Origin of the sequence: Roseiconus nitratireducens, from assembly GCF_008629675.1 — a bacterium.
Classification (GTDB): domain Bacteria; phylum Planctomycetota; class Planctomycetia; order Pirellulales; family Pirellulaceae; genus Stieleria; species Stieleria nitratireducens.
In genome coordinates this window covers 115,343-173,013 of sequence record NZ_VWOX01000001.1, presented here as the reverse complement: position 1 = coordinate 173,013, position 57,671 = coordinate 115,343, and the positions used below count along the sequence as shown (strand labels likewise).

At 60.0% G+C, this 57,671-nt stretch carries 45 protein-coding genes (2 of these 45 running past the window's edge); 37 read left to right on the top strand and 8 right to left on the bottom strand.

Annotated elements, in window-relative coordinates; all coding sequences use genetic code 11:
- Positions 1-111, top strand: partial view of a hypothetical protein gene (locus FYK55_RS00665; protein WP_150074074.1) — the final stretch only. It extends 402 nt beyond the left edge of the window; only the last 111 of its 513 coding nucleotides appear in the window; its start codon lies beyond the left edge, outside the window; its stop codon occupies positions 109-111.
- 52 nt (positions 112-163) lie between these two features.
- Here the strand turns inward: FYK55_RS00665 and FYK55_RS00660 are convergent, their stop codons facing one another.
- The gene (locus tag FYK55_RS00660; RefSeq protein WP_161604228.1) at positions 164-1,435 is read right to left on the bottom strand and encodes a GTPase; all 1,272 of its coding nucleotides are present in this window, start codon (positions 1,433-1,435) and stop codon (positions 164-166) included.
- 152 nt (positions 1,436-1,587) lie between these two features.
- Here FYK55_RS00660 and FYK55_RS00655 point away from each other — a divergent pair, with 152 nt between their 5' ends.
- On the top strand, positions 1,588-2,610 hold the full coding sequence (locus tag FYK55_RS00655; protein ID WP_150074072.1) for a putative zinc-binding metallopeptidase: 1,023 nt from the start codon (positions 1,588-1,590) through the stop codon (positions 2,608-2,610).
- A 38-nt stretch (positions 2,611-2,648) separates the two neighbouring features.
- Positions 2,649-3,635 (top strand): D-alanine--D-alanine ligase family protein, encoded by a 987-nt coding sequence (locus FYK55_RS00650; protein ID WP_235908320.1) that lies wholly within the window; start codon positions 2,649-2,651, stop codon positions 3,633-3,635.
- A gap of 205 nt (positions 3,636-3,840) precedes the next feature.
- Here FYK55_RS00650 and FYK55_RS00645 read toward each other — a convergent pair whose 3' ends face one another.
- Positions 3,841-5,124 (bottom strand): radical SAM protein, encoded by a 1,284-nt coding sequence (locus tag FYK55_RS00645; protein WP_150074070.1) that lies wholly within the window; start codon positions 5,122-5,124, stop codon positions 3,841-3,843.
- A 71-nt stretch (positions 5,125-5,195) separates the two neighbouring features.
- Positions 5,196-6,422, bottom strand: coding sequence for an amidohydrolase family protein (locus tag FYK55_RS00640; protein ID WP_235908319.1), 1,227 nt, complete (start codon positions 6,420-6,422; stop codon positions 5,196-5,198).
- Positions 6,423-6,428: 6 nt separating this feature from the next.
- Here FYK55_RS00640 and FYK55_RS00635 point away from each other — a divergent pair, with 6 nt between their 5' ends.
- Together FYK55_RS00635 and FYK55_RS00630 are read left to right on the top strand one after the other, a co-directional pair.
- Positions 6,429-7,049, top strand: a complete 621-nt coding sequence (locus FYK55_RS00635; protein ID WP_150074069.1) for a DNA-3-methyladenine glycosylase — start codon at positions 6,429-6,431, stop codon at positions 7,047-7,049.
- A 109-nt stretch (positions 7,050-7,158) separates the two neighbouring features.
- Positions 7,159-9,210: a S46 family peptidase gene (locus FYK55_RS00630; protein ID WP_150074068.1), complete on the top strand. Its 2,052-nt coding sequence runs from the start codon at positions 7,159-7,161 to the stop codon at positions 9,208-9,210.
- A 582-nt stretch (positions 9,211-9,792) separates the two neighbouring features.
- Here FYK55_RS00630 and FYK55_RS00625 read toward each other — a convergent pair.
- The 3 genes from FYK55_RS00625 to rpoB all read right to left on the bottom strand — a co-directional run bounded on the left by FYK55_RS00625 (position 9,793) and on the right by rpoB (position 19,433).
- A complete protein-coding gene (locus FYK55_RS00625; RefSeq protein ID WP_150074067.1) occupies positions 9,793-10,830 on the bottom strand; it encodes a lysylphosphatidylglycerol synthase transmembrane domain-containing protein in 1,038 nt (345 codons plus the stop codon).
- A gap of 251 nt (positions 10,831-11,081) precedes the next feature.
- Positions 11,082-15,437: a DNA-directed RNA polymerase subunit beta' gene (gene rpoC, locus FYK55_RS00620; RefSeq protein WP_150074066.1), complete on the bottom strand. Its 4,356-nt coding sequence runs from the start codon at positions 15,435-15,437 to the stop codon at positions 11,082-11,084.
- A 270-nt stretch (positions 15,438-15,707) separates the two neighbouring features.
- Positions 15,708-19,433 (bottom strand): DNA-directed RNA polymerase subunit beta, encoded by a 3,726-nt coding sequence (rpoB, locus tag FYK55_RS00615; protein WP_150074065.1) that lies wholly within the window; start codon positions 19,431-19,433, stop codon positions 15,708-15,710.
- Between the two features lie 1,147 nt (positions 19,434-20,580).
- On the opposite strand from rpoB, the gene FYK55_RS00610 reads away from it, so the two are divergent.
- A complete protein-coding gene (locus FYK55_RS00610; RefSeq protein WP_201743593.1) occupies positions 20,581-22,068 on the top strand; it encodes a sulfatase family protein in 1,488 nt (495 codons plus the stop codon).
- Here FYK55_RS00610 and FYK55_RS00605 read toward each other — a convergent pair.
- Positions 22,051-22,863 carry a CPBP family intramembrane glutamic endopeptidase gene (locus tag FYK55_RS00605; protein ID WP_150074064.1) on the bottom strand — a complete coding sequence of 271 codons (813 nt, stop codon included), beginning with the start codon at positions 22,861-22,863 and terminating at the stop codon, positions 22,051-22,053. The two genes, FYK55_RS00610 and FYK55_RS00605, sit on opposite strands and share 18 nt — an antisense overlap.
- On the opposite strand from FYK55_RS00605, the gene folK reads away from it, so the two are divergent.
- The 22 genes from folK (at position 22,862) to FYK55_RS00490 (ending at position 50,910) form a co-directional block, all read left to right on the top strand.
- Entirely contained in the window at positions 22,862-23,965 is a 1,104-nt protein-coding gene (gene folK / locus FYK55_RS00600) for a 2-amino-4-hydroxy-6-hydroxymethyldihydropteridine diphosphokinase (protein ID WP_150074063.1), read from the top strand. The two genes, FYK55_RS00605 and folK, sit on opposite strands and share 2 nt — an antisense overlap.
- Before the next feature lie 926 nt (positions 23,966-24,891).
- Complete coding sequence (locus tag FYK55_RS00595) at positions 24,892-25,581, top strand: cytochrome c3 family protein (protein ID WP_150074577.1); 690 nt, start codon at positions 24,892-24,894, stop codon at positions 25,579-25,581.
- Positions 25,582-25,590: 9 nt separating this feature from the next.
- Positions 25,591-28,938 carry a TAT-variant-translocated molybdopterin oxidoreductase gene (locus FYK55_RS00590; protein ID WP_150074062.1) on the top strand — a complete coding sequence of 1,116 codons (3,348 nt, stop codon included), beginning with the start codon at positions 25,591-25,593 and terminating at the stop codon, positions 28,936-28,938.
- 77 nt (positions 28,939-29,015) lie between these two features.
- On the top strand, positions 29,016-30,446 hold the full coding sequence (gene nrfD, locus FYK55_RS00585) for an NrfD/PsrC family molybdoenzyme membrane anchor subunit (protein WP_150074061.1): 1,431 nt from the start codon (positions 29,016-29,018) through the stop codon (positions 30,444-30,446).
- Between the two features lie 87 nt (positions 30,447-30,533).
- Positions 30,534-32,273: a quinol:electron acceptor oxidoreductase subunit ActD gene (locus tag FYK55_RS00580; protein WP_235908318.1), complete on the top strand. Its 1,740-nt coding sequence runs from the start codon at positions 30,534-30,536 to the stop codon at positions 32,271-32,273.
- A 146-nt stretch (positions 32,274-32,419) separates the two neighbouring features.
- A complete protein-coding gene (locus FYK55_RS00575) occupies positions 32,420-33,721 on the top strand; it encodes a hypothetical protein (protein WP_150074060.1) in 1,302 nt (433 codons plus the stop codon).
- 130 nt (positions 33,722-33,851) lie between these two features.
- Entirely contained in the window at positions 33,852-34,181 is a 330-nt protein-coding gene (locus tag FYK55_RS00570) for a hypothetical protein (protein WP_150074059.1), read from the top strand.
- Between the two features lie 25 nt (positions 34,182-34,206).
- On the top strand, positions 34,207-35,154 hold the full coding sequence (locus tag FYK55_RS00565) for an SCO family protein (protein WP_235908317.1): 948 nt from the start codon (positions 34,207-34,209) through the stop codon (positions 35,152-35,154).
- 94 nt (positions 35,155-35,248) lie between these two features.
- Positions 35,249-36,463 carry a cytochrome c oxidase subunit II gene (locus FYK55_RS00560; protein ID WP_150074057.1) on the top strand — a complete coding sequence of 405 codons (1,215 nt, stop codon included), beginning with the start codon at positions 35,249-35,251 and terminating at the stop codon, positions 36,461-36,463.
- 161 nt (positions 36,464-36,624) lie between these two features.
- Positions 36,625-38,400 carry a cytochrome c oxidase subunit I gene (locus FYK55_RS00555; protein ID WP_150074056.1) on the top strand — a complete coding sequence of 592 codons (1,776 nt, stop codon included), beginning with the start codon at positions 36,625-36,627 and terminating at the stop codon, positions 38,398-38,400.
- Positions 38,401-38,518: 118 nt separating this feature from the next.
- Positions 38,519-39,883 (top strand): cytochrome c oxidase subunit 3, encoded by a 1,365-nt coding sequence (locus tag FYK55_RS00550; protein WP_150074055.1) that lies wholly within the window; start codon positions 38,519-38,521, stop codon positions 39,881-39,883.
- A 74-nt stretch (positions 39,884-39,957) separates the two neighbouring features.
- On the top strand, positions 39,958-40,353 hold the full coding sequence (locus FYK55_RS00545) for a cytochrome C oxidase subunit IV family protein (RefSeq protein ID WP_150074054.1): 396 nt from the start codon (positions 39,958-39,960) through the stop codon (positions 40,351-40,353).
- 105 nt (positions 40,354-40,458) lie between these two features.
- A complete protein-coding gene (locus FYK55_RS00540) occupies positions 40,459-42,165 on the top strand; it encodes a hypothetical protein (protein ID WP_150074053.1) in 1,707 nt (568 codons plus the stop codon).
- 264 nt (positions 42,166-42,429) lie between these two features.
- Positions 42,430-44,583 carry a M3 family metallopeptidase gene (locus FYK55_RS00535; protein ID WP_390621696.1) on the top strand — a complete coding sequence of 718 codons (2,154 nt, stop codon included), beginning with the start codon at positions 42,430-42,432 and terminating at the stop codon, positions 44,581-44,583.
- 417 nt (positions 44,584-45,000) lie between these two features.
- Positions 45,001-45,522 carry a four helix bundle protein gene (locus FYK55_RS00530; protein WP_150074052.1) on the top strand — a complete coding sequence of 174 codons (522 nt, stop codon included), beginning with the start codon at positions 45,001-45,003 and terminating at the stop codon, positions 45,520-45,522.
- Positions 45,523-46,372: 850 nt separating this feature from the next.
- Positions 46,373-46,723 (top strand): hypothetical protein, encoded by a 351-nt coding sequence (locus tag FYK55_RS00520; protein ID WP_150074051.1) that lies wholly within the window; start codon positions 46,373-46,375, stop codon positions 46,721-46,723.
- A 132-nt stretch (positions 46,724-46,855) separates the two neighbouring features.
- A complete protein-coding gene (locus FYK55_RS00515; RefSeq protein ID WP_150074050.1) occupies positions 46,856-47,239 on the top strand; it encodes a hypothetical protein in 384 nt (127 codons plus the stop codon).
- A gap of 221 nt (positions 47,240-47,460) precedes the next feature.
- Positions 47,461-47,757 (top strand): hypothetical protein, encoded by a 297-nt coding sequence (locus FYK55_RS00510; protein WP_150074049.1) that lies wholly within the window; start codon positions 47,461-47,463, stop codon positions 47,755-47,757.
- Positions 47,758-48,328: 571 nt separating this feature from the next.
- On the top strand, positions 48,329-48,904 hold the full coding sequence (locus tag FYK55_RS00505) for a hypothetical protein (RefSeq protein WP_150074048.1): 576 nt from the start codon (positions 48,329-48,331) through the stop codon (positions 48,902-48,904).
- 259 nt (positions 48,905-49,163) lie between these two features.
- Positions 49,164-49,706 carry a hypothetical protein gene (locus FYK55_RS00500; RefSeq protein WP_150074047.1) on the top strand — a complete coding sequence of 181 codons (543 nt, stop codon included), beginning with the start codon at positions 49,164-49,166 and terminating at the stop codon, positions 49,704-49,706.
- Between the two features lie 74 nt (positions 49,707-49,780).
- Positions 49,781-50,236, top strand: a complete 456-nt coding sequence (locus FYK55_RS00495) for a hypothetical protein (protein WP_150074046.1) — start codon at positions 49,781-49,783, stop codon at positions 50,234-50,236.
- A gap of 167 nt (positions 50,237-50,403) precedes the next feature.
- A complete protein-coding gene (locus FYK55_RS00490; protein ID WP_161604226.1) occupies positions 50,404-50,910 on the top strand; it encodes a hypothetical protein in 507 nt (168 codons plus the stop codon).
- Positions 50,911-51,269: 359 nt separating this feature from the next.
- On the opposite strand, the gene FYK55_RS00485 is transcribed toward FYK55_RS00490, so the two are convergent.
- Positions 51,270-51,671 carry a hypothetical protein gene (locus FYK55_RS00485; RefSeq protein ID WP_150074044.1) on the bottom strand — a complete coding sequence of 134 codons (402 nt, stop codon included), beginning with the start codon at positions 51,669-51,671 and terminating at the stop codon, positions 51,270-51,272.
- Positions 51,672-51,907: 236 nt separating this feature from the next.
- On the opposite strand from FYK55_RS00485, the gene FYK55_RS00480 reads away from it, so the two are divergent.
- The 9 genes from FYK55_RS00480 to FYK55_RS00435 form a co-directional block, all read left to right on the top strand.
- Entirely contained in the window at positions 51,908-52,270 is a 363-nt protein-coding gene (locus FYK55_RS00480; RefSeq protein WP_150074043.1) for a hypothetical protein, read from the top strand.
- An 846-nt stretch (positions 52,271-53,116) separates the two neighbouring features.
- Positions 53,117-53,509 carry a hypothetical protein gene (locus FYK55_RS00470; RefSeq protein WP_235908316.1) on the top strand — a complete coding sequence of 131 codons (393 nt, stop codon included), beginning with the start codon at positions 53,117-53,119 and terminating at the stop codon, positions 53,507-53,509.
- 98 nt (positions 53,510-53,607) lie between these two features.
- Positions 53,608-54,408: a hypothetical protein gene (locus FYK55_RS00465; RefSeq protein WP_150074041.1), complete on the top strand. Its 801-nt coding sequence runs from the start codon at positions 53,608-53,610 to the stop codon at positions 54,406-54,408.
- 72 nt (positions 54,409-54,480) lie between these two features.
- On the top strand, positions 54,481-54,894 hold the full coding sequence (locus FYK55_RS00460) for a hypothetical protein (RefSeq protein WP_150074040.1): 414 nt from the start codon (positions 54,481-54,483) through the stop codon (positions 54,892-54,894).
- A gap of 99 nt (positions 54,895-54,993) precedes the next feature.
- Positions 54,994-55,260 carry a hypothetical protein gene (locus FYK55_RS00455; protein ID WP_150074039.1) on the top strand — a complete coding sequence of 89 codons (267 nt, stop codon included), beginning with the start codon at positions 54,994-54,996 and terminating at the stop codon, positions 55,258-55,260.
- 136 nt (positions 55,261-55,396) lie between these two features.
- The gene (locus FYK55_RS00450; RefSeq protein ID WP_161604225.1) at positions 55,397-55,936 is read left to right on the top strand and encodes a hypothetical protein; all 540 of its coding nucleotides are present in this window, start codon (positions 55,397-55,399) and stop codon (positions 55,934-55,936) included.
- 144 nt (positions 55,937-56,080) lie between these two features.
- Complete coding sequence (locus tag FYK55_RS00445; protein WP_150074037.1) at positions 56,081-56,548, top strand: hypothetical protein; 468 nt, start codon at positions 56,081-56,083, stop codon at positions 56,546-56,548.
- 53 nt (positions 56,549-56,601) lie between these two features.
- Positions 56,602-57,543: a DUF1559 domain-containing protein gene (locus tag FYK55_RS00440; protein WP_150074036.1), complete on the top strand. Its 942-nt coding sequence runs from the start codon at positions 56,602-56,604 to the stop codon at positions 57,541-57,543.
- A gap of 118 nt (positions 57,544-57,661) precedes the next feature.
- Positions 57,662-57,671, top strand: the 5' end (the start) of a protein-coding gene (locus FYK55_RS00435; protein WP_150074035.1) for a hypothetical protein. It continues 986 nt past the right edge of the window; 10 of the gene's 996 nt are visible here — the first part of the coding sequence; its start codon is at positions 57,662-57,664; the stop codon falls past the right edge of the window.

The following is a 57,671-nucleotide window of genomic DNA, read 5'->3' as shown; positions in this document are numbered from 1 at the left end:
CCGCCCACCGCACCCAACACGGCGGTGATGGGGATGATGATCGCGCCGCCGACGGCGATCCCCGCTGACGGTACCGTCGACTTCGTCCTCGACATGGAAGCAATGCAGTGAGCGTTTTTTTTGACGCGTCAGGGTGTCAGGACGGACGGGCTGGATTGTCACCTCATCTCGTGGCAGGCTGCGACAGTCGATCCATCATCGCGTCCGGATCGTCGCCGAGTGCTGCGACCTCTGTGACCCAAGCGGTTTGATCCTCGCTGACAGGCACCGGATCGCCCGGCGGCGGCAGGTCAGCCAACAATCGGCCCAAGATGGCATCGATCAACTCATCAACTCCCTGACCGCTCGTCGCCACCGTCCGCAACGCAACGTCTGCCGAAGGGTTCGCCAGATCGGCCTTGTTAAAAACTGTCAAGATCGGCACGCGATCGAGCAGCGAAGCGAGTGCCTGGGACGCTTGCTGACTCAGCGTTTCGTTGCCAGGCGCCGTCACGATGACAATCAGGTCCGCCTCGCCGGCGGCGAGAACGGCCCGTTCAATTCCTTGACGTTCAATCGACTCGGCGGCGTCATGCAAGCCCGCCGTGTCACGCAACCGCAATGGCCAGCCCTGCACCACCGTGTCGGCATCCAGCACGTCACGGGTGGTCCCCGGCAGGTCCATGATGATGCTGCGGTCATAACCGACGATCGCATTGATCAGGCTGCTCTTGCCGACATTGGGTGGCCCGGCAAGCACCACCGACCAGGGCCGATCCAGCCGCTGGCCGATGCGACCGGCGGCGGCAATCCGCGCCGAATGTTCAGCGACCATCGTGGCATTCGCTGGCGAGGAGCGAAGCAACTGAAGCATCTCTTTTCGCCAATCGGACAGTGCGCCCCGCACCTGGTCCATCGCGATCGCAGCGGTGCGATCGGTCACGCACCGGATCAATAACTCACTGGCCTGCTGGCTCCAGCGATCGTTTCCGACCCAGTTCGAATCCGGTCCTGCCGGAGCGCCTTGCACGCCCAGGGAGGCAAGGTCCGCGATGATTCGATCGGTGGCGGCGTCGCCCCCGTGGCAATGGATTTCGAAGTGGTCGCCCGCAATGGGAACGATGACCACCGATTCGCCGGCCTGATCGCCTCCGTTCCCCGTCCAGACGCCGTAGCGAACCTGGCCCGGTCGATAAGGCCGCTGCCGGGCGGGACGAAACAGAGAATTCAGGCAGCTTGTGGCCTCGGGCCCCCGAAGGTCGATCACCGCCACCGCGGCCCGGCCGTGACCGGTCATCACGGCGCACCGCGTCGGCCGTCCGCCGTCCCCCGACGGAAAGTTGACCGTTGAAAAATCTTTCCCCAATCCGCCCGGCTTGGTTGTGGAGGCTGATGATGCGTCGCGTTCCGGAGCATCGCGCGTCGTCGGGGGGTGTTTCGTTGGGATGGACTGCATCTCGTCTTCAACGCCGCGGGATCGAATTGGTAAGGTATCGTCTTGTTGTGGGGACATTTCTCGAGGACGAAATACACTATGCCGGAGGCCGCCGCTGCGAACCGGCGACCGGCCGGCCCGTTTGTCGATTCAGAGCACGTTTTTTCTCAGCCATGGCAAAGGAACCGCCGAAACTGTCGTCGCTGTCGGATGAGCAGCTGTTGGACATGCGGATCTGCGACCTGAAGCTTTCAATTCGCCAGACCCCATTGGAAGCGCGAATCGACCAATTGAACAGTGAACTTGCCGATCGCGGGTTAAAATTTCGGCCGCATTGCTGGCTCAGCGACGATTGGTTCTCGCCCGACGGCATCCCCGGAATCGCGATTCCCTTTTACCTGGCCCACCCGCGGCTGATGCGTCTGGAACGCAAACAACTGCTGGAAGTCGAAGGCGGCACGAAGCAGTGGTGCATGAAAATCCTGCGACACGAAGCCGGGCACGCGATCGACACGGCGTTTCAAATTCGCCGCAAAAGCCGCTACCGGGAACTGTTCGGCAAGGCTTCGGAACCCTATCCCGAATTCTATCGGCCCAAGTTGCAGACCCGCGATTTCGTTCTGCATTTGAACATGTGGTACGCCCAGGCGCACCCGCTGGAGGATTTCGCCGAGACCTTTGCGGTCTGGCTGCCGCCCAAATCACGATGGAAAACCCGCTATCGCAACTGGCCCGCCCTGGAAAAACTTCACTACGTCGACCAGTTCATGGGCGAAATCGCCGGCAAACAGCCAAAGGTTCAGTCTCGTAAACGCATCGAACCGGTCTCGCAAATCCGTCGAACGCTGCGGACGCACTACCGCCGCAAGCGTGAGCATTACGGAATGGATTATCCGAGTGTCTTCGATAAAGATCTCCGCAAGCTTTTTTCCTGCGACCGCGCTCACCGGCGCAACCCGACCGCCGCGGCGCTGCTCTCCCGTTGGCGGGGTGAGATTCGGAGGGTCGTTGCGAATTGGACGGGCGCATATTCCTACACGATCGACCAAGTGCTGCAGGAAATGATCGAACGGTGCCGAGAGTTAAACCTGAGGCTAGGCACCGCTCCGGAGATTTGTAAGCGTGACGCAATGATCCTGGTGGCCCTTCGTACCAACAACTATCTCAATTCGGGTCACCGGCGGGTAATGATGTGAACAAGCTCCGCGTGCTCGTGCTCGTCCGATCGGGACACGTGCCCCCCAAGACGCTCGAAGGCGTCAGCGAGAAAGAACTGGACGCCTGGAAGGCGGAGTTTGACGTCTGTGACACGCTGCGCGTGCTCGGTCACGAGGTGCTGCCGCTGGGCGTCTATGACGACCTGGCGCCGATCCGCAACGCGTTGTCCGAGTTCCAACCGCACATCACTTTCATGCTGCTGGAAGAGTTCCACGGCGTCGTGACCTATGACTTTGCGGTGATCAGCTATCTGGAACTGATGCAGCAGCCCTACACCGGGTGCAATCCGCGGGGGCTGCTGCTCAGCAAAGACAAGGCGCTCAGCAAAAAGATCCTCACCTATCACCGCATCCAGACGCCCCGATTTGCGGTCTTTCCCCTCGGCCGCATCGTTCATCGGCCGAAGAAACTTGCTTTCCCGTTATTCGTGAAGTCGGTCACCGAAGATGCCTCCTACGGAATCTCCCAGGCGTCGATCGTTCACAACGACCAACAGCTCGCCGAGCGGGTGGCCTTTGTGCACGACAAAGCAAAAGACGACGCGATCGCGGAACAGTACATCGAAGGGAGAGAGATCTACGTCGGCGTGATCGGAAACCAGCGGCTGCAAACGTTTCCGCCCTGGGAAATGGATTTCGGCAAGATGCCCGCGGACGTCGCTCGGATCGCGACCAGCCAGGTCAAATGGAATCGCAAGTACCAGGAGAAGCACGGCATCACCACCCACGAAGCCACGGACCTGCAAGGCGAACTGGCTGATCGGATCAGCAAGATCTGCAAGCGCGTCTATCGCGCCCTGAACATGAGTGGCTATGCCCGCATGGACCTGCGGCTGACCGAGCGTGGCGAAATCTATGTGTTGGAGGCCAACGCAAATCCGAACATCGAGTACGGCGAAGATTTTGCCGAGTCGGCCGAGAAGGGTGGGGTCGACTACGACTCCTTGCTGCAACGCATCCTCAACCTGGGACTGCGTTACAAGGCCGATTGGATGATCAGCTGATCGATCGACCAAGCGCATCGATCTTTCGTCGGGTCGTGCCAAAGACCCTTAGCGGCCGTCGCGATCGCGGCGGAAAGGACATCGCCACGTTCCATCCAAAGCACCGTGATTCGCAGTGCAATGAGCGGCAAGCCGCTCGCCGCCGGTTGGTGCGAAAAGACCCGCGGCTAGCGCCACGCGGCTCACAAAAAGTGGTGCTGTCCAACTAATTCAGCACCGGCAAATCACTTTTTGCCGACGACGGATCCTCGGCTGGCGCCGCATCGGGATCGCGGTAGTTGCCCGCATCAAAGTGCTGGGCATACGTCCCAAAGTCGTTGAACGCGTACTTCTTCGCCCAGCGATAAACAAAGCTCCGCTCGGGAATCTCATCGCCCGGCTGATACTGGCTCCGTCTGGGCGTGACTTGCTTGAGCTCCTCGATCACCGATCGCCGGACCGTCGTGTCCCTGGCCCCGTGCTTTTCCGCTAATTGCACCAACAGGTCCGGTCGCTCCATGATCACGCAACCACGGGTGTGTTGTGCCGTCAGCTGCCGAAACTCCGTCAAGAAGGACGACTCGTTGAACGTTTCTTTCAACGGCCGAGACTCGTGAATGGAATCGGTAGCCAACTGAATCACCGGACAGGGTTCGATGTCGCCCCAGGGTCCAACGTGATGCGTGAAGCCCGTCGCCGCCGGACAGAGTGCGTTGCCGGCATCGTCATGGTAGGCGTCGATCACAATGATCGGTTTGGTTGCCCGCGTATCAACGACAAACTGGCGAACGCGGCGTTGTTGTTCACTGTTGAGAGCCAGCTGCGCATTGGACTCTGGCCCGACGGGACGATAGATGTGGTACCAGCAATACATCACCCCCATCTCGATCAGCCGATCCACCCACGCTTCGTTGACCAAATCATCCAAATTGCTTTGGCAGACGCTGGTGCAAACGCCGACCAGCAGGTTGTGCTTCAAGGCCGTTTCCAGGCCCTGCATCGTTTGATTCAGCACGCCCGCGCGACCGCGTCGCTGGTCGCTGATGATTTCGCTCCCTTCGACGCTGATCAGCGGCGTCACATTCCCCAGCCGCTTCAACTCCGCCGCCACTTCGTCGGTGATGAAATGGCCGTTGGTGAACACTTGAAAGTAAACATCGCGGTTCTGTTCAAAGATCTTCAGCAGATCCTTGTGCATGAACGGCTCTCCGCCCAGGATCCCGAAGAAGCTGTTCCCCATCGCCTTGGCCTGACGAATGGTCTCATTCGCCGCATCCAGCTCGATGCGGTGTTGCTTGGCGGCGACGTCCACCCAGCATCCCTGACAGCGCAGGTTGCAGCTGTTGATCACCGACAGGTACAGGAACGGCGGAAAGAACTCGCCCCGTTTGAGCCGTCGCTTGTGCTTGTGAACACTCCACAGCCCTTTGACGCCCAACGTCCACGCCGCTTTGGCCAGCAATCGTTTGTCGGTTTCAAACAGGAATCGACCGGCAAGTCGCAAATACATGTGGATCCAAACGTTGGCTTTCGGGTTGGGTGCGACGACGACGCGCCGCGGTGAACCCGCCATTATGCCCGCTAGACCGATTCCATGCACCCGATTTCTCGCTCCGCCAAATCTCGCCACAACTGTTCCACTGTGCTCGCGTCGGTCGGGACAGAGGTGAGCGTCCCACGGACCCCCATGCCGGGCGAGATCCGTCCAAATCGATTTCCCCCCGGCCCCAACAGGGCGTCGGCGCCGGAAACGGTCGCCATTTCCAGAACGCGATGTGGATCCAGATCCGGACGTTTTCGGAGCAGAAACTGCACCTCCCGCCAGAGGTTCAGGTCCGGGTTGCTAGCCCGCGAGTCCGTCCCCAGGGCCACCCGCACCCCGGCCCGCAACAGCCGATCCACCGGATGCCGGTCGTAGCCGAAAAAGGCGTGGGTGCGTGGACAGTACACGACGCTGACGTTTAGCAGCCGCGATAGTAGCTCGATTTCGTCCTGGCGAAGGTCATTTCCGTGGACCAGCAGGGCCCGCGGTGACCGCGCTAACAGCTCGATCAAGTCAGCGACCGGCCGCTGCGACGCCGTCGGAAACAGCCCCTCACGCCACAACCCGCCGGCTTTCAACGTGTCGGCGAAAGGACCGTCACCGCTGATCAGCAACCGGCGTTCGTCAGGCGATTCAGCCAGATGCATGGCGACCGGGCCGTCCCAGCGGCGGGCCAGGTCCACACAGCGCCCGACCAGACGCTCGGGCGTCGAATACGGCGCATGCGGGCTGACGGCACGCCAGACCGCAGGCATGCCTTGCAAGCTCCGCCGATGCTCCTCCGCCGCACTCAAACGCTCCTCCCCGCGTTCGGCCGACAACCCCAACACCTCGGCAAAGGAAACGATGCCCGAGTGGCGCCGAACCGGATAGACCGACGGGGTGGTCGCAATGTCGCCGATCAGCCCCACGCCAGCAGCCTCCGATTCGGCGACCCCCGCGGCGATTCGCTCCCGCCGCTGCTGGGCACTGGCTTGGCCCCGAGCGGCGATCACCTGGCCGATCCATTCCGACAGCCGGATCCCGGGGTTGCCGATCGGCAACCGGCAATCCGAGAATTCCAGGTGGGTGTGTGCGTTGACCAGCCGCGGCAACACCGCGACATCGCCCAGGTCGACCGTGCGTCCGGAGGCAACGGCGGAGTGTTGGTCGGATTGGACCTGAACGATGCGGTGATCCACCACCTGGATCACGCCGCTTCGAATCGGCGGCCGATCGATCGGCAACACCCACCGGGCAACGTATCGGATTTCAGTGGACGACATGACGCAATGAAACAGGCCCCTTCGATCCCGATCTCAGGCGAACGGCTGACCACCGACTTTTACCAACAAGCGACCGCCACGGTGGCGAAAGCATTGATTGGCAAAGCAATCCTGCACCGGGTGGGCGCCGTTTGGCTGGGCGGTTGGATTGTGGAAACGGAAGCCTATCTGCACGTCCGCGATCCGGCTAGCCACTCGGCACGCGGGCTGACCGCCAGCAATCGGTCCATGTTCCAGGCACCCGGCACGCTGTACGTCTACCCGATTCACGCCAAACACTGTCTCAACGCGGTGACCGAATCGGCAGGCCAGGGGGCGGCCGTGCTGATCCGCGCGATCGAGCCGGTTTGGGGGACCGAACGGATGCAAAGCCACCGTGGACCGGTCAACATGCGACGCTTGACCGCCGGACCGGCGATGCTGTGCCAGGCTCTGGACATCGATCGTCGCGACGACGGTCGCAGCCTGACCCACGATCCCGACCTGGGAATCTTTGAAGCCTCGGAAGTGCCGCCGCGGGCCGTCGCGACGACCCGCCGGATCGGGATCAGCAAGTCGGCACACCGAATGCTGCGGTTCGTGGACCCCCAATCTCCGTTTCTCAGCCGGCCCTACCGGAAGAAATGATCGGCGGTGTCATCGAGTGGGGCGACGGACGATTGACCGCCACTGTTTGACCACCACGATCATGTTACAACCAAGTGCTTCCCGACACCGTTTTTCCCAGGAAACTGCGATGCGAAGACTGTTCTCCCTCGCGCTAGCGACCCTCACCATGCTGACCATCCCCCTGCAGACCTTCGGCGACGAGGGGATGTACCTGTTCAACGACCTGCCCCTGGAACAACTGGAGACGCGCTACGACTTTTCTCCGACCGACAATTGGGCCGACAACCTTCGCCTGGCATCGGTGCGATTCAACAGCGGAGGTTCCGGATCGTTCATCTCCAGCGACGGGCTGGTCCTGACCAACCACCACGTCGCCAGCGACACGCTGCACAAGCTGAGCACGCCGGAAAAGAATCTGATCGACGAGGGCTATCTGGCGAAAACGCCGGAACAGGAACTGAAAGCACCCGACTTGGAACTCAACCAACTGGTTTCCATCGAAGACGTGACCGACAAAGTGACTGCCGCGGTCGATGAAAATGCGTCGATCGAAGAGGCCACCAAACAGCGTCGCGCGGTGATGGCGAAACTGGAGAAAGAGTCGTTGGACAAGACCGGTTTTCGCAGCGACGTGATCACGCTGTTTGGCGGGGCAACCTACCACCTGTACCGCTACAAGAAATACACCGACGTCCGACTGGTTTGGGCGCCCGAAACGAAGGCCGCGTTCTTCGGCGGCGATGCCGACAATTTCGAATACCCGCGTTATTGCCTGGATGCGACCATCATGCGGGTCTACGAAGACGGCAAACCTGCCAAACTGGAGCACTTTCTGAAATGGGATTCGGCCGGCGTCGCCGAAGGTGATCTGGTGTTTGTCAGCGGCAATCCCGGCCGCACTCAACGGATCTTCACGGTCGATGCCTTGAAATACTTGCGCGACAGCCGACTGCCGTACGTACTGGATTACCTCCGTCGCAAGGAGATCATGCTGCAGCAATTCGGATTGGAAGGGACAGAAGAAACTCGACGCGCCCGCGACGAGCTGTTCGGCGTGCAGAACAGCCGCAAGGCCTACACCGGCATGCTGGCCGGTCTGCAGGACCCCGCCACGATCGCCGCCAAGCAGGAACGCGAAACGGCGCTTCGATCCGCCATCGCGTCCGACCCCAGCTTGTCAGACGCCGAACAGGCCTTCGTGGAGATCTCCGAAGTCCAAGGCGAGAAAAAGAAGATGCTGGGCGAAACCGTCTCCTTGCGTTCACGTTTGTTTGACTTGGCGCTGACCCTGGTCCTACGTGCGGCCGAAGACGAAAAGCCGAACGAGGAACGGTTGCGAGAATTCACCGAAGCCGGCCGGGAATCGCTGGTCCAGGACTTGCTGAGTGAAGCGCCCATCTACAGCGACTTGGAACGCGTCAAACTGGCTGACGAACTGGCACGACTGTTGGAAATCCGCGGAGCCGAAGACGCCCTCGTCCAGGAAGTCCTGGACGGCAAGGGGCCACGCGAACGGGCCGCCGAACTGGTATCCGGGACCCAACTGCAGGAGATCAGCGTTCGCAAAACGTTGTTGGAAGGCGACCAGGAAACCGTTGCCAATTCTGATGACGCGATGATCAAACTGGCGCGGATGATGGAAGACGAGTACCGACGCATCCGTTCGATCAACGAACAGCTCGATGAGCGTGAGCGCCAAGCTTACAGCGAAATCCAATCCGCCATCAGCAAGGTCCAGGGGAATTCGGGCTATCCCGATGCCACGTTCACGTTGCGACTGGCCTTCGGCGCGGTCAAGGGCTACCAGGAAGACGGAAAGTCGATCGCCCCGACCACCAACTTCCAAGGCGCGTTCGAGCACGAGCAATCGCACGCCGGACAAAAGGATTTTGATCTGCCGGAATCTTGGCAGGAGGCCAAGGACAAGCTGAACCTGGACGCACAATTGAACTTTGTCTGCACCGCCGACATCATCGGAGGCAACAGCGGCTCGCCGGTGGTCAACCGCAAGGGCGAATTGGTCGGTCTGATTTTTGACGGCAACATTCAAAGTCTGACCAGCGACTACCTCTACACCGACCAGCAGGCCCGTGCGGTCAGCGTGGCCGGTCCGGGAATCCTGGAAGCGCTCCGGAGCATCTACGGAGCCGAATCGCTGGCGGATTCGATCGGTCGCTAGTGTGACTCGATTCTCGTTCCCGGGCTCTTGCCCGGGAACGCACGGCAAGCGCGGCTCCGCCACACCCGAGCGCCATCACCGGTGGAACCTGCGCCGGAATGGAAAGTCGTCTCCAGTGTGCCGGGCAGGAGCCCTTGAGACAGTGGGTTCCAAGGCCGGAGCCTTGGAACCAGAAGGGACCACCCTCGTTCCCGGGCTCCCGCCCGGGAACGCACTGCAAGCGTGGCTCCGCCACACCCGAGGTCCATTACCGGTCGAATCTCCGCGGAATGGAAATTCGTCCGGAGTGTGCGGGGCAGGAGCCCTTGAGACAGTGGGTTCCAAGGCGGGAGCCTTGGAACCAGAAGGGACCACCCTCGTTCCCGGGCTCCCGCCCGGGAACGCACTGCAAGCGTGGCTCCGCCACACCCGAGCGCCATCACCGGTGGAACCTGCGCCGGAATGGAAAGTCGTCCCGAGTGTGCCGGGCAGGAGCCCTTGAGACAGTGGGTTCCAAGGCGGGAGCCTTGGAACCAGAAGGGACCACCCTCGTCCCGGGCTCCCGCCCGGGAACGCACTGCCCACATAGCTCCGCCACGAACGTTATACCGACGCCTCCAACCGCGTCGGTTGGTCCTCGGCCTCATCCAGGCTCTCCCGGACCTCCTCGCCGGCGGTCCAGTAGAACACGGTTCCCAAAGCTGCAACGATGATCCGGACCACCTCAAACACCAGCGCGACCAACGTCCCGGACGCGTTGGTCGTTTTCGCAGGGATCACTTCATACAACCACTTCATCGCCAACTCCAACACACCGATGCCGGCCGGCGAAATCGGCAAGGCCGATGCGAGCATGCCGATGGGAACGATCACGAAGTGTTCGGCCAGGGTGGGAACCGACGCGTACAGACTGCGAGCGATCAGGTACATGCTGAGCGTCAACAGCGAATGCACCCCCAAGCTCATCGCGATCGCCACCGCGAAAGCGATCGGGTGATCGTGGAACATCCGCAACGGCGGACCGACCTTGGCGACCAGGCCGCCGACCAAGGGCAGCCGACTTGCCCGCTGAACCAGGGCATCCACGAAACGGCCTCCCAGAACCAACAGCAACAGAACCGCGGTGCCCGAAATGACCAGCACCGCGGTCCCCAGCTTGATCTGGTTCATGTCCTGGCCGGCCAGGGAGAACGGATCGTCGGAGCGATGGAACAGCAGGGCCGCCGACGCCAGCAGCAGCAAGCCGTACAGCCCAACCCCGCGATCAACCAGCACCGATGCCACGGCCTCGACACTTTTCCCCGGACGGCGACGCGCCAAGAAAAGGGCTTTGAACAGATCCCCGCCCACACTGCCCACCGAAACGAAGTTCAGCAGGAAGCAGATGGCTCCCAGCCGAAACGCCTCCAGCAGGCTGAGCTGAATGCCCTGGCAGCGGACCAGCAAACACCAGCGGGCGAACGACAACCCGATCGCCGTGATCGCGACCAGCAGTGCTACCGCCAACAGCGGATAGTTTTTGGAGTGGGACGAGAGTTCGTGCCACTGCTCCGGTTCGATGTTCGAAACCAGGTATGCAATGATCCCGACGGGGATCGCAATCTTGAAGAAGGTGACAATCAGTTGACGAGGCGAGATCATCCGGACAACACCATCGCCGGTCGAGTCATGAGTTCATCATCCCCGCAAACGACCTGCGGAACGGTTCGGCATCACCTCAACGTCACCAATCGTCAACGGACGAACCGCCGGGCGTCGCCGCGACGATGACCGGCATCGCAAACAGCAGACGCCACACTCGCGAGTCCCCGTGGTCCGATTCCAGGCCAACGGAAATCCCGCGTGCCCGCGGAGCGGGCACGCATCGAAGTTAAACGTCCGGAACCGAGGACCTACTCGCCGATCACCGCTTCGCTGTCACCGTTGCTGGCCGGCGGAGGCGAATCGGATTCTTCCGAGCTGGCTTCGGGTGCGGCACTTTCGGATGCTCCCATCGCTTCGTCGCCGGCATCCAGCAGGGGAAAGCTTTCTTCCAAGCTTTGCACCGGTGCACTTGCCAATTCCGCCAGCGCCTCGCGTCGGTAATTGACCTCGGCTTCCTGGAACAAGCGGAATCCGGTCCCGGCTGGAATCAGGTGGCCCAGGATGACGTTTTCCTTCAACCCGACCAACTTGTCGACCTTGCCCGCCAGAGCGGCTTCGGTGAGCACCTTGGTGGTCTCTTGGAAGGACGCGGCGGAGATGAACGAGTTGGATTGCACGGCCGCCTTGGTGATTCCCAACAGCTGCGTGCTGGCGGTTGCCTTCTTGGGCTTCTTGCCCTTCATCGGCGTCCCGCCTTCGGCTTCGATTTTCGCGTTGGTCTCTTCGAACAGTTCCTTCGGAATGATCGTGCCTTCGCTGTAATCGCTGTCGCCGGCGTCGGCAACCTTGATGCACTTGGTCAGTTCCTGGTTGGCGTGCCGGAACTGGAACCGGTCAATGACCAGTCCGGGCAACAAGTTCGTGTCGCCGGCCGATTCGACTTTCACTTTTCGCAGCATCCGGGCGATGATGATCTCGCAGTGCTTGTCGTTGATCTCGACCTTCTGCGATTGATACACCTGTTGGATTTCGTGCAACAGGTATTGCTGCACGGCTTCCTCACCGGAAACGCGGAGGATGTCGTGAGGCACCAGAGGGCCTTCGACGATCGACTGGCCGGCTTTGACGAAGTCGCCGGTGTGCACCAGGAAGTGCTTCCCGGTCGGGATCAGGTGTTCCCGCTCGATACCGGATTCGCTGCGAACAATCACGGTCGTCTTGCCGCGTTTCTTTTCCGGCATGATTTCGACTTCACCATCCACTTCGGCGATGATCGCGGGATCCTTCGGCTTTCGAGCTTCGAAGATCTCCGTGACCCGCGGCAGACCACCGGTGATGTCCGAAACACCGCCGGAATCACGGGGCATTTCAGCCAGCACGGTCCCGGGCACGATCTCCTGGCCGTCGACCACGGAAATGGTTGCCTTTTCCGGCAAGAACTGAACGTTCAAGGCCTTGCCGGTGTTGTCTTCGACGACGATCTGCGGGTGCAAGTCACCCTTGTGATCGACGACGATCATCCGCATCTTGCCGCTGGCCTCTTTCTCGCTACGGACGGTTTCGCCTTCGACGATGTCCTCGAAACGCACCTTCCCGGAAACTTCCGAAAGGATCGGCACCGAGTAGGGGTTCCACTCGCAAAGCGTTTCACCGGGTTTGACCTTTTGGCCGTCCTCGACCATCAGCATCGAACCGGTGGGGATCGGATAACTTTCGAACTCACGGCCGCGATCGTCGACCAGGGCGATTTCGCCGTTCCGCGTCAGAACGACTTTGCGTCCTTCGGAGTTCTCAACGGCACGGATCCGGGTCAGACGAACTTCACCGGCCTTCTTGCTCTTGATGTCGGAATCCTGCATGGCTTTGCTGACCGAACCACCGATGTGGAACGTCCGCATGGTCAGCTGCGTGCCGGGTTCACCGATCGATTGGGCAGCAATGATTCCCACTGCCATGCCTTCTTCGACCATCGCACCGGTGGACATATCCATCCCGTAGCAACGGCGGCAGACGCCCAACGGGGCATCGCACGTCATCGGCGACCGGACTTGCAACTTCTCCAAGCCCATCTGTTCGATCCGGCGGGCGATGTCCGGCGTGATCATTTCGCTTTCGCCGACGATCACTTCGTCGGTGATCGGGTTGACGATCGCCTTGCGGCTGACCCGTCCGTTGATCGAATCCGACAGGCGGACTTCCACCTTCTCACCGCGATAGACAACCCCCTTGGTGATGCCCTGCGTGGTGCCGCAATCATCCATCGTGATCACGACGTTCTGCGCCACGTCGGCCAGCTTCCGAGTCAGGTAGCCACTGTCGGCGGTCTTCAACGCCGTATCGGCCAGACCCTTCCGTGCCCCGTGCGTCGAGCTGAAGTATTCCAGCACCGACAGACCTTCCCGGAAGTTTGCCTTGATCGGCGTTTCGATGATCTCACCGGTCGGCTTGGCCATCAAACCACGCATCCCGGCCAATTGTCGGATCTGGGCGATACCGCCCCGAGCACCGGAGTGGCTCATCAAGAACACGGGGTTGATGTACCAGGGACCCTTCCGCGTGTCGTTTTCCATCGCGGACATCATGTCGGCGGTGATCAACTCGCGAGCCTTGGTCCATTCGTCCAGCACCATGTTGTAACGTTCGTCGTCGGCCATCTGACCGCGATCGTAGGCCTTCTTCAACCGCATCACCTCTTTCTCCGCATCGGTGATGAAGTCGACCTTGGAGTCCGGCGTGACCAGGTCGTCGGTTCCGAACGAAAGACCGCTGCGGGTCGATTCGCGGAAGCCCATCTGCATCATGTCGTCCAACAGGTGAATCGTGGCACGACGTCCCAGACGCTGGTAGCAATCACTGATCGCCCCGGCCAAATCGCCGCTGCGCATCGCACGGTTGTAAAAATCCATCCCGTCGGGAAGCATTTCGTTGAACCGCACGCGACCCGGCGTGGTTTCAATGATCGCACCGTACACACCGCTGTCGTCTTCGGTCTTCAGACGCTGGTGACGGGGCAGCCGCATTTTGATCTTGGCGTGCAGATCGACCACGCCCTGGGCGTAGGCGAACTCGACTTCGTCGTAACCGGCGAACGTCATGCCTTCGCCCTTTCGGTCGGGCAGTTCGCAGGTCATGTAATAGCAACCCATCACGATGTCCTGCGACGGGCTCATGATCGGCTTCCCGTTGGACGGGGCGAACACGTTGTTGGTACTCATCATCAACGTGTGGGCTTCGACCTGGGCTTCGATCGAAAGCGGCAGGTGGACGGCCATCTGGTCGCCGTCGAAGTCGGCGTTGAAACCTTTGCAGACCAGCGGGTGCAGGGTGATGGCGTTGCCTTCGACCAACGTCGGCTCGAACGCCTGGATCCCCATGCGGTGCAGCGTCGGGGCGCGGTTGAGCAACACGGGGTGGTTGGTGATGACCTGTTCCAGGATATCCCAAACCTCTTCGTCCTTGCGCTCCAGCATCTTTTTGGCCGACTTGATCGTGTCGGCGTGGCCGAGCTCTTTCAGGCGGCGGATGATGAACGGCTGGTACAGTTCCAAGGCGATCTTCTTGGGGAGCCCGCACTGGTGCAGCTTCAAACGCGGACCGACCACGATCACCGATCGGGCGGAATAGTCGACGCGTTTACCCAACAGGTTTTCACGGAAACGACCCTGCTTTCCTTTGATCATGTCCGTCAGCGACTTCAGCGGACGGTTGGACGATCCCAACACGGGCCGCTTGCAGCGGTTGTTGTCGAACAACGCATCGACCGATTGCTGCAACATCCGTTTTTCGTTCCGGATGATGACCTCGGGCGCGTTCAGGTCGACCAGCTTCCGCAAGCGGTTGTTGCGGTTGATGATCCGCCGATACAAGTCGTTCAAATCGCTGGTCGCGAAGTTTCCGCTGTCCAGCAACACCAGGGGACGCAGGTCCGGGGGGATCACCGGAATCACGTCCAACACCATCCACTCCGGACGGTTGTCGCTGTCACGGATCGCTTCGACGATCTTCAACCGGTTGGTCAGGTCTTTCTTCTTCTGTTTGCTGCCGGTCTCATCCAGCTCGATGCGCAACTGATCGGACAGCTGGACCAGGTCCAACTGATTCAGCAGTTTGCGGACGGCTTCGGCGCCCATGTCCGCGTCGAACGAACCGGCACCGTACTGCTGCCGCGCGGCGCGAAACTCTTCTTCGGTCAGAAGCTGTTGGTGCTCCAGGTCGGTTTGGCCCGGATCGATGACCACATAGTCCTGGAAGTAGATGACCTTCTCCAGCGAGCTGGTCTTCATGTTCAACAGGTTGCCCAGCCGCGAGGGCATGGCCTTGAAGAACCAGATGTGGACGACCGGCGCCGCCAGATCGATGTGGCCCATGCGTTTACGTCGCACGCGGCTGTGGGTGACCTTCACGCCGCAGCGGTCGCAGATCATTCCCTTGTACTTCATCCCGCGGTACTTGCCGCAGGCGCACTCCCAGTCCTTTTCGGGGCCAAAGATCCGTTCGCAGAACAAGCCGTCCTTTTCGGGCCGGTAAGTTCGATAGTTGATCGTTTCCGGTTTTTTGACTTCACCAAACGACCAACTCTTGATGTCTTGCGGTCGGGCCAAGGAGATCCGGACCGACGCGTAGTCATTGATGCGATCGTAGTTGCTGGTTTCACCAATCGACATGTTTTAGCCTTTAGCAGTATGCGGTGAGCTATTCGCTGGGATGTTCGAAAGCAAACGATTCGGCCCGCGCGGGCGGTCGAGGTCGGATCGTTTGGAAGGGGACCGAAGGGAAGGAGCCGTGTCGGATTCGTTTGTGATTTCCGAGGAAGCGGCCGTTCCCCAGGTTCCGGTGTGCAGGTGGACCCGCGGGGGCGGGCCATCACTTCCCGGCCGGGCCGGGAAGTGTGCTCCCCGTCCGGACGAACGGGGAGCAGCGAAACGTGCCGGAAGCTAGATCGGTCGTTTTTCCAATTGCATGTTCAACGCAAGTCCTCGGATCTCGTTGGTCAAAACGTCAAAGCTGGCCGGCGTGCCGGCTTCCAGAGTGTTTTCGCCTTTGACCATCGATTCGTAGATCTTGGTGCGGCCTTCGACATCGTCGCTCTTGACCGTCAACAGTTCTTGCAGGATGTACGCCGCCCCGTAGGCCTCCAACGCCCAAACTTCCATCTCGCCGAAACGCTGACCGCCGAAGCGTGCCTTTCCGCCGAGCGGCTGCTGGGTGATCAAGGAGTACGGTCCGGTGCTTCGTGCGTGCACCTTGTCGTCCACCAGGTGGTGCAGCTTGAGCATGTAGATGTATCCGACGGTTGTTTCCTGCTCCATCGCTTCGCCAGTCCGTCCGTCGATCAGCTGGACTTTGCCGTGCCGTGGCAAACCGGCTTCCTCCAGCGCGTCGTTGATGTCCTCTTCGTCGGCCCCGTTGAAAACCGGCGTGATGGACTGGAAGCCCAATTTGGCTCCGGCCCAGCCCAGGTGGGTTTCCAAAATCTGACCGACGTTCATCCGGCTGGGAACGCCCAGCGGGTTCAGCAGGATCTGCAGCGGAGTGCCGTCTGGCAGGAAGGGCATGTCGGCAATGGGCAGGATCTTGGCGATCACCCCTTTGTTTCCGTGCCGACCGGCCATCTTGTCGCCGACGCTGATCACGCGTTTGGTGGCGATGTAAACCTTCGCCATTTGCAACACGCCGCTCCGCAGCTCGTCACCGCGTTTCATGCTGTTCAACCGGCGATCACGGGCGTCAATCGCTTTTTCGACGTTGGTCCATTGGGCCGCGAAGACCTTCTGGACGGCTTGCTGTTTGTCTTCGTCCTTGACCTGATCCAGGATGTGGTCCAGGCGGAAAGCGACGGCACGCTCGGCGACAAACTTCGGATCCTGGCCGTCGGCCAGCGGCGTTCCGGTGGAATCCTTCAACTTGGCTCCGGCCGCCTCTTCCAGATCGCGAACCAGGGACTCGAACGTGCTGGCAATTTCGCCGTTGCCGCTGGCCTCGACTTCCTTCAGTTCTCGCTCGAACTCCTTTCGCTCATCTTCGGACAAACTCATCCGACGCGAGAACTTGTGGGTATCGATCACGATCCCTTCGATGCCCGAGGGGACTTCCAACGAATCGTTTTTGACGTCTTCGCCGGCACGACCGAAGATTGCGTGCAGCAGCTTTTCTTCCGGCGTCAGTTCGGTCTTGCTCTTCGGGCTGACCTTTCCGACCAGGATGTCGCCCGGCTTGACGTAGGTCCCGACCTGAACGATGCCGCTCTCATCCAGGTTGCGGAGTGCCTTTTCGCTGACGTTGGGGATGTCTCGGGTGAACTCTTCCCGTCCCAGCTTCGTTTCGCGAATCTCGACATCAAAGTCTTCGATGTGGATCGACGTGTAGGTGTCGTTCCGCACCAGCTCTTCGCTGATGATGATCGCGTCCTCGTAGTTGAACCCGTCAAACGACATGAAGCCGACCAGCACGTTGCGGCCCAGTGCCAGTTCGCCGTCACGGGTGGCGGCCCCGTCGGCGATGATCTGGTTGGCTTCGACCTTGTCGCCCAGCCGCACCAGCGGCTTCTGGTTCTGACAGGTCCGTTCGTTCAGCCCCTGGTACTTCTTCAATTCGTAGTGATCGCTGCCGATTTCGATGCGGGACGAATCGACGTAAGTGACTTTCCCGGCGCGGCGGGCGCGAACGACCATGGCGCTGTTGCGTGCCACTTCGCGTTCCATCCCGGTACCTACGATCGGCGGTTCGGCGACCAGCAGCGGCACGGCTTGCCGCTGCATGTTCGACCCCATCAAGGCGCGGTTGGCGTCGTCGTGCTCCAGGAACGGGATCAGACCGGCCGAGACGCCCACCATCTGGCTGGGCGCCACGTCCATGTAGTTGACCTGTCCGGGTTGGACGATCTTAAAGTCGCTGCGGACGCGGGCGATCAAGTTCGGCCCCGGCACCAACGCCCCGTCCTTGACCTCGGTATCGGCCGGCGCGACGTACGCTTCGTTCTCTTCGTCGGCTCGCAGCCACACGACTTCGTCGGTGACCATGCCTTCTTTGACGCAGCGGTAGGGCGTGATCAGGAAACCGTAGTCGTCCACGCCGGCGAAGATCGCCAACGAACTGATCAGACCGATGTTGGTTCCTTCCGGCGTCTCAATCGGGCAAATCCGGCCGTAGTGGGAAATGTGCACGTCGCGGACTTCAAAGCCGGCCCGCTTACGGTTCAAACCGCCCGGGCCCAGTGCCGACAGCCGCCGCTCGTGCGTCAATTGGCTCAGCGGGTTGGTCTGGTCGACCACCTGCGAAAGCTCCCCGCGTCCGAAGAAGTAATCGATCGCCGCGGAAACGCTCTTGGGATTGATCAAAGACCGCGGCGTCATGTCCTGCGCATCTTTGACGCTCATCCGTTCCTGGACGGTCCGACGCAACTTCAAAAACCCCTTGCGAAGTTCTTCACAGGCCAATTCGTCGATCGTCCGCAGACGGCGGTTGCCCAAATGGTCGATGTCGTCGATTTCCGCGTTGCTGTCCGGGTCGAACAGGTCAATCAGGTAGCGGATCGATTCGATGATGTCGTCCGGACGCAGGGTCATCACGGACTCGCTGACACCTAGCCCCAACTTGCGGTTCAAGCGGAACCGGCCGACCTTGCCCAAACGGTAGCGGTTGTCGTCGTAGAACTTTTCCTCGAACAGCACCCGCGCTTTTTCCAACTGGGGCGGGTTCCCCGGACGCAACCGCTGGTAGATCCGCAGCAGGGCTTCTTCGTGGCTGGCGGTGTTGTCTTCCATCAACGTGTTGAAGATCACCGGCACCCGGGGGGCATCCATGCATTCGATGCTCTTCACGCCGGCGGTGCAGATCGTTTCGGCCACTTCCTTGGTGATCCGGTGGGCGGCTTCAATGATGATCTCGCCAGCCCGCTCGCTGCCGCTGGGGTACACGATGTCGTCGACGGCAATCTTGCCTTCGATCTTGGCAGCACTCTTGGCGCTGGACAGTTTTTCCGTCCGCGTCGGGTAGAACGCTTGCAGGATGTCCGCGTCGGTGGAGTACTTGGGATCCATCGCGCGCAGCAGCGTGGTGGCCGCGAACTTTCCGCTCTGGTCAATACGAACCGTCAGCGAATCCTTCTTGGTCACATTGAACTCGACCCAACTCCCCCGTTCCGGGATGACCCGGCAAGATGGCAGCTTGCGGTCGGTGGTCGTGTCGGTGTCCCAGACAAAGTCCACTCCGGGAGAGCGGTGCAACTGGCTGACGACGACCCGCTCGGCACCGTTGATGATGAACTCACCGCCGCCCATCATGATCGGCATGTCGCCCAGATAGACCTCTTCCTCGTGCGGCTCCTCGCGGTTCAGCCGCAACCAAATCCGCAGCGGCAGGCCGTAGGTCAAGCGCAGCTGACGGCATTCCTGGCTGGTGTAACGGGGCTTCCCGAGTTCGTACCGCAGGTACTCCAGCGTGATATTGCCGTCGTAACTGGAAATCGGAAAGATCTCACGCAGGACGCTCTCCAAGCCCTGGTCCTTCCGCGAATTGGGATCGACTTCTTCCTGCAGGAACTCCAAATAAGAAGCCGTCTGCAAGGCGGTCAGATCGGGGAGTTCGAAATAGGCGGCCCCGTCAGAGCCAAAGTGACGAACGGAACTGGGCTGGAGACGACGCTGGGACGTTACTGCCATCGGTAAAGAAAGCTCCTGCTGGACTGACGGTACCGCGCGGACCGAGGCGTCTGCCGTGGCAACCGCCGCAGAACTGCCGGCCGAACTTGACGGCGACAAAAAACTGCGGCGAAACCAAATACGGACGACCCCGTGGGTCAGGAAGCCGGACGTGCGGACGAATCAGTCGCTGGAATGATCTGGGTCGGTTACGGGCGAAACCCAGGAAGAAATCGTCCGTGCTTGCGGGCGATTGCCTGCGGCCGGGCCGAATGCTGACCGCGATTCTCCAGCGGCACCGTCGGCCGACACCTCCTCCGCAAACCTCCAGCCGCTTTCAGACGCGACGCAGGTACGGGTGAGGCGTGGGATGACAAACGGGCTCGCCAAGAAAACGTCAACATCAGGCGTCCGTGTGCGGGATTATCCAGGCCGGCAAACCTGAGAAATCACACGGAGATGGGGGCAATCGACACAAATCGAACGGCTGGATCCTGGGCTCGATCCGGGAGGTTATCACACCGCGGGGCTTTGCGGAAGACCAACCCGAAAAACTGGCCCGAATTGTGCTGTCAAGCCGCTGGAACGCCTAAGTCATTGCGACAGCGACACTTAACCCGCCACACTGGCTCCCGAACGCCGTTACCACACCCACCGCTGGCCGGCGACCGGACAAAAAGGTCAAAAATCCAACCCGCCAACGGCGAGACCCCGACACGGCCCCCGGCACCAGCCGGCGTGCGGGTTTGACCGCCGCTGCCCGCACGAACAGAATACGGCTGATTGAACAAAAGGCGGAGTCAACCGCCCATGTTCACTCCCCCGTTCATCCTCAGCCGCTGATTGACCAGAGCTTGCGGCCCTGAGATCCGTCGCGCGTCTTCACCGCGATGCATTCGCCCAGGTCGTTATGCTGCCCTGGCGAGGCACCAAACTCGTCCCGGCCCGGGTACCACATCCCGGGCACCACAAGATCCTGGGCACCACAAGTCGCCCCGCGGCTCCGCCGGACCAGGCCTGCCTCCTTTTCCACCCACACCCGTTTCCGCCAGCCCCCACTGCCACGCCCATGCTCCCCAGCCATTCTTCCCATCGTCCCGGCCGTCGCCCAATGCGGCTCATCTCCGGCCTGATGCTGCTCGCCGCAGGCTTGCTTGCCGCCTCAATCATGCCGGACGCCGGCGCCGCCGAGTCGCCGAACATCATCGTGATCATGGCCGACGACCTCGGCTACGGCGACCTGAGCTGCTATGGGGCGACCGAGCTGCAAACCCCCAACATCGACCGACTCGCCGACGGAGGGCTGCGATTCACGCAAGGTTATTGCAGCGCGTCCACCTGCACCCCGACCCGCTTCTCTTTTCTGACCGGCAAGTACGCCTTCCGCCAGCCGGGCGCCGGCATCGCCCCACCGAACGCGACCAGCCTGATCGAACCCGGCACCGCGACGATCGCTTCGCTGCTGCACGATGCGGGGTACGCCACGGGAGTTGTCGGCAAATGGCACCTCGGTCTCGGCGGCGGTGACGCGCCGGACTGGAACGGGCTGCTGAAACCGGGCCCGCTGGAGATCGGCTTCGATTACTGCTTCCTGCTGCCGACGACCAATGACCGGGTCCCCAGCGTGTACGTCGAAAACCACCGCGTCGTGAACCTGGATCCCAACGACCCGCTGTGGGTCGGCAACAAGCGGCCCAGCCCGGATCACCCGGTCGGCTCGGACCCCGAGGTCCGCAAGACCTTGAAAATGGACTGGAACCACGGGCACAACCAGACGGTCCACAACGGGATCGGACGAATCGGCTTTTTCACCGGCGGCCACGCGGCCCGGTGGCGAGACGAAGACCTGGCGGACGCCTGGGTGGAAAAATCCAACGCCTGGATCCGCGACCACAAGGACGAGCCTTTCTTCCTGTTCTTTGCGTCCCACGACTTGCATGTGCCGCGCATGCCGCACGAACGCTTTCAGGGGAAAACCAAGCTCGGCTATCGCGGCGATTCGATCGTCCAACTGGACTGGTGCGTTGGCGAACTGACCAAGACGCTGGACCAGTTGGGACTGACCGAAAACACCCTGATCGTGTTCTGCAGCGACAACGGCCCGGTGCTGGATGACGGCTACCAGGACGGCGCGATCACCAAACTCGGCAGCCACCAACCTTCGGGGATTTACCGCGGTGGCAAATACAGCATTTATGAAGGCGGCACCCGCACCCCGTTCATCACCTGCTGGCCCGGACAGATCAAACCCGGGACATCCGACAAGATCGTCTGCACAGTCGACCTGCCGGCCAGCATGGCGGCCCTGGTCGACCAGCCGTTGCCCGAAGGCGCCTGCCCGGACAGTTTCAACGTCCTGCCGGCATTGCTAGGGAAGCCGGAAGCCGAAGGCCGCTCCAGCCTGGTGCAACAGCCCAACAAGGGGCCCACCCTGGCACTGCGCGTCGGCGACTGGAAAGTGTTGTCCTACCCGGATGCCAAACCGCGCAAGCACCTGACCTACGAGAAGGGCCCGGGGAAATACGAACTGTACAATCTGGCGGAAGATCCCCGCGAAGAAAACAACTTGGCGGAATCCCAACCCGAGCGGCTCAAAGAGATGCTGGAACAGCTGGAGCAGATCAAGGACGCCGGGCACTCACGCCCCGGATTCTGACTGCCGGCGTTCTTCCGCCGAAGCGATAAGGAATTGCGCCGCGTCGTAACTGGCGTGGGCGATGATCGGCACCAGCAGGCTGTTGGTGGTGATCAGCAGCACCGCGAAGTAGACGCCCATCAGGGAGGCGACGACCACGTACAGCTTGGTGATCGGATGCAAAGCGCCGAATGCCACCGAGGAGATGAACACCGCGGCCGCCAACACGACCGGCGGAGCCTGGGTGAACGGATCGCCGACGGAATAGGTGTTCACCACGCCGGTCGCCGTTTCCCCCAAGCTGGCGAGCATCGGCAGCATCCAGCCGCGAAACGCCAACTCTTCGCCGACCCCGGCGCACAGACTGATCGTCAACAATTCGGGGCGGCGCAGGGACAACAAGGCGTGCATCATCGGCTGATCCCCCAGACGCTTGATCGCGTCGATGGCTTCGTGGGGCACCTTCATCAGCAGCCACACGGCGATCGTCATCGGCACGGCCGCGGCCACCCCCAAACCCAGATCCCGCAGGACCGCCCCGGCGGTCACCTGCTGGACACGCAACAGGTAGGCCCGCGCGTCGATCCCGGTCAGCCACCCCAGCACCAGACCGACCAAACCGACGGCCAACGAAAATCCACACGCCCAGAGGAAAACCAGGTCCGGCGGATGCTCTTCGGTTGTGTCAAATTCGTCGTTCAAAAAAAGACCGCGGCTTTGGCAGGGAGGCAGTCGGCGGAGCGGGGGCTGGCGTTTCCGCAATCCGCGCGGCATCCAATTCGAACCGTCAGCGGACTCCGGTAGGATACGCGACATGACCGCGCCTGATCACCCACTATCACCGCCCCCTCCAGCCGGCAGTCCTTCGGCGACCGACCGCGACGGCCCGGCAACCTCGCAATGCGTGATCAGCTTCGGCAGCAATCTGGGTGATCGGCACGAGCTTCTGACAGCCGCGGCGCGCGAGATTGCCCGGTCACCCCATGTCCTCCAACCCGGCGGGCTGCAAACCAGCCGACTGTTTGAAACGCCGCCGATCGGAGGCCCCGGCGGCCAGGAGCCGTTCCTGAATGCGATCGGCGCCTTTGAAACCACGGCATCGGCAAAGGAAGTGCTGTCGATGCTGCAGGAACTGGAACTGGCCCTCGGCCGCGAGCGCCGACATCGCTGGGGCGCCCGATCGATCGACCTGGACATCGTGCTTCATGGCCAACTCATCGGGGTGGCAACCGGACTGGTCGTCCCGCATCCCCGCTACACCGCCCGACAGTTCGTGCTGAAACCCGCCTGCGACGTGGCGGGCCATTTCCGCGACCCGCGATTCGGCTGGTCGCTAAGCGAATTGGCGTCGCATCTGTCCGCGGGCGTGCCATCGCTGGCGCTCGTCTCCGGCAGCCAACAATTGCGGCGACTGCTGTGCACGAGGCTCTCCCGAGAGCACGGCATCCTTACCTACGTGGCGGCCCAAGATTCCCGCCAAGTGACGACCGCGGCGACCTTTCCCGGCCGGCCGTCACCGGTCACATCGACCGTCCCGCCCGGCTTTGCGAGCGGTCTGCCCGCCGCCGAAGAGGTTGCCGACACGGCCCATTGCCGACCGGTCACCGACGGACAAATCCCGCCGCCGTCCGGCCCCTGGGTCTCCGACTTTCTGCCCTCGTTGCCGACCGGTTTGCACCCACCCGATTTACCGGCACCGCAACAAGCTCGCGTGCCCCGGCTGATCGCCCGGATCCAGGGCGGCCCCGACCATAGCGGCTGGCCCGCGACGCACCAGATGTGGCCGGGCGGATGGCGATGGCCCGAATACCGTTTGGAGATCGACGACCTGGACTGGGCCGTCAGCGAATTGGCATCGGCGTTGGACTCGATGCGCTGCACCGCCGAACCGATCACCGACGATGGACATTGGTGGTAACCCCGGATCGCCGGAGGCCCAGCATCGCCCGGCCCCTTGTCGCGGGTTGAAGGCCCGACGGTTTGCATCCGATGCGTGTCGCCGGGCGACGTCCGGGGCGTGCGCCGGGACCAATGGCCGGGCCGTTGGCCCTATGGATTCCAATTGCACCCTTTCCCCGGCCCTTCGGACCGGGCTGGGCAAATGCCGGGGCGTTGCCCCGCACACCGGAACCGCGCAAACCGACGCGACGTCCCAATCACCGGGGACAGAGCACGCCGCCGGGGACAGAGCACATCACCGGGGACAGAGCACATCACCGGGGACAGAGCACATCGCCGGGGACAGAGCACATCACCGGGGACAGAGCACACCGCCGGGGACAGAGCACACCGCCGGGGACAGAGCACACCGCCGGGGACAGAGCACACCGCCGGGGACAGGGCACATCGCCGGGGACAGAGCACATCACCGGGGACAGAGCACATCACCGGGGACAGAGCACATCACCGGGGACAGAGCACATCGCCGGGGACAGAGCACATCGCCGGGGACAGAGCACATCGCCAGGGACAGAGCACCGCCCGTCAGCAGAGCACACCGCCGGGGACAGAACACAAACGCCCCCGCCGGGCCCATTCCTCGGCCTGAAGCCCGACGGCTTGTCCCGCCCGGCCCGTCAGGGCTGGGTCACTGCCGTGCCCGTTCGCACGGCGCGCCGCGGCGGCCATCGGGGCGACGGGGGCGAATGGAATGCCATCACCACTCCAACGGGCGACGGTGCGACGATGCGCACCAGGCCCGAAGCCGAAAAACGTCGCGGCACAATGTCGCTCGCTCGCGCGATGGCCTTGCCAATTCGCTACCCCCGAACCGATACTCTGCGGGCGTCTGACTTCTAAGCTTTTCCGTGCTCACGCAGGTCCGGTTTTGGCCGGCCGATGATCATGCAACGTTTTCTGTTCCCCCGTTGGTCCAACCCCTTCCTGCTGGTTCTCGCGGCCGCGCTCGTCGGCGGAGGCCTGTTCGCGGTCGCCGTGGGCGGCCTGGTGACCGACCCGGAGACGTTGAATGTCGGCTACCAACCCGAACAACCGGTTCCGTTCAGCCACGCGATCCACGCGGGACAGCTGAAACTGGACTGCCGCTACTGCCACAACACGGTGTTCGACGCGGCCCACGCCGCGGTGCCACCGACGGCCACCTGCATCAACTGCCACAGCCCCAAAAACGACCAGGGCGTCGCGGCCCTGGCGGCTGTCCAAGCCGACAGCCCCAAACTGCGGCCGATTCATGAAAGCTGGAAGACCGGTAAAAGCATGCAGTGGAAACGCGTCCACAACCTTCCCGAGTTCGTCTATTTCAACCACGCCGCGCACGTGAACTCCGGTGTGAGCTGCAAAACTTGCCACGGACGCATCGACCAGATGGAAGTCGTCTACCAGCAGGAGCAGTTGTCGATGGCTTGGTGCATCGGCTGCCACGAAAACCCCAATCCGCACCTGCGTCCCAAAGAATTCGTCACGAAACTGGATTGGGAACCGCCAGCGGACTGGGATCAAGCGGCATTCGCCGAACAAGTTCGTCAAGAGCAACACATCAACCCGCAACGGCACTGTGCCGTCTGCCACCGATAGATCGAGAATATGACCCAAAACGAATCGACCGCCTCCGGAAAGGCCCCGACGTACTGGCGCAGTATTGCGGAGTTGCACGGCAGCGAAGAATTCCAGAACAACTACCTGCACCGCGAGTTTCCGGTGGCGGCATCGGAGTTCCCCGAGGGAGTCTCACGTCGCCGCTGGATGCAGTTGATGGGGGCATCGCTGGCGATGGCCGGCGTGGCGGGATGTCGCTATCCCGAAGAGATCATCGCGCCGTTCGTGATTCGCCCCGAGGGCCGCGTCCCCGGAGAAACCTACAAGCGGGCCACCAATTTCGAACTGGCCGGACGCGTCCACAACCTGCTGGTCAGCTGCTTTGACGGACGGCCCCAGCACATCGAACCGAACTCCGATCATCCCAGCGGAGCCGGGACGGACCCCTACGTGCAAGCGTCGGTCCTGGCGCTCTACGACCCTGATCGGTCACGCGGTGACGACGGGCCGCTGCTGCTTCGCGAACCTGATGAGCGCAAACAGGAATCGACTTGGGAGCAGTTTCTCCCCGTCGGTCGCGGCGCCATCACGCGAGCCGCCGACAACGGGAACGGTGAAAACTTCGCCCTGCTGATGTCCCCGACGGCTTCCCCGACCTTGCTCCGTCTGGTCGAGCGACTCCGCGAGAAGCTTCCCGCCGCAAAGATCACCCGGTTCGACGGACCGGGTGACGATGTGATGCGGACCGCCACCAAGCAAATGCTCGGGACCGAATCTCGCCAAGTCCTGGACCTGGCCGACGCAAAAGTCATCCTGTCGTTGGGCTCCGATTTCCTGGGTTGCGACAGCGGCGCGCTCGACGCGGCAAAGTCCTTTGCCGAGAGCCGAAATCCGCTTTCCGACGAAGACATGAGTCGGCTGTACGTCGCCGAAGGCGGCTACACGACGACCGGTGCGATGGCCGACACCCGCCTGGCGGTCCGGCCCGGACAGATGAAGGCCTTCCTGGCCACCCTGTCGCGCAAGGTCGACGCGATTCAAGCCGGCGAAGCGGATCCGCCGGCGCAGGACGAACTGCCGTTCAACCACCCCGACATTACCGACGCCGAACGGCTGAGTCGGTTCATGGAGTGTTTGGCCCATGACATCGCCGAAGCCGGCGACAAAGCCGTCGTGATTGTCGGCGACGCGTTGGGACCGGAGTTGGTCTCGGCGGGAATCGCGATGAACCAGAAACTGGGCTCCCTGGGAACGCTGCAGAAGTTCACGCCGCTCCCCGACGCGATGGACGATCTGACTTCGTTGAGTGATCTGGTCGACGCCTGCAAGCAAGGTAATATCGACACGCTGATGATCCTTGGCGACAACCCCGTGGTCAGCGCCCCGGGCGACATCGACGTGCCCGCAGCCATCGAAGGAGCCAAGCTGACGATTTATCTGGGTGAGTACGACGACGAAACGGCAAACCTGTGCAACTGGTCGCTGCCGCTGGCCCACCCGCTGGAATCGTGGAGCGACTGCATCAATGCGGAAGGCTTCTACGGCGTCTGCCAACCGCAGATCTTGCCGCTGATGGGCGGCCGCACGGCGGCGGAAGTGTTGGCGCTGATGCTGGACGAAGACGTCTTTGACCCGATGAAGTTGGTCCGCCGCACCGCCGACCAAATCGCCGGCGGATCGCTCAGCGAACGTGAGTGGCGACAACTCTTGCACGACGGTTACAGCGACGCGATCAAAGTCGACGCGGGAACGACCGAGGTGGTCGGACAAGCTCCCGAACTTCCCGGCGAAGACATCGTCGTCATCGGCCGCGATGACATTAGCGAGAACGACATCGAAGTCATCTTCACGCTCGCCGATGGAGTTTACGACGGTCGATTCGCCAACAACGGCTGGCTGCAAGAATTGCCGCAGGCGATCACCAAGCTGACTTGGGGCAACTGCGCGATCATGAGCCCCGCGACCGCGGCGATCATTCCGACCGACCACGGCAGCTACGTTACGCTCCGCAAAGACGGCAAGAAGATTGAATTGCCGGTGTTTCTCGTCCCCGGCGTTGCCCCGGGCGTCGTCACCGCGTCGATCGGTTATGGACGGACGCGAGCCGGTGTGGTCGGCGGACACGTTGACAAAGAAGTCGACGTGGTCGGATTTGATGTTTCGCCGCTGCGAACCAGCAAATCGATGATGATCGCCTACCAGTGCGAGGGTCGCCCCAATCAAACCCAGTACGAATTTGCCACCACCCAGGACCACTGGGCAATCGACGACCTGGGACGCGCCGAAACGCAACGCCGCAGCTATTCACTGGTTCGCGAAGGAACCAAGAAGCTGCTGGAAAAAGTCCCCTCGTTCGCCAATGAACAGCCCAAAGCGCCGCACGTCCCGAAAGTCGGCAAGTACGGGTCGCTGCAGTACGAACCGATCGCCGAGATTGAACGCGACGAGTCATTGGATTTCATTCCCCAGTGGGGCATGGCAATCGACTTGACCAAGTGCATCGGATGCAGCGCTTGCGTGGTCGCCTGTCAAAGCGAAAACAACATCCCCATCGTCGGTGCCGAACAGGTCAAGAACAGCCGCGAAATGCACTGGCTGCGGATCGACCGCTATTTCCAAGGCGACGAGAACAATGCGGACATCGTCCACCAGCCGGTCGCCTGCGTGCATTGCGAAACCGCTCCCTGCGAACAGGTTTGCCCGGTCGCCGCGACGGTGCACACCGACGAAGGCATCAACGCCATGGCATACAACCGCTGCATCGGGACGCGGTACTGTGCCAACAACTGCCCGCTGAAGGTGCGGCGATTCAATTATTTCAACTACAACGAAGACGTCGGCGTCGGCTACGGCTGGTCGGCTTTTCCCGGTGAGATCGAATCGGCCAACCGGAAGCTGCAACAACTGGTGCTCAATCCGGACGTGACCGTTCGCGGCCGAGGCGTGATGGAAAAGTGCACCTACTGCGTCCAACGGGTCGAAAAAGCCAAGATCAACGCCCGCAAAGACGGCGGACGCCCGATCCGCGACGGAGATGTCATCACGGCGTGCCAAGCCGCCTGTCCGACCAAGGCGATCGACTTCGGCAACATCTCCGATCCCGAATCCGCGGTCGCCAAGAAGCATCAGGATGTGCGAGCCTACGGCATCCTGGAACAGTTGAACATCAAGCCGCGGACGGAGTACCTGGCGCGGGTTCGCAACCCGCACCCGCGGCTGATGACCGAACAACAACTCCATGACCTGGCCGTCATCGAGTCGCATCACGGTGAACACGGTCACGACGAGGCGGGCGAAGCCGGCCATGACGCGCACGGCGAGCACGATTCGGGCTCGGGCGGCGAGGAATCGCATGACAGCCCCGAATCGAAAGCCGCCGGTCACGACGACCACTAGCACCACGGGGCACTTCGCCCCGTCGGTTACCGACCCCGCCGAATCAGATCACTTCCCACAACCAGCCAACTTTCACCATGTCACTTGCCATTCCAAACGGATTGGATAACACCGTCGAACGCCCGGGCGAACGCGCCCCGCTGGTGCTGGGCGAAACGACGTATCACGACATCACCGAAGCGGTCTGCCAAGTCGCCGAACGTCCGCCCAGCAAGGGCTGGATCGCAGGCTTCCTGGTCGCGTTCGCGTTGCTGCAAGTGTTGGGATTGTTGATTCTGTACCTGTTCTACATCGGCGTCGGCGTGTGGGGAAACCGCTCGCCCATCTTCTGGGGTTGGCCCATCGTCAACTTCGTGTTTTGGGTCGGGATCGGCCACGCCGGCACCCTGATCAGCGCGATTCTGTTCCTGTTCCGCCAGGAATGGCGAACCAGCATCAACCGCGCGGCCGAAGCGATGACGATTTTCGCCGTCGCCTGTGCGGGAACCTTCCCCGGGATCCACGTCGGTCGGGCCTGGTTGGCGTTCTGGCTGGCACCCTATCCCAGTTTGAACCTCTGGATGTGGCCACAATTCCGCAGCCCGCTGCTGTGGGACGTTTTCGCGGTGAGCACCTACGGAACGGTGTCACTGCTGTTCTGGTACATGGGCATGGTGCCCGACCTGGCAACGTTCCGCGACCGGTCCAAGAACAAATGGCGGCGGATGGCTTACGGGATTCTGTCGCTTGGCTGGAGCGGATCGTCGCGGCACTGGATGCGGTACGAAAAGGCTTACGCGTTGCTGGCCGCCTTCGCCGCCCCGCTGGTTTTGTCGGTCCATACGATCGTTTCGTTTGACTTCGCGGTCTCGCAGGTCCCCGGGTGGCACACCACCATCTTCCCGCCGTACTTCGTCGCCGGGGCCGTCTTCAGCGGCTTCGCGATGGTGCTGACGCTGATGGTGCCCACGCGAACCCTGTTGGGATTGGAGAAATTGATCACGATCCGGCACCTGGAAAACATGTGCAAGATCATCCTGGCGACCGGATCCATCGTCGGTCTGGCGTACGGGACCGAGTTCTTCATCGCCTGGTACGGCCAGGTTCCGGCCGAGCAGTTCGCGTTCATCAACCGCGCCTTCGGACCGTACTGGTGGGCTTACTGGACGATGGTCACCTGCAACGTGATCAGCCCCCAACTGTTCTGGATCAAGAAGTTCCGCACGACGCCCTGGATCATCGTCGTGATTTCCATTTTCGTGAACATCGGGATGTGGTTCGAGCGTTTCGTGATCGTGGTGAGCAGTCTGTCCCGCGACTACCTGCCGAGTGCGTGGGCCTACTTCACACCGACGTGGGTCGACTGGGGCATGCTGATCGGATCGTTCGGGCTGTTCTTCACGCTGTTCATGCTGTTCGTGCGGACGCTGCCGATCATCAACATGTCGGAAACGAAGGCGACGTTGGCGAAACAGGAACACATGGCCCACATGCATGTTCCGGCCCAAGCACCGCTGGAAGCCCCCTGACCCCCTCCCGAACTGAGACAGCCGATGCTCGGCTGGGACGTCGCGTCCGCCGGGCATTTCAACGAGAACCACTCACGATTCATTTCGATGGATCAAAAGACTATGTCGGAAACGAAAACAGAAAGAATCGTTCACGGAATCATGGCCGAATTCACTTCGGTCGATTCGCTGCTGGACGCCTGCCGACGGGTGCGTGACGCCGGCTACACAAAGACCGATGCCTACACGCCGTTTCCGGTGCACGGCATCGATCGGGCTTTGGGCATCAAGCCGACGGTGCTGCCCTGGATCGCACTGGCCGGAGGGCTCAGCGGGACGCTGATCGCACTGTCGATGCAGATCTGGATGAACGGCATCGACTACAAGTACATCATCTCAGGCAAGCCGTTCATTTCGTTGCCCGCGTTCATGCCGGTGGCCTTCGAGCTGACAATTCTGCTGGCGTCGTTCGGCGCGTTCTTCGGCATGTGGGCGTTGAACGGGTTGCCGAAATTCAGCAACCCGATGTTCACCGACCCGCGTTTCGACCGAGCAACCGATGACCGCTTTTTCCTGTACATCGATGCCAAGGACGAGCGCTACGATGCCGACGGCGTCCGCAATCTGCTGACCGAGACCGGCAGCGGGTACATCAACGAAGTCGTCGAGGACGATTCGCCCAAGGAAGTGCCCAAACCGGTGTTTCTGGTTTGGGGATTGATGGTGGCGTTCTCGATCGTGCCGCTGCTGTGCATCCTGACCATGCGGGTCACCAACAGTTCTCGCCCGCGATTCCACGTCTTCTTTGACATGGACTTTTCGCCCGCCAAAGACGCGCAACAGGTCACCAGTCTGTTTTACGACAACCGGGCCATGCGTCCCGACGTGCCGGGAACGGTGGCCCGCGGGCAACTTTCCGAGTCGTTGGACATGATGACCGGAATCAATGTCGAAGAACTTGCCCAGCAAAATGCGCCCCGGGCGGAACGGCTGGTACGCGCTTACCTGCAAGGCGACGAACAGGCCAAAGCCGAAGAAGTGGCGGAGGTCAGCGAGCAGGACCCGCCGGCTGATGAAGCCGATGCCGACGCGGCCGAGGAAGGTTCGTCAGACGAACAACCGGCCCAGCAGGATTCCGCCGACGACGCTTCGGCAGAGGACAAGCCTGCGGAAGACAAACCCGCCGAGGAAAAGCCCGCCGACGATCAACCCGCTGCAGAGAAGTCTGCCGAGGATGAACCCGGCAAAGAAGAGCCTGCGGAAAACCCACCCGCCGAGGAGAAGCCCGCGGAAGACAAGGCCGCCGAGGAGCCGACCCCATCGGAGTCGTCCCCGCAAGCCACCGGCAACGCATCGCAGCCGAGCGTGATGGAAACCACCCCGTGGCTGAAGCAAAACCCGCTGACGATTGACGCCGACTTGCTGGCCGCCGGCAAAAAGCAGTTCGGGATCTATTGCAGCGTCTGCCACGGCATGGACGGCCGCGGAAACGGGCTGGTCAACCGTCGTGCCCAGGCCAAAGGCTTCGACACCTGGGTCCCGCCCGCTTCGTTGCACCAGGAAACGCTGTACGCCGACCAGTATCCCGACGGCAAGCTGTTTTCAACCATCAGCAACGGGATCCGCAAAATGCCCGGCTACGCCTCGCAAATTCAACTCCGCGATCGTTGGGCCATCGTGTCCTACGTCCGCGCGTTGCAGATGAGCCAGAATGCTTCGATGGAAATGGTTCCCGAATCTCGACGGGAAGAAATCGAACGCGAGGTCACGCAGGTCAAAGCCGAACTGGAACGCCAGGCTGAAGAGGCTGCGAAGGCCGCCGCCGAACGTGAAAAGAAAAGTAGTTGAGTCTGATCATTCATCCGATCGGCGGTGTGTGAGCCGCCGTGAAAACCAAACACCGCGAACTCCCTTGAAACGGCCGTCCGGCTCGCAAACCGGCCAGCCCTGGGAAACCTCGCTCGCCTGAAAGTCATTCCCGCATCAATTCGACCATGTCAGAACACGCCGCTCCCGTTGTCAAACCCGCCGACGACCCGGCCTTTCAGCTCCCCGCTTCGCTGGCCAGTTTACAACTGCCGCTGATGAGCGGAGGCCTGTTCGCCCTGGTGGTCGGCGTCGGCCTGGCGTTTCTCGTCGGTAGCGGCGGGGCTCTCGATCAGGGCAGCAACGTGATGCCGCGATTCGGTTTTTCGGCGTACCTGACCGCGTTCATGTACGTGCTGACGATCGTGCTTGGCTCGCTGTTCTTCGTGCTGATTCAGCACTTGGTCCGCGCCGGATGGAGCGTCGTGGTTCGACGGGTCGCCGAGTTCATGATGATCATGGTCATTCCGATGGCGATCCTGTTCATCCCGATCGTGTTCTCGCTGTTCTTCGAAGGTTCTCTGTACGTGTGGACGATTCCCGATTTTGCGGAACGACTGCACCTGGACGAATCGATGTGGAACACCAAGAAATCGTTTCTCAACGGACCGTTCTTCGTCATCCGCGCTGTGATCTATTTCGGCATCTGGATCGCAATGGCGCTCTTTTACTGGCGGGGAAGCACCGGCCAGGACGAAACCGGCGAGCGGGCGGCGACCGACCGCATGCAGTACTGGGCCGGCCCGTGCGTGATGCTGTTTTCGCTCAGCCTGACCTTTGCCGCCTTTGACTGGGGCATGAGTCTGGCGCCGATGTGGTTTTCCACGATGTTCGGCGTGTACATCTTTGCCGGCGGAATTCTGGCCGCCCACTGCGCGATCACCCTGGCGACCTACCTGCTGCAACGCGCCGGAGCTCTCCGGCAGGAAGTCACGGTGGAGCATTACCATGACCTGGGCAAGTACATCTTCGGGTTCGTGTTTTTCTGGACGTACATTTCGTTCAGCCAGTACCTGCTGATTTGGTACGGCAACATCCCTGAAGAAACGGAATGGTTTTTCAGCCGCCAGCGGGGCATCTTCGGATACCTGTCATTGGCCCTGATCTTCCTGCACTGGATGCTTCCCTTCGTGGGAACGATGAGCCGCCACGTGCGTCGCCGGCCGGGGCTGCTGGCCTGTTGGGCGGCCTACATCCTGGTGATGCACTTCGTCGACATCTACTGGATCATCATGCCGGAAGCGCGGGCCCTGGGTCACGAAGTCGTGCCGACCGCCGGAGGGGTGCTGGGTGTGCTGGCCAGCGTGTTGTGCGTGGTCGGGATGGGATCACTGGTACTGGGCTTGATCCTGCGGGTGGCGGGGGGCAACCGAGTCGCCCCGGTGCGTGATCCGCGACTGATGGAATCCATTGTATTTGAAAACATTTAATCCCTTGCGAAGCGTTCGCGAGCTTCGCCGGGCCGGCCGGATCGGCAGCCGCGGCGGACAGCACGTCGCAGCACTGCGTTTTTCGCCTCCGTAACCAGCCTCGCTCGGTAAAATCAACGAAGTCAAGAACATGGCAAAATACGACGATCTGGACACAAAACAGATTTTTACGATCGGAATCGCCTCGGTCCTCGTGACCGTGGTCACGATTTTGGCGGTTCAGTACGTGTACCACCTGCTGGTCCAAGGGCATCAGGTCCAGCTGCAGGCCGACAGCAGTTACCAGCGGCAAAACAACATCTTGGTGGAACAGTCCGACAGCGTGTCGCAATACGGCGTCGACCCGGCGAACGGCAACGTGACGATTCCGATCGAGAAAGCGATGGAATTGGTCGTCAAGGAGAATCAATCCGATTCAAAAGAAGAGAATGATGTTCCAGCGGAACAAGACGAAACCTGAGAACCGCGTCGCCGAGCGCCGCACAATGACCCGTGACTCGCTGCGCGTTGCCGCGCTGTCGGTGACGGTCCTGGTGCTGGCGGTTGTCGGGGCCGACCCTGCCGCGGCCCAAACCGCGACCGGTGCGGGTGCCGACGTCAGCCTGAATAACGGGCTGCCGCGCGAGGCACAGGGGATCACGGTGGAACAAAATCTGGGCGACTCGATCCCAACCAACCTTCCGTTGACCGACTCCGAGGGTCGGCCGATCAAGACCGGCTACGTGTTCAACGGCAAGCTGCCCACGATCGTCACGTTGAACTACAGCAACTGCCCCATGCTGTGCAGCGTGCAATTGAACAAGCTGACTGAATCGCTGAATGAACTGGATTTGAAACTGGGCGAAGACTTTCAGGTGCTGACCGTCAGCATTGATCCCCAGGAGTCGACGCAACGGGCGGCTGAAACCAAACAGAAATACCTCGCTGACTTGCCGAACCAACCCGGCGCGGCACAGGGTTGGACGTTCGCCACGGCGAAGCAACCGATCATCACCCGGCTGACTGATACGTTGGGCTTTCGCTACCGCTACGACTCAGCCAACAAACAGTACAACCACCCCGCGATGCTGGCATTCGTGTCGCCGACCGGTGTGATCACGCGGTACTCGCTGTCGATCGACTTCCCACCCGACCAGTTGAAACTGGCCATCGTGGAAGCCGGCGAGGGCAACGTGGGATCCACCGTCGATCAGTTCATCCTGTGGTGCTACAGCTACGATCCGGACTCGAATTCCTACACACCGCACGCATGGCGAATCATGCGATTGTGCGGGCTGGGGTTCATCGGAGCGATGCTGGCCGCCTTGGTTCCCTACTGGGCCGGACGCAAAGGCGGGCCGGGAAGCAGCGGGGATCCCGACGCGACCGACACTCCGGTTCCCGCCGGCGACACCCCCACGGATGAACCACCGACCGAACCGCCGGCTTCCTAATTCCACCCAGACATACACGTGTTGGAACGGGCCGGCTGCCGCCGACCGAACCACCGCAAGAATCGCCGACTCGCTCGGCCACCCTTCGCAAACCATGAATCCCGTGACACCAATGGCCCCCGCGACGATGTCTCTGTTAGGCGACTACACAAACGACTTCGCGTTCTTTCCGGAGTCCGCTTCGACGTTCTCTGCGGACATCGATTGGGTTTTCTACTTCATCTCGATCGTTTGCCTGCTGTTCTTCATTCCGATCATCGTGGCCCTGTTTGGCTTCGCGTGGAAATACAAGAAGGACAAAGGCTTGCCGGCCGAGAGCCAGAAAGACCACAACACGACGATCGAACTGGTGTGGTCGATCGGCCCGTCGTTCCTGCTGGTCGTGATGTTCTTTTTCGGCGCCCGCGGCTACCTGTCTCAGCGGTCGATCCCGGAAGGTGCCTACGAGATCGGCGTCAAGTCGATGAAGTGGAGCTGGGCGATGGACTACGGCAACGGGGTGATCCACCCGGAATTGCACGTCGTCGTCGGAGAGCCGACCAAGCTGACAATGACCAGCGATGACGTGATCCACAGCCTGTACATCCCGGCGTTTCGGGTGAAGAAGGACGTCGTCCCGGGCCGCTACAACTACATGTGGTTCAAAGCGACCCGGCCCAGCGAGAAAGTCGCCAAAGAGGAACTTGATCGCGTCACCCAGCGGTACAAAGAAACCGGTGACGCCTGGGATTACGACCGAGAACAGTTCACGCCCGACGGTTACCGTTTCTACGACCTGTATTGCACCGAGTACTGTGGGACCAGCCATTCGGAAATGCAAACCGTTGTCGTGGTCCACGAGACCCGCGAAGAGCTGGAAGCGTGGATCAAGAAATACAGTGCCCGCCCCGAAGGCGAAGAGCCGGCCGTTTACGGTCAAAAACTTTATGAGCGACGCGGTTGCAAAAGCTGCCACTCGCTGGACGGCAGCCGCATGGTCGGACCTTCCTATCAGGGAAGCTTTGGGACGATGCGGCAACTGGCCGACGGCGAATCGGTTCGCTTCGATGAGAACTACGTCCGCGAATCGATCCTGTATCCCAAGGCGAAGGTCGCCGCCGGCTACCAACCCGTGATGCCCAGTTACAAAGGCCAGCTGAGCGACGACGACGTTTACAGCCTGGTCGAATTTATCAAGAGCCTGGGAGATCCCTCGGTGGTTGCCGCCGCCGAAGGCGATTCGGAGGAAGGCGCCGATGAAACGTCGGCCGCCGACGGAGAAGGCTCGGCACCGGCAGAAGAACCGGCAACCCAGGATGACGCGGCCTAGCCCACCGCCGCGACGCGGCGGACCCGCTTCGGACCGCCGCGGACACAAGAATTGCGAAGCACCCCACGCCCCAACCAATCATCAGCAGAAATCACAACGACACTTCGCCAAAGCCGGTCTCAACGGACCAGCCGCCAACGACGTGAAGATCGAGGTAACCGATGTCCGCAGGATCTGTCCCATCCGGATATGAAGTCAGCGATCCTGGCTTCCCGACCAAAGAAGAGAATTACCTGACCAACTCCAAGGGCATCCTCAGCTGGATGTTCACGTTGGATCACAAACGCATCGGCATGATGTACCTGGTGGGTGTTTCGGTCGCTTTCCTGGTCGCCGGCTTGTTGGCGCTGGGCATCCGGCTGCACCTGCTGGCACCGGACGGCTGGCTGTTCAACCAATCCATCTTCCAATGGCTGGCTCCCGAGAAAGCTCCCAACGACATCTACAACCAGGTGTTCACGTTGCACGGGGCGATCATGGTGTTCCTGTTCATCATCCCCAGCGTGCCGGCGGCTCTGGGCAACTTCCTGGTCCCGGTCATGCTCGGTGCCAAGGACGTCGCGTTCCCGCGGTTAAACCTCAGCAGTTTTTATCTGTGGGTGGCCGGTGCGGTCTTCTTCGTGATGGCTCTGCTGGCCAGCGGCTTGGACACCGGATGGACGTTCTACACGCCCTACAGCACCACGACCGATTCGTCGGTGATCCTGGCGACCACCGGCGCATTCATCCTGGGATTCAGTTCGATTTTCACCGGACTCAACTTCATCGTCACGATCAACACGATGCGGCCGCCGGGGATGACCTGGTTCCGCATGCCGCTGTTCCTGTGGGCGACGTACGCGACCAGCATCATCCAGGTCCTGGCGACTCCCGTCTTGGGGATCACGCTGCTGTTGCTGATTGCCGAACGGACCATGCATATCGGGATCTTTGACCCCGAATACAACGGTGACCCGGTCACGTTCCAGCACTTCTTCTGGTTCTACAGCCACCCGGCCGTGTACATCATGATTTTGCCGGCCTTCGGCATCATCAGCGAACTGATCAGTGTTCACTCGCACAAACGGATTTTCGGCTACCGCTTCATCGCGTACTCGTCGATCGCCATCGCGTTGCTGGGCTTTCTGGTGTGGGGACACCACATGTTCACCGCCGGCATGAGCCAGATGACCACCATCATCTTCAGCGCCCTGACGTTCACGGTGTCGGTGCCCTCTGCCATCAAGGTGTTCAACTGGTTGGCCACGATGTGGAAAGGCTCGATCAGCCTGACCACGCCGATGATGTACGCCATCTCGTTCATCTTCCTGTTCACGATCGGCGGTTTGACCGGACTGCACTTGGGAACGCTGGCCACGGACCAGCACTTGCATGACACGTACTTCGTCGTGGCCCACTTCCACTACGTCATGGTCGGCGGAACCCTGGTCGCTTTCCTGGGCGGCGTGTTCCACTGGTGGCCAAAAATGGTCGGCGTGATGTACAGCGAGCTGGGCGGTCGGATCTCGGCCGTGCTGGTGTTCCTGGGATTCAACCTGACCTTCCTGCCCCAGTTCGTGTTGGGCAGCCGCGGGATGCCCCGCCGGTACGCCACATACGATCCCGAGTTCCAAAGCTTGCACGCGATGAGCACCTATGGCGCATTGCTGTTGGGCGTTGGCCTGTTCTTCGCTTTGGGCGTGTTGATCCATTCGCTGCTGCGTGGCAAACGGGCGCCGGCCAACCCGTGGGGCGGTGCGACGCTGGAATGGAACTGCACCTCGCCGCCTCCGTTCTACAACTTTGACCGCGCACCGGTCGTCGGTGACCCCTACGAATTTGGTGACATCGTCTGGGATTCGGTCCAGGAGCGTTACGTCAAGATCGAACCGAAACGCGAAGTCGTCCCGGAAACGCCGGCCGAGCAGCCGGCGCACGCTGGCGGCAAAGACGAATAATTTATTCCTCGCCATCTCGGCCGGGTCGATCGTCAAACGCTTGAGAGCATGACGAGCACCGCCGCGAGATGAAACGATCCTTTCCAATCCACTTTCCTTTCGCTTGCTCGACCCATTCATGGCTACCACCGACGCAGGGCACACATCGGACGTCCACGTGCATGAGGGGCATGATTCCCATGATCATGACCACCCGTCCTACCTGGCCCACCACTTCGACACGCCGGAGCAGCAGTTTGACAGCGGCAAGCTGGGCATGTGGTTGTTTCTGGTGACGGAAATCCTGTTCTTCAGTGGGATGTTCTGTGCCTATGCGATCTTCCGGGCATGGCGCCCCGAGGTGTTCGAAGGCTGCAGCCAATTCCTGAACACGAAGTTGGGTGCGATCAACACCGGCGTGCTGCTGTTCAGCTCGTTCACGATGGCGTGGGCCGTCCGTTGTGCTCAATTGGAGGAGCACAAGAAGTTGGCATCGCTGCTGGCAACGACACTGTGCTGTGCGATGGTCTTCTTGGGCGTCAAAGCGATCGAGTACTCACACAAGTGGCATCTCGGTTTGCTGCCGGCCGGTCTGTTCACCTACGACCCGGCCAATCCGCACCCGGAAGGTGGCCCCAATTACTTGGCTTACATTTGTGCCCCGTTTGCGGTCGCCACGATTGGCGTCGTGATCTGGCTGGTCGTTGCCTTCATCCGGGACGCCAAGTTCCAGGTTGCCGTCGCAAAACCGCTGGTCTTCGTTTGCCTCAGCTTCTTCGGCGGTGTCGGGCTGGGCATGATCTTGGAAAGTGGTGAGACCCCGGAGCATCATGGTTCCGATCATGTCGCCGCCGTCCATGGCGATGCCGAGCATGGTGAACACAGTGGCGCGGAGCATGGTGACGCGGAGCATGGTGATGCCGAGCACGGTGATGCCGAGCACGGCGACGCCGAGCACAGTGACACCGAGGACAGTGAGGCAGAACACGGCGAAGGTCAGCAGGGCGACGCGACGGATCCGGAAGCCGCCGACGTTGCGGAGGTCGAATCGACGGACCCTCAACCGGTCGTCCTTCAGGACCCGGGTTCGATGATGCGAGACGAAAGCGACGATCTGGTCGTACTGGAACGGCTCGCCTCCGACGCGACCAACACCGGTTTGCAGGACGAACTGTCCGCCCGACGGGCGCAGTCACAATTGTCCGAAGGAGCGATCACTTACGACCGCACCGATGACAGCAGTGCCACCATCGCTTCGACCGACGACAACGTGCTCCGCCCCAGTCGTGCCGGCGTGTTCTTTAGCATTTACTACTGCATGACCGGCGTGCACGCGATTCACATTTTGGCCGGCGTGGGCGTGTTGATTTGGTTGCTGGTCCGGGCGATCCGCCAGGATTTCAACCGCAACTATTTTGGCCCCGTCGATTATGTCGGTCTGTACTGGCACTTGGTCGACTTGATTTGGATCTATCTGTTCCCGCTGATGTACCTGATTCGGTAGCCCTCGCTCGCGACTGAACGGACGACGCCCCCCGCGGGCTTTTACTCGAATTCCTGACAAAGAAAGAACTCGCCATGTCGGCACACGAGAATTCACCGGAAGGCTACGACTTCGCCCACCCGCTACCGCTGCCGTTGTTGTTCGGGGTGTTTTTAATCCTGGTCCTTTTGACGATCATCACCGTCGCCCAGGCCAGTTTCGATCTGGGCAGTTTTGACGTCTTGATTGTGATGGCGATCGCGACGATCAAAGGTTTGCTGGTGGCGGCATTCTTCATGCACCTGGCTTTCGACAAACCCTTCAACATCCTGTGCTTCGTGTCCTCCTTCGTGTTCGTCGGGTTGTTCATCATGTTCACCCTGTTCGACAACCGGGCGACCAACCAGGATGACATCCCGGTGATGGACGATGCGGTGGTGACGGCCCCGGCGGAAACCACTTCGGCCGCGATGACCACTGCGGGCACCTGACTGACGGCGGTTTCTCTACAGACGGCTGACGTAGCGGCAAGCTATACTGGTAGATCGGCCGCCTTTTGACGACGGCGGTCCCTCTCCGCGCATCGTCGGCCCGTTGTGACCCGCAAATCCGATTCGACCGTTCCGCACGCGCGTTGGCGTGGCGGCGCCGCCCGAGCTGACGACCCGATCGCTCGGTCGGCCCAGGCATCCGGCGCCGCGGCACCCAACTCGGTTCCACCGGAAGGCCCGCCGCGGGCAACGGCGTCCCCCCTGCCCAGCGATCAAAACGCCGACGCCCCAAGCTCCGGCGACTCCGCTGTCGATTCGCGGCCCTCGGACGCTGGTCCCAAACAACGACGTTCGCTGTTCGCTTCGCTGGATTCCATCCGCGTCTCGTCCTGGCTGGCCAGCTTGATCTTGCACTTGGCGGTTTTAATCGCGCTGGCTTTGCTGACCTACCGCTTGCACGGGAACCAGCAAGGCGTCGCCATCGACGGGGCGCTGACCGACCACTCGGTCGAATCGACGTTTCAAAGCATCGCGGATGATCCGCAGCCCAAACGCGGTGACGGCCAATCGACCGAACAGCCGATCCAAGTCGAAGTCATTCAACAGTCGGCAAACTTGGCCACCGCCAAAGCACCGGTCCCGCAGATGACCGACCCGGTTCCTGCCTCGCTGCTGGCGGAACTGCAGTCGGGCGGCACGACCTCCGATTCCATCCGTCAGTCGTTCTTGGGCGGTGGCGGAATGTCTTCTCGCACACCGGAAGGTCGAAAGAAGTACGGCGATCTGTTCGGCGCGACCGCGGAAAGCGAGACGGCCGTCGAGAATGCGCTGCGTTGGCTGGCCGCCCATCAGCGCGATGACGGGTCGTGGTCGTTTGATTTGGAACTGTCGCCCTGCGACGGCCGTTGCTCGCACGGCAAGCCAAAAAACGAGAACACGCCCACCCCCGCGACCGCAGCGACGGGCTTGGCCATGTTGGCTTTTCTGGGCGCCGGGTACACGACCGAAAGCGGTCCCTATCAGGAAACCGTGCAACGCGGCTGGTACTACCTGAAAAGTGCGGCGATCGAAACCGAGAACGGCTTTGATTGGCAACAGAGTGGCAGCATGTACGGTCACGGGATTGCCATGCTGGCCATGTCCGAACTGTTGGGGATGACGCGTCGCGGTGACGACTACGATTCAGACCTGCTGCATCATGTTGACCGTGGAGCCTATTTCACCAGCATCGCGCAGCATCCCGGCGGCTCATGGGGTTACGCACCGGGCAGCCCCGGTGACACCACGATCACCGGATGGCAGGTGCTTTCGCTGATGACCGCCCGCAAGGCCGGGATCCAAATGCGTAGCGACACGTTTGACAAGGCCAAGGGGTTCTTGATGAGTGTGCGAGAGTCACCCGCCTACGCCTTCGGCTACCGGGAACCGGAAGCCCAACCAACCACGACGGCGATCGCGCTGACGTTGTTGATGTATTTGGGTCAAACGCCCGGAAACACGTCCTTTGACCAGGCGATCGACAAACTCGCGGCGGACGGCCCGACACGGACCAATGTCTACCACGATTACTACGCGACACTGGCACTGCACCACTGGCGACATCGCGATTGGGATCGGTGGAACACAGAACTTCGCGACCACCTGGTGCGTACTCAAGCGACGGAGGGACACGAAGCCGGCAGCTGGCACTTCAAGGACCGCTGGGGGGACGTCGGCGGCCGACTGTACACGACCGCGATGTGCACGCTGACGTTGGAGGTGTATTACCGCTTCCTGCCGCTGTACGCGAAGCCGGATCATTTCCCGCTGTAGCCGATTCGCCGGCCGCGGTCGCGGTCGTCGCCACGAATGCACGACGGCCGACCGAGACGAGAACGCCCGCGCTTTGTCGGCACCGCCGGGGCGCCGCCCCCTTCGCCGCGTCCCATAGACTGCGTCCAACCCTTTGCGTGCGGTACACTTGCCCCACGCCGCGCGACGTTGACAGGCCTCGCGCAACGTTGACAGCCCCGAACGAACCTTTCCAGCGGCATGCACGCAAGCCCGTCCATCACCTTCGCCTCGAACAAGAATCCGATGAAACATCGAATATTCATGGCCGTCGTGGTCTGTTTCGCCCCACTGGGCAATCAGCTTTTGGCACAGACCGATCAAAACAACTCTCGCACGGAGCAAAGCAACATGAACGATTCTGTTTTACTGAAGCCCTGGACGGGTCCCTACCAGGGCGTTCCGCCTTGGAACCAGGTCCGTCCCGATGAATTCGTCGCCGCCTTCGATTCGGCGATCGCGTCCGCCGAAGACGAAATCGATACCATCGCCGAGAACCCGAAACCGCCCACGTTCGAGAACACCGTTGTCGCGATGGAACAAGCCGGCGCGGCGCTGGATCGACTGGATGCCATTTTTGGCGTCTACACCTCCAATTTGAATCTCGGATCAATTCCCGATATCGAACGGGTGGTCGCGCCCAAACTGTCGGCACACTCGGACCGCATCTACCAGAACGACAAACTGTTCGCCCGATTGAAAGCCATCTACGAGAGTGACGAAAAGGATTCCCTGACCACAGCCCAGCAGCGTCTCGTTGATGACCTTTACAAAACGTTTGTCCGCCAAGGAGCCATGCTGGACGACAGCCAGAAAGCTCGCTTGTCACAGATCAATGCCCAACTGGCGCGACTGTTCACGGACTTCAGCCAAAACGTTTTGGAAGACGAAAAGCGGTTCGTCACTTGGATCGAAAACGAATCGGATCTCGCCGGCTTGCCCGACAGCGTGAAGGCCGCCATGAAGCGCGCCGCTGCCGAGCGGGGCAAACCCGATGCGTGGGCGGTCACCAACACGCGTTCCTCGATGGACCCGTTCTTGACCTACTCCGAGAACCGTCCGCTGCGAGAAAAGGTTTGGCGGACCTACTACAACCGCTGTGACAACGGTGACGAACACGACAACAATGAATTGATCACGGAGATCCTGAGCCTGCGCCGTGAGCGTGCAAAGCTGCTCGGTTATCCAACGCATGCGCATTGGCGGCTGGAGTCTTCGATGGCGAAGACGCCCGAAGCAACCATGGAATTGATGCAAAAGGTCTGGCCGAAAGCCGTCCAGCGGGTCCACGAAGAAGTCGCCGACATGCAGAAAATTGCGGACGCGGAATTGTCTGGTGACGACGCGATCACGATTGAGCCTTGGGACTACCGTTACTACGCGGAAAAAGTTCGCAAGGACAAGTACGATCTGGACTTTGGCGAGGTCAAGCCGTACCTGCAACTGGAAAAGCTTCGCGAGGGAATGTTCTTTGTCGCCGGTGAACTGTTCGGGTTGTCGTTCGAACCGGTGACGGACGTGCCGGTGTTCCACCCCGACGTTCGCGTTTGGCGAGTGCTGGATCGTCAGGGCAATGACGTCGGCTTGTGGTACTTTGATCCCTACGCCCGCGACGGCAAGCGCAGCGGTGCCTGGATGACCGCGTACCGTGTCCAAGAGAACATCGATCACCCCATCACCCCCATCGTCTCCAATAACAGCAACTTCATTCCCGGCGGTGACGGCGAAACGGTGCTGATCTCTTGGGACGACGCGGTGACGCTGTTTCATGAATTCGGCCACGCCCTGCACGGGTTGTGTTCCGACGTGACGTATCCGTCCCAAGCCGGAACGTCGGTCCCTCGCGACTACGTCGAATTCCCTTCCCAACTGTTGGAGCACTGGCTGGACACCCCGGAGGTGATGCAACAGTTCTGCGTGCATTACCAAACGGGGAAGCCGCTTCCGCAAGAATTGATCGACAAGATCAAGAACGCTTCCAAGTTCAATCAGGGCTTCGCGACGGTGGAATACCTGGCCAGCGCGATCGTGGACATGAAGCTCCACACCAGTGACCGCGAGCGGATCGATCCGGACCAGTTCGAGAAGGAAACGTTGCAGCAAATCGGGATGCCCAACGAACTGCCGATGCGTCACCGAACGCCCCACTTTTCCCATATCTTCAGCAGCGACAGCTATTCGGCTGGTTACTACAGTTACCTGTGGGCGGACGCATTGACCGCCGACGCAGCCGAAGCGTTTGAGCAGGCCGGATCGTTCTACGACCCCCAGCTTGCCAAGAGCCTGCACGAGAATGTGTTCAGCGTCGGCGACACGATCGATCCGGCGGACGGATTCCGTGCCTTTCGGGGACGCGACGTCGACACCTCGGCGCTGCTGCGAAAACGCGGCTTCCAGTGACAGACCGTTCGCGCGGCGGCGGACCGTTCTCCGCCGTCCGCTTCGCACAATTCGCGGCAAAACATCGAACCAAGATCGGACCGCGAGTGACGCTGTAGCCGGATTGCCGGCGGATTGAAGGTTGGACGAGACAGGTTTCCCACCGGGCGAGGAGGGAAAATTTGACGCCGCAAAAGCCATCGGTGAGAATGACCCGGTTGCGTGGAGTCTTACCGCGCCGCAAGAGCACCGAGGGAGCGGCGAGAACAAACGGGGGTTCCCCCAGCCGACCGAAGGTCCAGAAAGGCAAGTACGCCCTTCCACCCACCGATCACCCTTCGTCTCCGGTGCGCAATAAGTTCTGGCGACGAGCCAGTCTCGTGCTCGTGCTCAGTTGCGCAGCGACGGTGCTCGTACTCGTAATCGGAATCAGCCCTGATGAGCGCGCAATCCTTCGACCATGAGCGTCTTGACGTTTACCGGTTGTCGATCGAATATGTCGCCGCGTCATTTGACGCTTCGCAATCGCTCGCCGGTCGGCATCGCCATGCTCGCGATCAGTGGCTTCGGGCCGCTCAGTCCGTCCCGCTAAACATCGCTGAGGGCAACGGGAAACGAAGCCGCAAGGATCGCGCCCGGTTTCTTGATATCGCTCGAGGTTCTGCGCTCGAATGTGCTGCAGTCCAGGATGTGCTGGTGGCTACCAAAGGCATCAAAGTTCAAGATGATGATGCAATGAAGGCAATGTTGCATCGAATTGTAGCGATGTTGACTCGGATGGCGATGAAATTCGACGGTGTCGCGGAGTCCGGCGTGGGGTACGATGCCGATTTCGATGACGAGCACCGCTTCGCTGAGCACGAGCACGAGCACGAGCACGAGCACGAGCACGAGGTGGGGACTCAAGCAACGCCAGAACCATGGGATACAACGGAGCGGCGGAGTCATGTCTCTTCGTGAGGTGAAGATCGTGCGCCGCCGCCCGCTGATCCCGACCGATAACCCGTCGACCTCGGCGATCTCAGCGCCCAACTATTCAGCATTTCGTGCCTCTGCCATGGAACCCAATCCTCCCTTTCGCGGTACATGGAGATGAACCTGTCAAAAACACAGCAACTTGCGCGTGCGATACTGCCGACGACTTGGTACGAAGCAATCCGCGATTCTTCCGAACGATGGATGATTCAATGCACGAAATGCGCGTCGGAACGGTCAGTCTGGAGTGTCGGAGGAATTCGTTGGGGTGCTGTAGCTTATGGAAAGCGCCTCGCCGTGCACTGCTCGTCATGCGACAAGGTGGTCGCCGCGAAACTACGATACGTGAGCGAGGATTGCTTAAGTAAACAGTCCGACGACTCGTTGGAACAGCTGAGCTCGCAGCGTGCCAATGAGGAAAAGCGATAACCAACACACCAACTGAAGCACGCGATCGGGGTGCTTCGACGACGGCACATCAACGGTTCTTCTGTAGTTCCGCTGGCCCCCGCGACAGCCGTCCATAAATTCTCGATGAGCAAAACGCTTTGATCACTTCGACGTCGTTTCCATTCGAGCAGATCAATCGCTACCGAGACCGGAATAGTTGACGCGTTGTCGCTGAGATTGGGTGACGCTCCTCGAATGCCGTCGTAGGCCCCTGGCAAACTTGACGCATCGCCATGGCCTGCAACCGGACGCGGCACAGCATTCCTATCAATGCCTGCCAGCTAAACACCCAACGTTCGTCGGCTGATCAGTGTTGGCCCCAGTCGGGTGATCAGATACCCTGACCGCTGAATCACTTTCTCAACTTCAAACGAAGGATTGAATCATGAGACTGCCTGCTACTCTCTCGTCGGTCATTCTGGTATTCGGTCTGGCGGTTTTCGCAACTCAGCGAGCCTCCCTTGCTGCGGATAGCGGGACAGAGAAGGCCAAGACGATTTCGACCAGAGTTTACCTGGTGAGTGATTTTCCCGTGTGGACTTCAGATAAGAAGTTCGATCCATCGGTACTGATGCGACTGATCCAGGCGTCCGTGACCCCATCGGACTGGGAAGGTGAGAGCGGCGATTCAACGATGGCCCCCTACCCGAAAAACGCTTCTCTCGTGATATCAACAAGCACTCAGAATCACGACAGGATTGTTGATCTTTTTGAATCGATGCGTTCTAAAAAATAGCGCAATCGGCGATGAACCAAGTTGCAACCGAGGCCGCCAATTGATGCTGTTGAAGTGGCAGGTCTTCAGCGCGGCCCCGGTGACCGCTGTTGCGCTGGCTCCTGCCCTTCCGCCAACGCAGGAAGGCGAACCATGAAAAACCCGAATCGTCGTGCTCTTGTTGCGAATGCGATTGCGGGATCCGTGCTGGCCAGTGGTGTCCTTCACGCTTCGGATGAGGACGCCGGAAAAAATGGCGACAAGATGTGGACGCTCGAAGGAGAGCTGAAGGTCCACCCGAAATTTGTTTACCGCTACTATCTCATGATCTTGGACGGGCAGAAGTGCGCACTCTACGGTGCGGATCACAGCCGCGATCCCAAACCGTTGGCATCGGTACAACTTCCGGCCCGTGTGCGGGTGCGAGGTAAGCTCGGTACAGAACACCATTCTGGCGGCACGAGAGACAACCCTTCGCCATTTCCAGTGGGCTGGTGGGTGTATATGAACGTCCACGAGGTCGAAGTGTTGAAATAGTCGATGGATCGAAATGGTGAATTCCCTACCCGTCGTGGGTGAAGCGGGACGTTGCATCGGGAGGGCATTTTTCGACGATGAGCGACCACGACAGCAAGCAGTCGACAGGCCTGCAGTTTGGAATCAGGCACGCATTCGCTGCAATTGTTTTGTTCGCGGGACTGTTTTTCGTTGCGAAGCCTCGATACCCTTCCGCCCCAACGATTCCGGCTCAACGAGCGTTGAACCAGTTGCAAGCGAACAATATCGAGTCGGCTTTTTATTACTCCGATCACAACTTTGCCTATCTGACCACGAAAGTGTGGATTCCCATCGGAGAGAATCAGCAAGCGAGCCTGGTGAGAGTCAGCGACCCGGAGTTCACTTTGACATCCGAGTTTGAAGCTGCCGGAGTTCCCTGGTCCGTCGCCGACGACTCCCCCACACTCTGGATACTCTGTTTTGGGACCGCACTCATCGTCGCCATGGGGTGCATCGGTCGCGTGATCATCGCACAACGCCGGAACCGCAGAATCTAAGTGGAGATCGCAGAACCAAACGACGGACCGGAGAGTGGCCTGCTCGCTCACTTGCTCGCTGGAAATCAGAAAGTCCTTTTTCCGTCCTCGGTAACGCCGTTCCCCAACCAGGTGCCGATACGATGCGAAGATTTCGGTTTGGCTTGAAGACGATCTTGGCGATGACAGCTGTCGTTGCTGCGTCATGCTTTGCCTATCGAAAGTATCAATCTCACCTTGAACGTGTTCAACTTCGCCGGCTTCGCGACGGCTTCTTGAGGTGGACGGAATCAACCGATCGCAGCGACCGTAAAGTGCGTTCTTACTTCAATCTAAATTCTGCGGCCGATCTGACGATTGTCACGAACTCAAGAACACGCCAACCCTTTGTCGTGGCGAATTCACAATTTGCGGTCCGGGCGGGCTCGACCCCCGGATTGGTTTTCGGACCCATGTTAATAAAACGACCGGATCCAAATCGTTTCTATGTGTATCCAGCGAAGAAGTGGGTCGAGACTCCGGACGAGGTGATCGACGAGTGGAACGCCTGGCACCGCACCAAGTACTGAATTAGGCCCAGGATGAAACGCACGTGAAGGTGACGGTGGGGTTCCTTCGTCTGCTTGTGATTCCTACCCTCGTCCCCCGTGATTCCTCGCTTTACCGCGAAACGGAAATCTTCGTGGAAGTCAACGCAATGAAGCAGTCGTTCTTCGTCCTGGGCATTACTGGCGCATTCGCACTAGCGTCGACGCTGTTTGCCTGGGCAGACGGCGGCAAACAGGAAGATGTTGCCTGTGCGATTGGAGGTGTCGCCGGGTTTGCGGCAGCCAACGGAATGGTGCTTGTTTTCCGCAGATTCCAAGGCGTTGGCGATTCAGACCACGTGGACTCGCCGGAGATTGGGTTTGCCTATGGCGTTTTCGCCATCGCCTTCTTCTCTTTCATCGGATGGCTGACGGGTTATCTTCATGAACATGGCGATTTTGCCGGGACCGTCTGCGGGGGTCTGGGAGGATTTATTTTGGCTGTCATCGTTCCCACGCTTCATCGATCGCAATTCATGGCTTGGCGACGAAAACTCCAACTCGCCCTGTCAGTTCTTGCATTGGGAGCACTACTCAAAATCGTTTGGGCAATGTACGAGCACGAATTCGTCAACAGATAGTCCGGATGCCCTCGGTTGCGAAGATTCTGTGCGGCGGTGATGCAGTATCTGATTTCGACGCCAGCAGAATCACAGCTCGACACCCCGGCTTAGACTTACTTCTCTATCATGACGATACCGGGTGGTGGAAAGCAGTCACGTCGGATGATTCGGTGCCCCCGATTCCGCGAGTCGAGACGATTCAAGAAGGGAAGACCGTTCCGCGATCGGGTGATTGCAGACATTTGCTGGACATACCCATTGAATTTGGAACTCGTTGATGCGAAACATCACAACAATTGCGGCCACACTCGCTTTGGCCTTTGCAATCACAAGCGTGTTTGCACTGCGGCCCTCTCGTGCGAATGACACCGAACGATCGACGCCGCACTTTCGCGTAAAGGTCTTCGATGTCATTGGCAGCGAAGACTCCGTGGTCAAGCAGATTCGGATTGAATTGGAACCAAACTCTCGTGCCAAGATCAAATCCGACAAGAAGGGTGCCGGGGGATTGTCTGCTTCTGCGGGTACCGTCGCTGGCCAACCAGAAATCGGTGTTATCACCGTGACCGTTCTCGTCGATCACATTGAATGGAACGCTGGCAACGTGAACGCTCTAAAATTTCTGATGTCGATCGACGGCAACGGCTCCAAAGCCCTGATGTCTGATTCCGGGCCGATGGTCTCGGGAAAGACAGTGAGCGAATTGCTCACCGTCTTGTTGAAATCTGGAACTTACGAATATGGCACGGGCGTTCCAATGCTCAGATTCAAAGACAAGATTTACTCACTCACGGTAACGGCACCATCCTCCAAACCGTGAGTGCCACCGAGCAATCCAATGCACCCGAGCGGCGAAGTCGGGCGGTTACCTCAATTCGGTCGAGGAGACTCTCGATGCCTGGAATCAAGTGGGTCCTTCCGGTGATCGTCAGTTTCGTACTGTTGACGTCGCTTTCGCAAACAGTGTTTGCCATTGTGGTTCCAATTGAGTCAATCGATGGCATCCACCACAGCCTCTCTCCGGAGCTCCCTGAACCGATTCGCAGGCAAATTGAATCCGCATTCAAGGGCGAGAAATCTAAGTACACTAGGGGCACCTGGACCAACGCAAAGATTACCCTGCGGTTTTCAGGCGACACCCTGGCAGTCAACGCACTACTGGATCAGCTCGCAAAGTGCCCGTCGATTACAACTTCTGTGTCCTTCAAGGCACTGAGCGACGATTGCGACTGGAAAATCATCAATGACACTCGGCGTTCAGGTAAGCGAGTCGACGTGATTTTGAACCTCGATTCCCCACAGATTCGGCTTGAAGAATTGACGATCCCGCCAATCCCTGGCCCCGAATGATTCATCGAAGCCTTCTTGATTGGACAGCGCCATTTTCAATCAATAACACCGTGATTTGCCGTGCAATGGGCGGCGTGGCGTTGGCCGCCGGTTGAGACAAAAAGACCCGCGGCTAGCGCCACGCGGCTCAACCAAAGCGGCGCTGTCCCGTTACTCCCGGATCCTGATTGCTTGCCCCGCAACCTTTTCGTGCGATGAAAATCGAACCAACTTCCAGACGACAAACGAAAGGGGAAGGCTCCATTTTGACAGCCGAAGAAGCGATACCAAAAAGTCATTCGAAGCTGCGGCGTCTCTTTTCCCCGCTCAGGATCATCTGCCTGGCTGCAGGCCTCGCGTTCGCGGCCTGGGCCGTCTCGGACCTTTCCTTCAGCAAAAACCCCACGCTCACCCAGATCTTGATTGGCGGATCGATATTGGCGGTTGCTCTCGGTCTGGTCGCGTCACCCTACCTTGTGATCTATGCCGCCGCTGGCGACGCGTCCAGCGGTGCGTCCAAGAGCATCTTGGCAATCGGGCTTCTCGCCATCATCCTCTATGGAGTCTGGGCATTCAGCAAATCGGATGATCACCCCGAGGCTTCGCTGGGATTCTTCATTGCTCCGATCCTTCAGCTTCTTTTTGGAGCATTGCCCTTGGTGGTTGTTGCGCGCACGCTGGACAGATTCTCCTGATTGCGGTGCCTGCACCCACCGGACGACGCCATTTTGGGTGAGCCGCGTGGCGCGCGCGGCGGGTTCTCTCGCATCGACCGGCGGCAAGCGCCTTGCCGCTCATTGCACTGCAAATCACCGTATTTTTGATTAAAAGTGACGTTGTCCAGCTAACGACGATTGGACTGGCAGCACCATTTGCGTGGCCGGTTCGTCTGCGCACCGGCAACGCTCAGCTTCGTGAATCGCCCCACTTCGAGCACGGACGCCCAACTGTTTGGTCACGGTACTGGAATCGGCAGTCACACCGGCCACTCCCCGAAAGTCATCTCCGCCGCCCGAAAATCGCTGACAATCTTCGATTGGAATGAGATCACCGCTCAAGTACTCACTATCCACGGCTCTGGGGTACCCGACATGCCCAGCTTTTCACTGATGCGTCGAATCCCTCGAGCATCTCTCTTCCACCACTGCAAGAACTGAAGTGTTGCCACACGCTCATCGGAATCTCCAATCGCCAGAATTCGGCGGTTGCGATCGTTCGCACCGGGGAAGTATCCATCCTTGAAAAAATCGGCGCCCAGTATCACGCAACTTTCTGCCAGTGCTGCTGGCGCCCCTAAGTCTTGGGACGGCCAACTTTCAAGCTGAGCAGGAGAATCGCAGATGAGTTTTTGGGCCATTGTTCTAATCACGATCGGAGTGGTCAGCATCGCCGTGTCGTTTCGCCGTTCGAAGTATTCACCGGCGGACAACGATTTGCTCGCAATCACCCAATCCATGTCAGATGAATCGATTTGCGAACAATTAAACACCCGTCGATGGAGAGTGGATGCAAAGCTCGGAGTGCAATTTGGCATGGCCTTCATTGCCATGGGCTGCCTGTGGCAAACAATCCTCTGCCTGTATTGGATCTAGTGCCGACTCGCGGGGTACAACCGGTGCACCGCGCTGCGGAGCCCCAGCGGCTTCTTTCCGTCATCCGACACGGGCTGTGCGAAGCTTGTCGATCCTTCGAATGTTGATCCTGACCGCCTTTGTGGCTTCCGCTCTTGCAGCGCTGAAGCTCTCGCCCGTCTTCGGGCTGGTCCTCTGCGCCATGATCCCTGGATGCGTTGTCACGACTGCGTCCAACCTACCCGCAAGAAGACCATGGCTTGCTGCATTGCTTGCTGGATTGCTTCCGGTCTACATCCTCGCTTCGGGGCCGCTATTAGCTCTGGCAGAGCTCCTGTATCAAAACACCTCGGGGAAATCGACGTGGGGGTTTTGGCTTCACCGAGCGATCTTTCCCGACGTCGTGTTCTGGAATCCTGACTTCTTGGTCGGGCGGCGACTTATCATGTATGTTCATTGGTGGTACGAGCTGGCTGGCGGATAACGGCGAAAGGCCCGAAAACCGGGTTTGCCAGGTTTCTGAATAGGGAACCAAACGTCAATCCTCAGCGAAAGCAGAGACGCTTTTCACATTTTGGATGTCGAATCCCTACGCACCACCAACGACGGAGCTGACTTCGACGGAAGTGACATCGGGGACGACACGCATTCGCCGCGGACCCGCGATGGACATTGTCGGCTGTGGGCTTCTGGGTGGATTTGCAGCCGTCCCATTCCTCGCGCTTCACAACCCGCTTGGGTTTGCCACAGTGCTCGTCGGCTGCATTTTCGGTGGTCTCGTTTATCGGTTTCGATCGCGAGACTGGCCCCATGACCCCTCGATTCCACGGCGGCAATTATGGTATTCGGCGCTTGCAGTTATCCTTCCACCGGGCGTCCTGTTCCTGCTTGCCGGACCACGTGGCCAAGGCCCCGGGTTCATCGTGATCGGATTGGTCATCGGTGTATCAGTCGCTGTTGGGATTCTCATCAGCGGGACGCGGCGACTGAATGCAACGCGAGAGGCAGCCGAGCAATCGGACGGACGCGAATCGCGGACTTGAATGATTTTTTTGGGACGGCCGTTCTCGGCGGTCGCATGCCGCTCATTGCACTGTAGATCACGGCTTTTGATTGGTCGCCGTTTCACGACAGAACCATGATTCCAACCAGTTTGCCGGCCTATCTGGCTGATCTTGTACGATCAGAGCTTGAGTCGGACGAAGCAATCCTTTGGTCGGATACTCCGATCGCAAGATTCTTCACCGTAAAGTCGACGGGCACGTTTGTCTTCGCGATACCCTGGACGCTGTTCAGCCTCTTCTGGATCGCGGGCGCTTCCGGTTTTGCAATGCCAAAGTTTGTTGGCTGGGTAGATCTGTTCCCGCTCTTTGGCGTCCCGTTTCTGCTGATCGGTCTTGCGATGCTTTGCTATCCCATTCAAAACTATCGGAACGCTTTTCGGACCTGCTATGTGTTGACGAACCGCCGCGCCTTGACCTTTGAACGCGAATGGGGCCGAACCGTGATTCGAAGCCTTGCCCCGCGACAGCTAACGGTCGTCTACCGAAAGCAGGCCGTGGACGGATCCGGCGACGTGATTTTCAATGCCAAACGATGGAAGGACAGCGACGGGGCATCGCATTCCGAGGAGATCGGATTCATCTCAATCGCCGATGTTCGAGACGTTGAACGAAAGCTGAAAGCAATGGTTGACACGCATCGTCGCCGGGCGGTCGGGTAGCGAAACGTTGAACGCAGAGCCGCCTCGGGCGCGTTTCTGAAATCATCCACGGGCTCGCGGCGGCCCATTCGTCGAAAACTCCATTGGTGAGAAGAGTGATGCATGCTGCCGCCTGGGAAACCCATCGAATCTGCCTGCGATCGGCTCCGACGAATGCACCCGCAGCCGCGGGCGACGTGTACGATCGCACCTGCCGAACCAACTTCAATGAACCGGGTTTTTGTGTTCTGAACCTGGGGAGCGACATCGACTCGCACACGTTCCGGCGATTCATGGTCGACCTCAAATTGGCGATGGCCAATCTCCACGCATTGGCGACAGGCAACACACTCGCGTTCGTCTGGGCGTCCCGCTTTGACCAGCAGAACTCAACAAAGCCGCACGTCGACGGCGGACCGAGCGAGAACTTTTTGATGCTCGGATACGAACCGAGTTCGGTACGGTCGGAGCTGGAGATCTCTGACTACTCCAAGTGCGCCTTCGATCTCGGCATCACTCCCGACGAGTTCTTGCTGAAACACAATCCGATGTTTCAAGCAGGTTACGACCTCCTTCGTCCCTACACCGTTGCCATTCCATGCTTCGCGGAAGCTGACTACCAGATTGTTTGCATCAACAATTCCACAACCGCGTACTGCGAGCGCAACCCGGCATGGCAAGGCAACCTGCACACGGCAACCGTACCGATTCCCAACGAATCTCAACTGCGTGTCATCAATTCCATGATGATTGCGTCCGTGCCCGCTGGAACCGGAGACTCGATTTCCGCGGCCGACGTCGATCAATTCATTTCAACGACCGAAGTCCGCCGTCGCGGGTACGACAAGCTGCATTTGGATGACAAAAATGAATCACGCGACGAATCTCCGCCGCGGAGTTCCGTGCGGCGGGATGATTGAAATCGGATTCGCCGCGTCCCCTGGATCGCTCCTGTTCGCCGCGTCTGACGGCGAGCCAACACGAGGTTTCCCATGAATTCAAATCCACTTGGCAAGTTTCACGGAAAGGGTTTCGTCGCCGGTGCGTTGACGGCTCTCGCGGTCGCGGGACTGCTGGGCGCCGGCAATTCAGCCAACTCGAAAGTCGATGCTTTGCAACAAAGGTTCCTGATCTTAAAGTCGACTCCGGTACGGGGCGCCGCGAACGGCTATCAATCGCACCAACTCATGGTCTGCCCGCACTACGGAAAAATCAATCAAGACAGCTTGAAGTTCCGAGTCGAACACGAAACGCAAGAATTCACGATGATCATCGTTGTTTCAGAGGGAAACAGCTTCAAGCGCGGCGATATCATTTCTTTTTCCGCGATGCATGTTTTGCGTCTGACACCCGGATCAAGGATCACGAGGCACTTGCCAGACGGCGGGCAAGAACTTGTACCCTAGAGAAGAAGAATTGCTTTCCAAACCTCATATCGCCAGGCCGCAGTCGACCAGGACGCTGTCGACCAGGCCATCTACAATTCTTGATTGTGAGAACGACAGATGAGTGATCCGCTCAAATGCGGGGACTGCGGAGAGAAGCTGGAACTTGGGTTCATCCCGGATGCTTCGTACGCGGTCGTCCTGCAAGCTCAATGGCATCCTGGCACCCCGGAAGACAAAACCTTCCTGGGTTTCCGGCCCCAAACACTGATGGGCAAGGACGTCCCCGCAATCAAACACGACTCGGAACACATGCGGGCGATCACTGCCTACCGATGCACGGTGTGCGGGGTGTTGAAACTTTACGCTCGCGAGAAAGAATCATGAGCGCGACTGCCGGACGTGTAGGGCGGTCGAAACCCGCACCCACAGCAGAGATACTCGATCGTCGCCTTTCACTCCGCGAAAGCTGCGTTCCATCCTGCTGTTTTTGCGGAGCAAAAGGCGACATTCTTGAGGCCGGATGATGCGACCAACGTTTTCCGTTCGATCTCTGCTGCTTGGTACAGCTTTTTCCGCGATCGTCATCGTGGTTGCTCAGTTTTTTGCGGCGACCGGCACGCTGGCACTTCCGGTCATCGCCTTCGCCAGCTTCCTGGCTCTGCTTCCGATTCTGATGGCGCGCAAGCACAGCTTGGCTCGATTGCTGCTACCGTACATTGTCTTCGTACAGGCGTGCTTCGCTCTTCTGTTCCTCAGCCTTGGACCGGCTTGTTCAGCGATGATTCACTTTGACATCAACGAACGCACTTCGCCAAAACTGACGCAAGCATTTCGCTTCGTTTACCATCCGGTTGGTGATGCCTACTGTTTCGCCCCGGAGCCCATTCGGCAGGTGGGGATGGGGTACCTTGCGTTTTGGTTCCCACGTCGCGCGCCGTTGAAAGATGCAGGCTTCCGCATCCAGTGGCCGACTGCATCCGGCTGGCAAGTGGTGCAAACACAGCCGGTGACGGCCAATGGAAGCTGTGGACCAACTGCTCGCGATCACGAGACGTCGTAGCGATGAACCACCTTTCGATGCGACTCGGTTGCGGCCGCCGCACAAAGTTTTCAATTAGAGGATTTGACAGGGCGATTTGACCGTTTGCCGACTGCATGCCAATCCGGCAAAATCACTGAACAATCATCACTTGCGAGGTACACGATGAACTATGCCGCCGTTTCTCAAGACAAGCCTCACGGAAGTTGGGCGGGCACGATTTCGCTTGTCATCGTCCATACCATCGCGTTCGCGATGCTGTATCTTGTCGTCGTTCAGATCAATTGGGCATTCCGCGATTATTTCAACCTCGTGGGAACGAACCCGACGTCAAGATTTCAATCGGCTTCGTTGGTTGCCGACTACACGGCGGCATACACGCCGGTCGTCTTGATGATCCTGGCCATTCATTTGGTGATCGTGTTCCGATTGTCTCGCGGGGCCAATCGCTGGGCATCGGCGTACTCGCACGGAGTGCTCCTTTGCATGGGTTTCGCGGGATTCATCTGCGTTTCGTGTGCCGTCCATACCATGGTCTGGAGCAAGCCGGGAATCGCGAATCCGCAAAATGTTGCGAACGCCAGCATTAATGGCGAACAACTCATTGCTGCTGATGTCGATACGGACAACTGATTGCTCGAGGTTGGACTGCTCACCAGGTCATCCCTGACCAAAGATTCACTAAGATGATCCGACCGCGAACCGCCATCGCGCTTCTCGAGCTGATTGTTGTGGCCGCGATCACGGCCCTTCTGCTCGCGATGGCACTGCCCGCGTTCCAGCATACGCGTGAGGCGATGCGTCGCAGCCAATGCCAGAACCATTTGAAACAGTTGGGACTCGCGATCCACAACTACCACTCCAGCCATCGGCAGATTCCAGATCTGTACAACGGTGCTTTTCGCTCAGTGCCGCCAACGCTGGGCGAAGAGTTTCACTGTCATTCTTGGCGCACGGCAATTCTGCCACAATTGGAGCGCGGTAGCGTCCTGCGCGATTTGAACCTGAATCTGGCAGCGACAAGCCCCGAAAATCAAGCGGCGATCAATGTCGAAATTCCCGTCTTCCACTGCCCATCGACCAGCACGCCAAGTGCGATCGTTCCGGACCTCAACCTTTGGCACGATGCAAGTGGTGTTTACAATCAACCCACGGGCACCGCAGCCCGAACCGACTACGCCGCGATTGTCGGGATGGGGCCGGAGTCTGGAACCTGGCGAGACGCAGATTTCGGAGGATGGGGCGAACCAAAATACTCCGACAGCAACCAGCCGTCGTATGCCACGCGACGGTTTTCCGATATTTCCGACGGGTTGTCCAACACGTTGCTGGTTGGTGAACGCTCGGGGCGTCCTGACCTGCATGTCTCGGGGCAGCCCGCCATTCCGTTTTCGATCTCAGCTAAGATGCCGGACCACCATCAAGCTGCCTGGGCAGTTTCAACGCACTTGCAGCACCTTGTGCTATCCCCGGAGCGAGGCGTCAATGAACGAAATGATCACGGCTTGTACTCGTTCCACCATGCCGGCGTTTATATCCTGATGGCCGATGGTTCCGTCCGGCTGCTCAGCAGTTCCACGAAGAAGACGACACTGAGGGCGCTCGTTTCCCGGGCAGGCCATGACTGACCCGCGACGCGAGCCCAGAACGACGAGTTGCACCGCGGTACTGAAGTCTCGATTGTGCGTCTGCTCGATCATCACACAGCTGCGATCCCGCGGTTTCCGCCACTCTGCAATTCGCTCAATGACTCCTC

Bases quoted from the DNA above. Each gene is read 5' to 3' on its own strand.
- FYK55_RS00660 (WP_161604228.1), bottom strand. From the start codon at position 1,435: ATGCAGTCCATCCCAACGAAACACCCCCCGACGACGCGCGATGCTCCG.
- FYK55_RS00655 (WP_150074072.1), top strand. From the start codon at position 1,588: ATGGCAAAGGAACCGCCGAAACTGTCGTCGCTGTCGGATGAGCAGCTG.
- FYK55_RS00645 (WP_150074070.1), bottom strand. From the start codon at position 5,124: ATGTATTTGCGACTTGCCGGTCGATTCCTGTTTGAAACCGACAAACGA.
- FYK55_RS00640 (WP_235908319.1), bottom strand. From the start codon at position 6,422: ATGTCGTCCACTGAAATCCGATACGTTGCCCGGTGGGTGTTGCCGATC.
- FYK55_RS00635 (WP_150074069.1), top strand. From the start codon at position 6,429: ATGAAACAGGCCCCTTCGATCCCGATCTCAGGCGAACGGCTGACCACC.
- FYK55_RS00630 (WP_150074068.1), top strand. From the start codon at position 7,159: ATGCGAAGACTGTTCTCCCTCGCGCTAGCGACCCTCACCATGCTGACC.
- FYK55_RS00625 (WP_150074067.1), bottom strand. From the start codon at position 10,830: ATGATCTCGCCTCGTCAACTGATTGTCACCTTCTTCAAGATTGCGATC.
- rpoC (WP_150074066.1), bottom strand. From the start codon at position 15,437: ATGTCGATTGGTGAAACCAGCAACTACGATCGCATCAATGACTACGCG.
- rpoB (WP_150074065.1), bottom strand. From the start codon at position 19,433: ATGGCAGTAACGTCCCAGCGTCGTCTCCAGCCCAGTTCCGTTCGTCAC.
- FYK55_RS00610 (WP_201743593.1), top strand. From the start codon at position 20,581: ATGCCGGACGCCGGCGCCGCCGAGTCGCCGAACATCATCGTGATCATG.
- folK (WP_150074063.1), top strand. From the start codon at position 22,862: ATGACCGCGCCTGATCACCCACTATCACCGCCCCCTCCAGCCGGCAGT.
- FYK55_RS00605 (WP_150074064.1), bottom strand. From the start codon at position 22,863: ATGTCGCGTATCCTACCGGAGTCCGCTGACGGTTCGAATTGGATGCCG.
- FYK55_RS00595 (WP_150074577.1), top strand. From the start codon at position 24,892: ATGCAACGTTTTCTGTTCCCCCGTTGGTCCAACCCCTTCCTGCTGGTT.
- FYK55_RS00590 (WP_150074062.1), top strand. From the start codon at position 25,591: ATGACCCAAAACGAATCGACCGCCTCCGGAAAGGCCCCGACGTACTGG.
- nrfD (WP_150074061.1), top strand. From the start codon at position 29,016: ATGTCACTTGCCATTCCAAACGGATTGGATAACACCGTCGAACGCCCG.
- FYK55_RS00580 (WP_235908318.1), top strand. From the start codon at position 30,534: ATGGATCAAAAGACTATGTCGGAAACGAAAACAGAAAGAATCGTTCAC.
- FYK55_RS00575 (WP_150074060.1), top strand. From the start codon at position 32,420: ATGTCAGAACACGCCGCTCCCGTTGTCAAACCCGCCGACGACCCGGCC.
- FYK55_RS00570 (WP_150074059.1), top strand. From the start codon at position 33,852: ATGGCAAAATACGACGATCTGGACACAAAACAGATTTTTACGATCGGA.
- FYK55_RS00565 (WP_235908317.1), top strand. From the start codon at position 34,207: ATGACCCGTGACTCGCTGCGCGTTGCCGCGCTGTCGGTGACGGTCCTG.
- FYK55_RS00560 (WP_150074057.1), top strand. From the start codon at position 35,249: ATGAATCCCGTGACACCAATGGCCCCCGCGACGATGTCTCTGTTAGGC.
- FYK55_RS00555 (WP_150074056.1), top strand. From the start codon at position 36,625: ATGTCCGCAGGATCTGTCCCATCCGGATATGAAGTCAGCGATCCTGGC.
- FYK55_RS00550 (WP_150074055.1), top strand. From the start codon at position 38,519: ATGGCTACCACCGACGCAGGGCACACATCGGACGTCCACGTGCATGAG.
- FYK55_RS00545 (WP_150074054.1), top strand. From the start codon at position 39,958: ATGTCGGCACACGAGAATTCACCGGAAGGCTACGACTTCGCCCACCCG.
- FYK55_RS00535 (WP_390621696.1), top strand. From the start codon at position 42,430: ATGAAACATCGAATATTCATGGCCGTCGTGGTCTGTTTCGCCCCACTG.
- FYK55_RS00530 (WP_150074052.1), top strand. From the start codon at position 45,001: ATGAGCGCGCAATCCTTCGACCATGAGCGTCTTGACGTTTACCGGTTG.
- FYK55_RS00520 (WP_150074051.1), top strand. From the start codon at position 46,373: ATGAGACTGCCTGCTACTCTCTCGTCGGTCATTCTGGTATTCGGTCTG.
- FYK55_RS00515 (WP_150074050.1), top strand. From the start codon at position 46,856: ATGAAAAACCCGAATCGTCGTGCTCTTGTTGCGAATGCGATTGCGGGA.
- FYK55_RS00500 (WP_150074047.1), top strand. From the start codon at position 49,164: ATGCGAAACATCACAACAATTGCGGCCACACTCGCTTTGGCCTTTGCA.
- FYK55_RS00495 (WP_150074046.1), top strand. From the start codon at position 49,781: ATGCCTGGAATCAAGTGGGTCCTTCCGGTGATCGTCAGTTTCGTACTG.
- FYK55_RS00485 (WP_150074044.1), bottom strand. From the start codon at position 51,671: ATGGATTGGGTGATTGCGAGCAAATCGTTGTCCGCCGGTGAATACTTC.
- FYK55_RS00480 (WP_150074043.1), top strand. From the start codon at position 51,908: ATGTTGATCCTGACCGCCTTTGTGGCTTCCGCTCTTGCAGCGCTGAAG.
- FYK55_RS00470 (WP_235908316.1), top strand. From the start codon at position 53,117: ATGCCAAAGTTTGTTGGCTGGGTAGATCTGTTCCCGCTCTTTGGCGTC.
- FYK55_RS00465 (WP_150074041.1), top strand. From the start codon at position 53,608: ATGCATGCTGCCGCCTGGGAAACCCATCGAATCTGCCTGCGATCGGCT.
- FYK55_RS00460 (WP_150074040.1), top strand. From the start codon at position 54,481: ATGAATTCAAATCCACTTGGCAAGTTTCACGGAAAGGGTTTCGTCGCC.
- FYK55_RS00455 (WP_150074039.1), top strand. From the start codon at position 54,994: ATGAGTGATCCGCTCAAATGCGGGGACTGCGGAGAGAAGCTGGAACTT.
- FYK55_RS00450 (WP_161604225.1), top strand. From the start codon at position 55,397: ATGATGCGACCAACGTTTTCCGTTCGATCTCTGCTGCTTGGTACAGCT.
- FYK55_RS00445 (WP_150074037.1), top strand. From the start codon at position 56,081: ATGAACTATGCCGCCGTTTCTCAAGACAAGCCTCACGGAAGTTGGGCG.
- FYK55_RS00440 (WP_150074036.1), top strand. From the start codon at position 56,602: ATGATCCGACCGCGAACCGCCATCGCGCTTCTCGAGCTGATTGTTGTG.